Below are 43,202 nucleotides of genomic sequence, written 5' to 3'. Positions count from 1 at the left end.
ACTCAATACTGTAGAAGCAGTTTAGCAACGGAGACACAAGAAAACAACTTTTGGCTAGAAGTAGATACTTGCTATACAAAGCCCCCTCAAATTGGACAGAAAGCCAATACTGTAGAAGCAAAATATTGTTCGATCAATATCCTGATATAAAAATCGCTTTTGATCTTACTCAAGGACTAAGGAACATATTCAATACAGCCAAAACTATAGAAGTAGCATATACAAAGCTAGCACATTGGTATAAAGATGTAGAAAATACAGGTTTTAAAGCGTTCAACACAATTGCAAATACGATAACACTCAATTATAGGTCAATCCTAAACTATTTTATAAATAGAAGCACTAATGCTTCAGCTGAATCATTCAATGCTAAAATAAAAGCGTTTAGAGCTCAATTTAGAGGAGTTAGAAACGTTGAGTTCTTCCTTTTTAGATTAACAACAATATTTGCATAAACACAACAATTGTTATTGATTCAAATTAAAACATCCTAAAATTATCGGTAGAAATTAAAAATAAAAAAAACCGCCCCAATTTAATTTTGAGACGGCTTCTTTTACTAGTAGCGGGAACAGGACTCGAACCTGTGACCTTCGGGTTATGAGCCCGACGAGCTACCTACTGCTCTATCCCGCGATTTGGATTGCAAATATACAACTAATTCACAATAAAACAAGCATCTTTAAATTAATAATTAAACTTTTATTATTTTTATAAGTCTAATGTTTAAAAACTACAAACTAATATTATGAACTCCAAACACATACAACATTTATTTTGGCGCGCAGGATTTGGAATAAATCCGAAAGAATTTGCGAAAGTTCAACATATTTCAAAAAAAGAACTGGTAAACAACCTATTTAAAGCATCTAAAACAAGCACACCTCTACAAATAGACACGTCGTTTTATTCAAATACTATGGCAAATTACAAAGATTTAAATGCCAGTCAGAAAAAACAACTTCAAAAAGAAAACAGAAAGCAAATAGAAGCGCTAAATATTGCCTGGGTTGAACGAATTGGAAACCCAAAAGAGTTACTTAGAGAACGTATGACCCTTTTTTGGGCAAATGTTTTTGTTTGTAAAGCTCAAAACGCCTATCACATTCAAAATTTCAACAATATTTTACGTAACAATGCGCTCGGAAATTTCAGAGATTTTGTAATTGAAATTTCTAAATCGGCTTCAATGCTTAATTATTTAAATGCAAAACAAAATAAAAAACAAAGTCCGAACGAAAATTTTGCACGTGAACTCATGGAACTTTTTACTTTGGGCATTGGCAATTATTCTGAAAACAACATCAAAGAATCTGCAAGAGCTTTTACGGGTTGGAATTACAAACCAAATGGCGATTTTTTTGTAAATAAAAATCAGCACGACAATGGCGAAAAAACATTTTTTGGCAAAACTGGCAATTTTGATGGTGTAGATATCATCAACATTATTTTAGATCGAAAACAATGTGCCACCTTTATTTGCGAAAAAATTTATAGCAATTTTGTAAACACCAATCTCAACAAAACACATATCAACGCTATGGTTGAAGTGTTTTTTCCCCATTACAATATTGAAACTTTGATGCAATTTGTGTTTATGAGCGACTGGTTTTACAATGAAGAAAATATAGGTTCAAAAATCAAATCGCCTATCGAATTACTAGCCGGAATTAACAATACCATTCCTATTCAATTTCAAATTAACAAACAACTGTTGTATTTACAAAAAGTATTGGGTCAACAATTATTAAATCCAGTAAATGTGGCTGGCTGGAAAGGCGGACAAAGTTGGATAGATACCAACACACTCATGTTTCGCTTAAAATTACCATCAATTTTATTAAATAATGCCGTAATTTCTTTGGAAGGAATTAGCGAGTTTGAAGATACTTATGAAGAATATTTAAAAAACCGACAATCAAAAAAAGGTTATTTAAAAATAAATCAAAACTGGGCTGTTTTTGAAGAAAATTACAAAGGTTTAACTGCTGAAGAAATGCAAAAAAACATCATTTCTTCAACAATAAGCCCCAACGCTAAAATGCTTTTAGATGAAATTGAATTTTCAACACATAAAGACTATTGCATACAATTAATGTCGTTACCTGAATATCAACTTTGTTAATTTTTACATAATGAAAAGAAGAAATTTTATTAAAAATACGGCTTTGGCAAGTAGCTTGTTTTATGTGCCTAGTTTTGTAAATGCGTTTAATAGTTTAGATTTTAATTTAACAGGTTTCAAGCGCTTGGTAATTGTACAACTTTCGGGTGGTAACGATGGTTTAAATACTGTAATACCATACAACAACGATATTTACTACAAAAACAGACCGTCAATCAACATTAAAAACGATATTTTAAAACTAAATAACGAGCTGGCATTACACCCAAATTTAGCGCCAATAAAAAATTTATACGATCAAGGTTATCTAACCATTGTTAACAATGTGGGGTATCCAAATCCAAATCGCTCTCATTTTAGAGCCACTGATATTTGGCAAACAGCAAGTGGTTCTAACGAGTATTTAAGCGCGGGTTGGCTAGGTCGTTATCTCGATATTTATGGTAAAAATCCTTACAACGCCATTGAAGTCGACGATAGTTTATCGCTGGTAATGAAAGGAAATAAATTAAACGGAATGGCAGTACAAAATGCCAATCAACTTTACCAAAATGCACAAGATCCTTATTTTAAAAAGGTCTTAGAAAATCATACCAATCAACATTTAAGTGAAGATAACTTAGGCTATTTATACAAAACAATGATTGCTGCAGAAAATTCGGCAAAGTATATTTACAATACCACAAAAACCTACAATTCAACACAAACATATCCTGAAAACCCTTTGGCAAAACAACTAAAAACTGCTGCAGAGTTTATAAATTCGGGGTTAGATTGTAAAGTTTTATACACCTCACTGGGTGGTTTTGATACGCACTTTAACCAAAAAGCACGACAAGAAAAATTGCTGAGTGTTTATGCCGAATCTATAGCTGCTTTTGTTAAAGATTTACAAGTAAACAACACTTTTAAAGATACATTGATTTTAACTTTTTCTGAATTTGGCAGACGTGTAAAACAAAATGCAGCCAATGGTACAGACCACGGAACTGCTAACAATGTTTTTATCATTGGCGAAAATTTAAAACAAAAAGGAATTTACAATGAAGCGCCTAATTTAAACGACTTAGATGAAAATGGCGACCTAAAATACAGCGTAGATTTTAGGTCTATTTATGCCACTATTTTACAAAATTGGATGCACGTTGATGACAAAAGTATTTTAAACGAAACGTTTAAACCATTAAGTTTTCTGTAAAAACGGTTGACAACACAATCAATTCAACTAACTTTGCACTTTTATAGCACAAATTTATGGCACACAAAGCAGGTTTTGTAAATATTATTGGAAATCCAAACGTTGGTAAATCTACCTTAATGAATGCGTTTGTTGGTGAACGTTTATCAATTATTACTTCAAAAGCACAAACTACGCGTCATCGTATTTTAGGTATTGTAAATGGTGATGATTTTCAAATTGTTTTTTCTGATACACCCGGAATTATAAAACCCGCTTACGAATTACAAGCTTCTATGATGGATTTTGTAAAATCGGCTTTTGAAGATGCTGATGTGCTAATTTATATGGTTGAAATTGGTGAAAAGGAATTAAAAGACGAACAGTTTTTTAATAAAATTCAGCATGCTAAAGTACCCGTTTTGTTATTAATCAATAAAATAGACACCTCTTCACAAGAAGAAGTTGAAGAAAAATTATTGTATTGGAAAGAAAAAGTACCAAACGCACAAGTTACCGTAATTTCTGCTTTGGAAAATTTCAACGTTCAAGGAGTTTTTGATAAAATTTTAGAATTGTTGCCCGAATCTCCTCCATATTATCCAAAAGACCAATTAACCGATAAGCCTGAGCGTTTTTTTATCAACGAAGCCATTAGAGAAAAAATACTATTACACTACAAAAAAGAAATTCCTTATTCTGTTGAAATTGAAACTGAAGAATTTTTTGAAAGTGATACGATGATTAGAATTCGTTCTGTAATTATGGTCGAACGCGAAACCCAAAAAGGAATTATTATCGGTCATAAAGGCGCACCTTTAAAACGCGTTGGAACAGAAGCCAGAAAAGATTTAGAGAAGTTTTTCGACAAAAAAATCCACTTAGAATTGTACGTTAAAGTAAACAAAAACTGGAGAAGCGATAAAAGACAATTACGCCGTTTTGGTTATAATAACGAGTAGTTTTTAGCAACATTTTCTTTACATCAAAATACAAATCCTAATAGTTACTTTTCATTTCATTAACTTTTAGTTAAAGATGCTGTTTCATATTTGCAGCAATCAAATTAACTAATTATGAAACTTTTAAGTAAACTTTTTTTAGCACTATTATTAACAATCACTTTTAGTTGTGATAAAAATGATGATGACGAATCAAAAAATCCACCTGTTAGCACAAAAGTAAATTTCCAATACAAAGCAACCATCAAAGCTGGCGGAAAAGGTGCTTCAGAAATAACTGCATTTGACCCAATTTCAAATAAAATATTTGTTGTAAATGTTGAATCTCAACAAATATCCGTTTTCAACATAACAAATATAAATGCACCTGTTGAAGAAACTCCAATATCATTAGCCGCCTACGGTTCTCCAAACAGTGTAGACATTAACAATGGCCGTTTAGCCATAGCGGTTGAAGATCATAACAAACAAAATCCAGGTAAAATACTTCTTTACAATACTGAAAACAACCTGTTGATCAATCAATTTACGGTTGGATCTTTACCTGATATGGTAAAGTTTACAAAAAACGGAAAACAACTTATTTCTGCAAATGAAGGAGAGCCAAACGACAGTTATACCGTTGATCCTTTAGGAACTGTGAGTATTATTGACCTTGAAACTTTTGAAGTAACAACCTTAAATTTTCAAAATTTCAACTACCTTGAAACTGCTTTAAAAAACCAAGGTTTTAGAGTTTTTGGCCCAAATGCCACTTTAGCACAAGATGTTGAACCTGAATATATTGCCGTTTCTGAAGATTCTAAAATTGCCTGGGTAGCGCTTCAAGAAAACAACGGAATTGCAAAAATTGATTTGGTTGGTAAATCTATCGCTGCTATTTTTCCTTTAGGTTTTAAAGATTACAATACTGCTGGAAATGAAATAGATGCCAGCGACAAAGATGATGTAAAAGAATTAAAAAAATGGCCAGTTAAAGGTATGTATCAGCCTGATGGAATTGTAGCAGTTACCATAAACGGAATGGAATATTTAATTTCTGCAAACGAAGGAGATTCAAGAGATTATAGTGGATTTAGTGAAGAAACTAGGGTTGCTGAATTAACATTAGACCCTACTGCTTTTCCTGAAAGTTTTGACTACCAAAACAATGTAAATTTAGGACGATTAAAAACAACCAACACTTTAGGAGATACCGATGAAGATGGCGATATTGATGTCATTTATAGCTACGGTGCAAGATCATTTACTGTTTGGTCTCCAAATGCAAATTTAATTTACGATAGTGGCAATAGCATTGCAACTGAAACACTTGCTACCACACCTAATAGATTTAATGATGACGACAACAGAAGCGACGATAAAGGCGCTGAACCTGAAGGACTTGACGTGTTAAATATTAACAACGAACGTTATATTCTTTTTGTTGGATTGGAACGCAACGACCAAGTAATGGTATACGATATTACTGTTCCGTCTGCACCTGTATTTTTATCAATTTTATCACACGAAGGCGACGAAGCTCCTGAAGGTATTTTAGCCATTACTGCTGAAAATAGCCCTACCGGAAAAGCACTTTTAGTGGTAAGCAATGAAGATAGCGGAACCATTAGTTTTTACGAAAACAACTAAAATAAAATAAGAATACCTAAAAATAATTATGGGTATTTTAAGCGCAGTACAGACATATATGAATTGATTTTCAATGTATTTCTACTGCGCTTTTTTATTTAAATGGTTTTAAAACACATTTTAAAATGTGCTTAATTTAACTTTAAATTAAAAATCCATTTAGCATTATACGTTAAAGTAAACAAAACTAGAAAAACTACAAAATACAATTACGTGTTTTGGTTATTGACTTTAGACTTTAGACTTTCAACTTTAGACTTTAGACTTTAGACTTTAAACTTTAGACTCTAAACCTATGCAAACTTTTGCAAAACCTCATCAAAAGCATCAAATACATCTTGTGCAGAATCTGATGTTACCATCTTCATTCTATAAGGTTTAAAATCAGGAATGCCTTTAAAATAATTTGTATAATGCCTGCGGGTTTCCATTACCCCAACAATTTCACTTTCTTTCCAGTCAATTTCCATTTGCAAATGACGTTTTGCCATTTCAACACGGTCTACAATGGTAATTTCAGGCAAATGTTCACCTGTTTCAATAAAATGTTTTACCTGTTTAAAAAACCAAGGATTTCCAATACTTGCACGTCCAATCATAGCACCATCCAAACCATATTTATCGCGCATTTCAACAGCTTTTTCTGGCGTATTTACATCACCATTACCAAAAACAGGAATATGCATACGCGAGTTGTTTTTCACCTCGGCAATCGGCGCCCAATTCGCCTCACCTTTATACATCTGTTTACGCGTTCTACCGTGAATAGAAATTGCCTTACAGCCAACATCTTGCAAACGTTCTGCAACTTCAACTATTTTTATAGAACTCTCGTCCCAACCCAAACGGGTTTTTACGGTAATTGGCAATTTGGTATGTTTAGCCATCGCTTCGGTCAAACTCACCATCAAATCAATATCTTTTAAAATTCCAGCACCAGCACCTTTGCTCACCACTTTTTTTACCGGACAGCCAAAATTAATATCTATAATATCAGGGTTCGATTGCTCAACAATTTCAACAGTTCGCAACATCGATTCTAAATTAGCACCAAAAATTTGAATCCCAACTGGGCGTTCTTTTTCGTAAATGTCCAATTTTTTTCTACTTTTTGCAGCATCTCTTATCAAACCTTCCGAAGAAATAAACTCAGTATACACCACATCTGCCCCCTGTTCTTTGCACAAAGCTCTAAACGGCGGGTCACTTACATCTTCCATTGGCGCTAGCAATAGCGGAAAATCACACAATTCTATATCTCCTATTTTTACCAAACCTAAAAAATTTTGACTGCAAAATTACAATTTATTTTTGATTCTTATTTGTATTTGGGCGTTCCCTTGCAGGTCGTGCTTTTCGCTGTATCTTTTTTTACAATTCCACTGCGTTGCATTGTAAAAAAAGGATGCCGCTGCAATCACTAACGCAACTTTAATGAAAAAGGAATAATTAAAAATTAATAATTTCTTAGTTTTTAATTACACATCTGAAACTTTATCTCTTTGATCCTTCAAAAAAAAACCTTTTAAAAATTTAATTAAAATTTAACACATAAAACACTCATTTACGATAGTAATACTATTATATTTGAAAGTATTAAATTGAAAAAAATATGATTAACTTAAATATACATATCGAAGTAAATCCAGAATTGTATTCAAAAAACCCCATTTCATCAGAACTGGGTCAACATATTTTATCTAAAAGTATTGAGTTAATTGATCAAATAGGCTTTGAGGCATTTACATTTAAAAAATTGGGTAAACAAATAAATTCACCTGAAAGTTCAATTTACAGATATTTTAAAAACAAACACGTACTATTGGTTTACTTAACAAGCTGGTATTGGTCTTATATAGAGTATCAATTGGTTTTTGCAATTACTAATGTCGAATCACCAAAAGAAAGATTGTTAAAATCTATAAAAGTGTTAACACAACCTGTTTTAGAAAACAACCAAATTCCATACATCAACGAACGAATTTTAAGTAAAATCATTATTTCCGAATCTGTTAAACTATACCACACAAAAAGTGTTGATGAAGAAAATCGCAGCGGATTTTTTGGTGCTTACAAATCGGTTGTAAAACGTGTAAGTGCCATTATTTTAGAATTAAAACCAAACTTTGAATATCCCAATATGTTGGTTTCAACAATTATAGAAGGTGCACTTCATCAAAAATATTTTTCAGAACATTTACCATCATTAACAAACGCAAACAACCAAAACAATGCCATTGAAAAGTTTTACACTCAAATGGCGCTAAACTTTATTAAATAAACAAACTAATTATGAAAAAACTATTTGATTTCAAACACTTTAAAGGCGATTTATTTGGTGGTATTACTGCCGGAATTGTAGCTTTACCCCTAGCGCTAGCCTTTGGTGTTAGCTCTGGATTGGGCCCAAGTGCCGGACTTTATGGCGCTATTTTTATTGGTTTTTTTGCGGCACTATTTGGAGGCACAAACACACAAATATCTGGCCCAACAGCACCTATGACCGCAGTTAGCATGGTAATTATTGCAGGTTTAATTGCTGCTTTTGATGGCGATGTTAACAAAGCATTACCTGCCATTTTAACCATATTTGTTTTGGCTGGTTTAATGCAAATTGGATTTGGATTTTTAGGCATTGGAAAATATATAAAATACATTCCTTACCCAGTAGTGTCGGGTTTTATGACCGCCATTGGTGTTATTATATTAATCACACAAATTGCTCCATCGGTAGGTTATTACCCAAAAGAAGACACTGAATTTGTAGCGCAATTCAAACCTCAGGCAGAAGAAATTATTTTAGATAATATTTTAAAAGAAGAAGCCAAAGAAGGTTTTTTGGTTTTAGAAAACTTTAAAGAAACCATCAACAGAGCCGAATTGATAACACCCGAGGAAATTGTAAAAGAATCTAAAACTTTGGCAAGCAATGCAGCCTCTGGCGTATTAGGATCTTTAACAGTAATGCCCCGAATATTAAGCAACATCAATTGGTTAGAATTGATTCTTGCGGCTGGAACTATTTTTATTATTTATGGATTTAAACGCATTACAACCAAAGTTCCAAGCACATTGGTAGCCTTAATTGTAATGTCTGGTATTGCTGTTGGATTTGGATTAAACTACAGACCTATTGAAGAAATACCAAGTGGCTTACCAATTCCTCATTTCGAAATTTTTACAAGCTTTAGTTTAAGCAGTATTGCACCATACATATTCACCGCATTAACATTGGCTTTATTAGGTGCCATTGACTCTTTATTAACATCGGTTGTGGCCGATAATATGACCAAAACAAAACACCATTCAAACAAAGAATTAATTGGTCAAGGTATTGGAAATACAATAGCCGCAATTTTTGGTGGAATTCCGGGTGCAGGTGCTACCATTAGAACAGTTGTTAATATCAATGCTGGTGGTAAAACCCGTTTATCAGGTATGATAGCAGGTACTATGTTATTGGTAATTTTACTTGCATTAAGTCCGGTAGCTTCACAAATTCCGGCAGCGGTTTTAGCAGGTATTTTAGTTACCGTTGGTATTGGAGTAATGGATTTCAAAGGATTAAAAGCAATACCTTATATGCCAAAACCCGAAGTAGCTATTATGATTATTGTTCTTGTGCTATCATCGGTTTGGAATTTAGTTTATGCAGTTGGTATAGGCTTGGTTATCGCATCATTAATGTTTGTTAAAAAAATTGGAGATTTAACTGCTGAACATTCTGACATCAAACCTTTAACTCAAGAGAAATCTTGGGCAGATGAAGCCAACTTTCCTGAAAATTTAAAAGAAGAAGTTTTTATCAAACACATCAAAGGACCATTGTTTTTTGGTTCAACAAGTGATTTTCAAAATTTAATGAAACAAATTCCTGAAAAAGCTTCAACAGTAATTATTAGAATGGACAGAATGCCTTATATAGATCAATCTGGATTGTATGTTTTAGAAGATGAAATCATCAATTTGGTAAGGCAAAACAAAACAGTTCTTTTTGTTGATGTATTAAATCAACCCAGAGCACTTATGGAACAAATAGATCTTATTCCAGATTTAATTCCTAATGAACAAATTTTTGACACTTTTATTGAGTGTACAAACTGGATTAAAACAAACAAAAGTAAAAACTAAAAAAATCAAAACATATGAGAACGCAAACGAAAGAAATACAGGAGAACTTAACACCAAAATGCGCACATGATATTTTGGTTGCTGGAAATAAACGATTTTCAGAAAATTTAAAAGCACAACGCAACTTAAAAGATCAGGTTTTTCAAACCAGTGAAGGTCAATATCCTTTTGCTGTAATTCTAAGTTGTATTGATTCAAGAGTGCCTGCTGAACTGGTTTTTGACCAAGGAATTGGCGATATTTTTAGCGTAAGAGTAGCTGGAAATATTGTAAATGAAGATATTTTAGGCTCTATGGAATATGCCTGTAAAGTAGCTGGTGCAAAAATAGTTGTAGTTTTAGGACATACAAAGTGTGGCGCAGTAACTTCTGCTTGTAAAAATGTTAAACTAGGAAATATAACACCATTACTTAGTAAAATTCAACCTGCTGTTGACTCAATTAAAATTGCTGAAACAGAATTAGATGATGATCAGATTGAAGAAGTAGGCATTAAAAATGTTCAACTTTCAATAGAAAGAATCAGAGCCGAGAGTTCTATTTTAGCTGAAATGGAAAAAAATGAAGAAATTGAAATTGTAGGTGCCAATTACGACATAAGCACTGGTATTGTTCATTTTATGTAAATCGAAAAACAATATAAATACAACTACAGACCGCTTATAAAAGTGGTCTGTTTGTTTGTAAATAGTTCGCTAACAAACTTAACATTTCTATTTATAAAAGAAGTACAAGTTTATAGGCAAAAAAATAACTTCTTAAAAATCCCAGTTTTTAGAAATTTTTAAAAAACCACCTAAGTTGTTAGGTAATTTATTACCCAAATCAAAAGAGGTACCTACTTCAACATTTATTGGTAATTTTAAAAGGGGAGAAATATCAAATTCTGCAAAACCTGAAAACTGACGGGGAGTAATTTCAAAAGTCTCATCAAACCAGGCATAATAACGCATATAACTCAACAACAAAGTATAAGGTACTTTTTGTAAAAACCCTTTTGCACCAATGTTAAAAGCAAAAAAACGGTTATAACTTAAATCTGGGCCAGTTGGCATACCATTTTCATCAACTTCAGTTACAATATAAGGTGTACCAATTGTTTTTCCAAAATAAGACCACCCAGATGCGTAAACCCCATTTTTAAAATACTGATCTCTACCACTTGCTGGTATTGGATTTCCATTTTCATCAAACGTGTGTGGTGCAGATCCACTTACATTTTTAGTATAAGTTATTTCAGTTACTAAATAGTTTACAATTGATGTTGTTTTTTTAAAGTCAAAAGAGAGACCGTATAAAGCATCCGGCCAATTCATCATCTCCCTACCTGATCTATCTTCAAAAGGATGTGACCAATAAAAGCTCCAATTCAAATTTGCTCCAGTATGGTTTAACTCAATCAGATAATTTCCCATATGATTTCCCAATGCATTTACTTGATCTCCTTCAGAGGCTCCATCACTCCCTGAAGCACCTAATACCATACGGATGTAATCTTTAAAACCAACAGGCTGTTTTCCAAACGTTGGTGAAGTTCCGCCCCATTGCGCCCAATCATCTAAACCAACACTAAAATTAAAATTATCTGAAGTTTTAAAATTGAAATGTAAACTTTTGTGATGCGCATTTGCACCATCTACAATACGCTTATCATTCATTAAATATTCTGCATAATTTGCCCTAACCCTAAACCAGTTTTCCCAAAAACCAACTTTTACAAAGCCATTTGTTTGTAAATTAATACCTGGCATTTCTCGGGCATTTACAGATTTTATAAAATTCCCATTTGATGATGATAGACCTTGCCATTTGATTTCATCATACTTATTTCCAACGGTTAATATCAATCCTCTAAAACGAATACTACCATACAATTCATTAACAAAAACCAAGTTTTCTTTGGCTAAATAACCTGTAAATGAGCCTTTATATGCAAAATCCCAATGGTTTTGAGGATTTCTAAAATCGTGACCAATAAAACCATTTAACGAACCATAATTACTGTTTGGAATAGCTCCATATTGATTTGCAGTTGCCCAAAACGGCAAAACACTTTCTGTAGAAACTCCTGTATTTAATTCGACCCCAACATTTAAACCCAAATCTTGTGAATAAGTGTTTATAGAGAAGAAAAAACATATTAATACAATTATTCTCAAAGACATATTTAACTATTTACATTAAAAAAGTATCGAGAATTATTATAAATACTTCTCGATACTTTTGTTTTAAACTCTTATTTAAATTTATTACGAACGATAACCTTTAAGGTGAAATAATTTTCAATAGCTTCGTTGATAAAAATTACTTGCTATAACGTACTTTTAAATAATTAAGCCAAATAATGTTGATACATTAATTTAATTCCTTCATTCAATTCAACAGTATGTTTCCATCCCAAAGCGTGTAATTTTGATGGATCTGTTAATTTACGCATTGTCCCATCTGGCTTATCACTATCAAATTTGATAATTCCTTTAAAATCAATCTCTTTTTGAATGATTTCTGACAATTGTTTTATCGAAATTTCTTTACCCGTTCCAATATTGATATGCGTATTGATAATTTCATTTTCACAAGTTGCCTTTACATCTTCAAAATCTCTATTTTCTAATAAGAAAACACAAGCTGCTGCCATATCTTCACTCCATAAAAATTCTCGCATTGGTTTACCTGTACCCCATAACTCTAAAGAAGTTTGAAGTTTCGAGTTTGAAGTTTCGATTTGTTTAATCCCGTATTTATTTAAAATCGCTAAAATTTCTTCGTTTGAAGCAGCACCATCTACACCTTCAATAGGTCTTTTATTTAAATCGATTTTAATAGCATCAAAATTTCCATCTTCTAAACATTTTGCCAAATGAATTTTACGAACCATAGCTGGCAACACATGAGATGTTTCTAAGTTAAAATTATCGTTTGGTCCATATAAATTGGTAGGCATTACCGAAATATAATTGGTACCATACTGTAAATTATAGGCCTCACACATTTTTAATCCTGCAATTTTAGCAATGGCATAAGGCTCATTTGAATACTCTAAAGTATCTGTTAACAAACAATCTTCAGGAATTGGCTGTGGTGCCAACTTTGGGTAAATGCAGGTAGAACCTAAAAACAACAGTTTTTTTACGCCATTTACATAAGATTGGTGAATTACGTTGTTTTGAATTTGCAAATTCTCGTAAATAAACTGACCTCTATATGTATTGTTTGCTACAATTCCTCCAACTTTTGCAGCAGCTAAAATTACATATTCAGGTTTTTCTTCTTTAAAAAAAGTTTCAACAGCCAATTGATTTTTCAAATCTAATTCAGAAGAAGATCTGAAAACCAAATTTGTATAACCTTTATTCTTTAAATTTTTCACAATGGCTGACCCAACCAATCCATTATGCCCAGCTACGTATATTTTACTTTCTTTTTTCATGATTTTTTATTCAGCTTGCTTCAAAATTTCATGTCCAGCTTTTAACAAGTCAACATCTTTTTTCATTAATTGAACATCACCTTTCATCATATCTTGCACCAAAGCTTTTAAATCATACTCTGGTACCCAACCTAACTGTTCTTTTGCTTTAGTAGGGTCGCCAATTAATAAATCTACTTCAGTTGGACGGAAATAAGATGGATCAACAGATAAAACTTCTTTACCAATTTCAACTTGGTAATCAACATTATTACAAACCTTTACATAAGCTTTTTCATCTACACCTTCACCTTTAAACTCAAGTTCAATTCCAACTTCTTCAAAAGCCATGCGAACAAAATCACGTACTGTTGTGGTAACCCCTGTTGCTATTACCCAATCCTCAGGCTTTTCAGCTTGTAAAATCATCCACATCATACGAACATAATCCTTTGCATGTCCCCAGTCACGTTTAGCTTCTAAGTTCCCAAGAAATACTTTATCTTGTAAACCCAATGCTATTTTTGCTACAGCACGGGTAATTTTTCGTGTTACAAAAGTTTCCCCTCTTCTTGGAGATTCATGATTGAACAAAATACCATTACAAGCAAACATATTATAAGCTTCACGATAATTTTTAGTAATCCAAAATCCATATATTTTGGCTACTCCATAAGGAGAACGCGGATAAAATGGAGATGATTCATCATAAAAACCTCTCTCATTTTTATTTTCTGGCATACCACCGTATAATTCTGAAGTTGAGGCTTGATAAATTCTTGTTTTCTCAGTTAAACCCAACAAACGAACTGCTTCTAAAATACGTAAAGTTCCTAAACCGTCAACATTTCCAACATATTCTGGAGTATCAAAAGAAACAGCCACATGAGACATTGCCCCAAGATTATAAATTTCATCTGGTTGCGCTTCTTGTATAATTCGCGTCAAATTCATTGAATCGGTTAAATCACCGTAGTGCAACTTCAATCGCTGATCTGGGTCATGAGGATCTTGGTATAAATGATCAATACGAGCTGTATTAAATAAAGAAGATCTTCTTTTAATACCATGTACTATGTATCCTTTTTCTAATAACAATTCCGCTAAATAAGATCCGTCTTGTCCTGTTATTCCTGTAATTAATGCTACTTTTCCTTTCATAATTCTAATTATTAACTTGTTGATATTTTATTTACTTCCTCTAATTTTTAAATTTAATAATTCTAGGTCTTAAATATTGTGGTATTTTACGTCCAATTTTAAATGCTAAAGTAATAAAACCTGCTAATTTATAACGTTTTATTATTTGTAAATCTTCATTTGACTTTCTTTTTTGAAATTTTGAAGAGGTGCTTTTACCTCCAAGTCTCATTTTTACTACCCAATCATTTAAAAAATATTTATTTATCTCGGGCTCTTTAAACCAACGTAAAGAAATTTCATAATCACTTGCTATTGAATAATTTTCATCATACAAACCATAATTGTTAAAAACTTCTTTTTTAACATATATAGTTGTATGCAAGGGAATCCATCCAAAATTCAAATATTTTTTTTTATATGGTTTTGCATCGTAAATACGTTTAACTTTATGAATGTTATTTTTATCTACGAATACGCCGTTGGCATACACCAAATCGGCAGACGATTTTATAAAAGCATCCACCACTTTTTGAATAGAATTTACATCAAAATAAACGTCATCAGAATGTAAAATACCAATAATATCTCCTGATGCTTTTTCAATACCTCTATTTAAAGCATCGTATAATCCGTTATCTTTTTTAGAGATGTAATACCCTAATTTATCTACATAAGGTTCAATTTTAGCTTGTGTGCCATCAGTTGAGCCACCGTCAATAATGATATGCTCTAAGTTTGGGTATGTTTGTTCCAAGACAGATTGAATGCAAGTTTCAATAAATGCCTGGTTGTTATATACAATTGTTATTATGGATACTTTCATTAATATATCAATAGACTTTCAGTCTTAATTTTTAATAATTCTTTCTCTGATTTTAATAGCTGGATTACCCTGATAGATTGTAAATGCTTCTAAATCTTTTGTTGCAATTGACCCAACAGCTAAAATCGCATGAGACCTGCAAGTTATTCCAGGACAAACAACAGATTTAGCTCCAATCCAAACACCATCTTCAATAATAATTGGTGCATTTCTGTAGTCAAATGAGGAAATCGTATAATCATGGTTCCCAGTTAATAACATAGCGCCTTGAGAAATGCATACATTATTACCGATACTAACATTATCTAAATTATCTATCCAAGTATTCTCACCAATCCAAACATGGTCTCCAACTACCAGTTTCCAAGGAAATTTAATTGTTACAGCTGGTTTAATAACAAGTCCTGAACCAATTTTAGCACCAAACATTTTAAGCAGCATAACTTTTGGTTTCATAAACGGAAACCAAGATGATTGAATAAAAATTGCATTTAATATAATCCATGTAAATTGTTTTAATTTACTTGCTCCTTTGTTAAAATTTGAGCTATCAAATGATTTTAAATTAGTTTTCATAATTTTTTATTTAGAAACTGAATTTAAAATTTCAATTATCTTACTACTAAATATATCTTCTTTGAAATTATTTTTTGCATACTTCATATTTTCTTCACTAAATCTTCTAACTTCCTCTTTTAATTTTTCGTTAATATTTGTAATAACTTTAGAAATCATTTCAGGTGACTGGGGATCTAACAAATAACCATTTTTACTTGTAATAATATCTGGAATGCCAGCATGGTTCGTTGTTACGATAATATTTCCTGTAGCGAGAGCTTCAAGAATTGAAATTGGCTGTCCTTCCATTTTATAAAAAGTTGGCAAAATAAAAATATTAGAGCCAATTAAAGCCTCAATCTTTTCTTGTCCTTGAACTACCCCAACATAATTAACTTTATTTCCGAGTTTTTCCAATTTACTTATAACTGACATTTTGATACTTGATTCTATTGCCCCTGCAACTATAGCCTTATAATTTACACCTTTTTTATCAAGTATTATTAAAGCATCTAACAAATCTAATATTCCTTTTTCAGCCATTAAATTACTCAAATATATAATTCTAGGAATATCAGTTCTTTTTATCAATTCCTCAGTATTTTTATAAATATCATTTCCTGCAAAATTTTCAACTACAAAAATATCATCTAATGGCAGAAGGTCTTTAAAATTATCCTTTAGAGATTTGGACAATACAATGCCAGCCGATGCTTTTGATATTAAAAAATGAAATAGTTGTTTTTTTACACCTTTTAATGATTGGTAATGTACACCTAGATGATTTCCATGTACATGAATTACATAGGGCTTTTTTAACAAAATACATAAAATAATAAAGGGTGCATATTTTAATAAACCAAAAAATGTTTGACCAGGAGTAAAATAAACAACTTTAGCTCTTGGAATTTTATACAAACTAAAATATGATTTAAAAAAATATAATGCTTTTTTTATTGAAAAAGAACTTCCTTGCTTAGATGAAATTAAATTTGTATTTGTATTAATAACTTCAAATTTAATGTTATTGTGCTTTAAATTTTTACACAGTGTTTTATTAGCAAATGAACATCCATCAATTGGATCTGGTAATGGGCCGATAATTAAAATCATATTTACTTAATTTTAAATTTAATGCTTGATATATACAGTAGTAGCATATAACCCAAAATAGCTGTAAAAATCAAACCAAAAGTATAAGCGTAGCTATTCATTAAATCCCCTCTTAAAACAAACAGAAACATTCCTAATAAAAGAACATAAATTACATTAAAATAAGAGTTTTTATTTTTTAAAGACCAATATGCTTTATCTAATACTGCACTAGTATAAGCAATAAAAATTATAAAAATAAACACACCAAAATAGCCAAAATTAATATATCCTTCAGCTAGATAAGTACAAGCTAAATTATCAAAAGTTAAACCAATTTCATTTGCATGAAATTGACCACTACTTAATGGCTTTAAAGGCCAAATAGATCTAGGGACAAAGAATAAAAACACACCCAATAATTGATATCCATAAGTAATTATATCATGATAAATTACTCTTGCTAATGTAATATAAGCGTCAAAATGCAATTGTGTAAACATCTCAAAATTTAATCCAAATTTAAACTCCGAATTTTCACCTATGTTTCGAAATGTATCCAAAAAAGGAAAAACTATCAATAAGCCAAAAATCATAGTACTTACAAAAAAATGTCTTTTTTTAAAAATTGGCACAAAAAGTAATAATAGAGGTAAATAAAAACCTGCTGCAGCATTTCGTCCTAACCCCAATGGAAAAGCTGTAATTAAAAATAATAAAAAAAGAATTGAATTCACAATCCATGCTTTTCGATTGTACATAAAAGAAATAATAAATAAGACTAAAGATAGTGGCCTGAAAAATTTATCAATTAGTAATGAAAGTGATTTTTCTACTTCAACCTTGTCATTAAATATTCCTCCTCTAAACAACATGCTTAATATATTAAAATTGTTCACCATAAAAATCATATAAAAACAAATTAATGAAATAAATATCATTAGCACTTTAAATAATAATGAAAATCTATTACCTTTCATATTAAATACACTCAACTTAACATTTAAATTTTCTAAATATTTTATTGAAAATTTAGAATTTACCAAAAAATATAAACTATTATAAACTATAGTAGAAATTAAAAAGACAACAGATGTTATCATTTTATACTTATAAGGAATTTCAGGTTCACCAATAAACCTAGAGTTTGCAGTATATTGTAAAACTGGTGCTATACCAATAAAAAACAAATTAAATATATGATATATTTTATAAAGAGAATAAGATCTATTGCCATACGAAAAAAGTGAAAAAGAGCTTATTGCGATAATTATGATATGAATTAATACATACCCATTAATTTCGAAAACATCCGAAATAACTACATACATTGACAAAATAAAAGTAAGTAGCCCTAAAAATAAACCGGTAAAATATCTCATATTTTATTCTTTTTTAAATTAGTTATTGCGTCGTAATTAAAAGCTAGAACTTGAATAAAATATCCAACACTTAAACTTATTACGCAACCTGCAAACCCGAATATTTTTGTTAAAATAATCCCAGAAAAAATATTAAAAATAGATGTAAAAACTGTTATAGAACTAATTAAAATTGTTTTATTTCTAATAATTAAATAATTAGAACCAATTGATTTAAAAGAATATAACAAAACTCCTAGTAAATAAATTGATAAATAACTTAATAAATAATTATTATTTTCAGCATAAGCATAGTATTTATATATACTACCTACTATAAAAATTGAAATTACTATTATTAAAGCGTTTTGAGCTATATAATGAAAATAATTGATAACAGCCTTTTTGTAATTTAAATAATACTGTTCATAAAATGTTGGAATATAACCGCTATTTAAAGCATTAATAGTCATCATACCTATACTACCTAATTGAGTAAAAATATTAAGAATACCTAATTGAGCAAAAGTTAGAAATGGAGAAACAAAAACATTAAACCCATAGCTATACCCTAAATTACCAACTGTATTAATTGACAATGGTAATGTGAATTTTATTAATTCAACCACGTCACTTTTAAAAGTTACAGTCTTAAAATTAGTTTGTTTAACGAATGTAATAAAGAATACATATAGCAAATTGACCAAACCTTGCACTAAAAGTATGTAAGGCAAAAGATTAAGAAAAATCTTTTCGGTATAAATTAAAACAACTACAAACACCAAAATAAGCTGAACTAATTTATTAAATATAAATAATCTACCATATTTTTTTACTTCTGAATTTGCTATATGGTATGCCAATACAATCCTTTGAAAGGATATCATCATAGCAGAAATAATAATATAAATTAATGGTTTTAATTCAATATTTAAAAATTTCAATTTTACTACAAACCATGCCAAAATTAAAAATACTAAAATTAAAAATAGAGCCATTATTAACCAAGCGATAAAACTTGTGAATAAAACATTTGAACTTGATTTTTTTTCAATTGAAAACTTAATTATAGAAGAATCTAAACCAAAAGTAAAAAAAGCAATTATGACATTGTGCAAAGCGAATACAAGTGCAAAATAGCCGTATCCTTCTACACTTAAAAGAAAAGGTAAAACAAAACTTATTAAAAATGTAAATAAATTTCCAGAAACATTAAAAAATAAAAATCCAAGACCTTGCTTTCGCCCTTGAATTAAGGAAACTATTTTACGAATTAACACACTCTTTAACTTCATCAATTATTTTTGTAATTGTATTCGTATCTTTATTTATCCCTTGTGACTTAAGATAATTTTTAACAACTAAATCATTATTGTTATCCTCTACAAGAGCAATTTTAAAATCATGAGTTGAATAAATATAATTAATCAAATTTGAAGGGTAGTTTTCATGTAATTCTAATGATTTTCCCCATTTTGGAGAAATCACTTTTTTATTAAAAACTAAAGAAAATAAAATTGTAGTAGAATAATGACTAATTACAGCTTCACTATGAATAATACTATTTTTAAAATCAATATTTTTCAATGCCAGTATATTATTTTCATTAAAAAACTTTAAATGATTATTTAAATCTTCTCTCGGATGTAATTTAATAATTAACTTATATCCTAAAATATTAATTTCATTAAGAATCTCTTTTAGATGATTATACCATTCTTCCTTTGTCCAAATATTACCACAAACTAATCCATCATCAAGATATAATACATAATTATCATTTTCATTGAAGCCTATATCTCTTAAAAATAAATTTTTGACTTGAGTAGGGGTATTAATTATTTCAAAAATTTCGGGGTTTCCAACTACTTTAATTTTATCTTTTGGGAAACCAAATCGTTCGTTATATAACCTTTTATCTTCATTTGTATATAACAAAATCAAATCCGCGTCTAACTCTTTATCATAATTCGGCATAGTTAAATAACCAGAAGGATTTGCAACAATTCCTTTTATCATTTTAAAAGAACTAATAAATTTACCACCTGTTTTTAATGAAGAAAAATAATTTATTAATACCAAAAAATTCTTTTTTCTAAATACACGTGAAATATTTGTCCTAATATCCTTATTTAAATTTGATTTAACTTCAGCAACAGATTCAACAGAAACTAATTTACCATGTGCTAAAAAAATCAACTTTATTCCAATTTTTTTACAAATATTAACAATTGCTCTATCAAAAATAAACGAAAGATTAAGTATCAATATTACATCTGGTTTTTCAACTTCAATAACTTTTTTTATTAAAATTGTTTTATAAAATGAAATATCTCTAACAAGTAATCCATCTATAAACTCTTCTTTAACATCCCCTTCACCAGTAAAAGAACCAGTATGTACCAATATTGTAGTGAATTGATTTTTTATAAATTCATCATTTAATCTTGTAAAATTTTTATAGCCTTTTTTCCAATTATCAATAAATAGAATTTTTTTCATTAAGTCTTTTTTTTTAAATTAACTCCCAACTTAAAGGTGTTCCTTCAGTTATATTTTGTTTAAAGACCTTTCCTAAGACTTCATTAAAATACTTTGGATGCATTCCAAAACCTGGTCTAATTGATCGTACGTTATTTTCTGTTATAACATCTCCTGCCTTTACATCTTCAACCACATATAGCGATCTAGAAAAATCCTTCCCCTTTACTTGTTTTTCAGTTAAAGAATAGTCTACGATACCTATAGCTTTTTCAGCTTCACGTACAGCTTTAACCATTTCGGTAAATTCTTTTTCATTCATAGAAAAAGAAGCGTCTGGACCACCGATGGAACGATCTAAAATAAAATGTTTCTCAATAATCTTGGCACCAAAACAAGTTGCAACAATAGGAACTGTAGCGCCCATAGTGTGGTCAGATAATCCACTTATTACTCCATATCTTTCAGATAGATCTTTTACCATGCACATATTTGCCTCATTTATTGGTGCTGGATAACTTGATGTACATTTTAATAAAGCAATATCAGTGTTACCCATTCTTTTGCAAGCATCTAAAGCCAATTCAATATCTGCTTGCTCTGCAATTCCTGTAGAAAGAATAATAGGTTTTCCTTTGGAAGCAACGTATTCAATCAACGGAATATCCGTTATTTCAAAAGAGGCAATTTTATACGCAGGAACATTTAAAGTTTCTAAAAAATCAACTGCTGTTTTATCAAAAGGCGATGAAAAGCAGAGAAGCCCTTCTTCTTTTGCAACTCGCATCAATTCTCCATGCCATTCCCAAGGTGTAAAGGCTTCTTGATATAATTTATAAAGATTTTTTCCTTCCCAAATAGTACCTTTAATAATAAAGTCTTCTTTATCAGAATCAATTGTCATGGTGTCGGCTGTATAAGTTTGCAACTTAATACAATCAGCTCCGGCTCTTTTAGCAGCCCTTATTGTGTCAATAGCAGTTTCTATACTTCCATTATGATTAGCAGATAATTCTGCAATTATAAAAACCTTACTTGTACTGTTTATTTCAAAATTGTCTATTCTCATATTCCCTTTCTTGTATATAGAAAACTCTTAAATCCATTAAACATTAATTCTTTTTCAAATTGAAATCCTGCTTTTTCAAATGCATATTTTGAATTTAAATTATCTATTTTAATAAATGCATTTATAATGTAACTCTTGTTAGTATCAAAAAAATAGTTTGAAGCTTTTTCTAACATTTCACTTGAATAACCTTTCCCTCTATAATTTGAAGCTATTGAAACCCCAATTATAGCTTTATTCTTACTCTCTTTTTGAATGCGAATTTGCCCTACAGGCTCATTCTCTTCATTTTGAAAAACCAACATCAAACAAGTGTCATCTTGAATTTTAGATTTAAACCAAATTTCATGTTGTTGAAAATCTATTGTATTTGAGTTAAACGATTGTATTCTTACAGTCACATCATTTGCCCAATTAAAATACAATAAAGTATCATTTTCATTAGCTTTTCTAAAACTTAACATTTATCATTAATTTTTGAATGAATTACAACATCTAAATATTTATTATCAAAAAAACAATGCTCTTTTAAAACAGCTTCTTTATTAAAACCTGCAATCTCAATGGCTTTATATAAGTGAGGGCGTAAATCAAAAGCATAGGTGAATATTTTATGAAAATGTAGCTCAGAAAAAGCAACTTTCTCAATTAACTGTAAATATTGAATCCAATGTTTTTGAAAATATTTTTTTTCTAATGTTGTATCCATTATAAATGAAATCTCTGCATTTTTATCAATCCAATTGATATGTACCAAACCTCCATAACCAATACATTTATTATTTTCTAAATATGAAAACAAAATTTGTTCTGGCTGGTCTTTTTCAAAAAGCTTATTTACCACATTTTCAAAATAATTATCTTGATTTTGAATTGTTAGAGGTTTATTTTGCCGCAAGTGATAAATTTGTTCATTTCTCCATTGCATAATAGCTCCTCTATCTTCAAATCGTATAGGAACAATTGAAAAATCACCAATATTGAATGTTTGCTTATTTATAACTTTGTAATAGTTCATATTTTAATTCGGCTAATTTCCAATCAATATCATTATCTATATCCTGTCCCTCCATTTCAGAAATAACAATACTTCCTGAGTAATCTGTTATTATTTTATTCTGTTGCAAGCATTTTTCTATGTTCATCCAATAAAACTGACCCGCATCATGATAACTTTGCTCTAAATCCTGAGATCTTGTTAGGCTAAACTCTGGATAAAAAAAGTTTATTTTATTACCACTTCCCATTTTTAAGGCTCTTTGAATTGGAAATCCAAAAGTCATCACAGGGAATACACTGTCAAAATTGTTAGTTAATAATAATTTATATGCGTCAATGAGTTTTCCAACCGTTACAAATGGAGCGCAAGCATATATGCAACATGTATAATCAAATATTAAATTATGTAATTGATAATTGTTCAAAACCTCCTCTATAACTTCGAAAGTAGTTGCATAATCATTTGCAGTTTGACTACTTCTCATGAAAGGAACTCTAGCACCATATTTTTTAGCAACCTCAGCAATTTCAATATCATCCGTTGAAACCATCACCTCATCAAAAAGGTTACTATTAATTGCTGCTTCTATTGAATATGCAATAATTGGTTTTCCTAAAAAAGTTTTTATATTTTTTCTCGGAATCCTTTTACTACCTCCTCTTGCTGGGATTATACATAGCTTTTTACTCATTGTAAAAAGCTTTAACACTTTCAATAACAAAATTTTGCTCCTCATTGGTCAATGTAGGAAATATAGGCAAGCTTATACAATGCTTATAATAATTTTCAGCATTTGGCATATCTCCTTCCTTCCATCCTAATTCTTTATAATAAGGCATTAAATGGCAAGGAATATAATGAATCTGGGCAAATATGTTATTTTTTCTCAAATGATTATATAGACCCAATCTGTCTTGAACTTCAATAATGTATAAATGATATGCATGGCCATTCACCACTCCTGATTGTCCTTTTATAAAACTTTTGTCTTTAAATGATTTAAAATAGGTTTCTGCAATTTGTTTTCTTTTTATTAGCCCCTCATCTGCACGATTTAGCTGCGAAAGACCTAATGCTGCTTGAAAATCTGTTAAGCGATAATTGAACCCTAATGATTGCATTTCCATATACCATCCTGGGTATTGTTCTATACCTCCTGCAAATTCAATTGAGTTTGTATATAAATCATCATTTTTAACAATTCCATGAGTACGTAATTGCAACAATTTTTTATAAAGAATTTCATTATTAGTTGTAATCATTCCTCCTTCACCAGATGCAATATGTTTTACCGGATGAAATGAAAAAATGGCTAAATCTGCAAACTGTCCATTTCCACAAAATTGATCTAAGTTAGAAGCATCTTGAAATGCTCCTCCAGGTGCATGACATGAATCTTCAATAATCCATAAATCATATTCATCTGCCAATTGTCTAAAAGCTTCCAAATCAACAGCTCTTCCAGCAAAATCAACAGGAATTACCCCTTTATAAGTCCCTTTTGGAGAACTTTCTAATAAAACTCTAACCTTATCAATATCTAATAAATAAGTTTTTGAATCTATATCTGAAAAAACAACTTCACCACCACAATAACGAATACAATTAGCTGAAGCTGCGAAAGTTATAGGTGTCGTTATTACTTTATCACCTTCTTTGACGTCTAAAGCTATTGTACATAAATGAAGTGCTCCAGTCCCATTTGATACTGCTACTGCATATTTACAGCCAACATATTCAGCAAAAGCAGCTTCAAATTCAGCTATTTTAGGCCCTTGAGTTAAATAATCTGATTGAAGTGTTTCAATTACTGCTTGAATATCTTCTTCTGTAATATTTTGCCTTCCGTAAGGTATTGCCTTCATTGTTATGCTATAAAATTAGGATCTACGTGTTCCTTAATTAAACTACGTAATGTTTCAACTGTTTCCCATTCTGTATTGGTACCTGAATTATATGCAAATCCATTAGGAACTAACTCTGCCTTGAAACTAGCCATAAAGTCATCAACATTCCAAACTGGTGTTTGAGGAATTATTACATAATATTTCCCAAGATTATAGGTAAAGAAAGAATCTGAAGAAGTAATCATTTCTTCATGAATCTTTTCTCCTGGTCTAATCCCTATTACTTTATGTTCACATTCAGGACCTATAGCCTCAGCAACATCCATAATTTTATATGAAGGGATTTTTGGGATAAATATCTCACCTCCCCAAGCTGTCTCCATAGCATGTAAAACCATATCAACACCACCTTGAAGAGAAATATTAAACCTTGTCATAGTATCAACTGTTATTGGCAAAACCCCCTCTCTTTTCTTATTTAAGAAAAAAGGAATTACCGAACCATTTGACCCCATTACGTTACCGTACCTTACCACTGAAAATTTAATATTGTGTTTTCCTTTAATATTATTGGCTGCAACAAAAAGTTTATCAGATGTCAACTTTGTAGCTCCATACAAGTTAATTGGCGCACAAGCTTTGTCTGTAGATAGGGCCACTACATTTTGAACACCAGTTTTAAGGGCGGCATGAATTACATTCTCAGCTCCTCCTATATTAGTCTTTACACACTCATCTGGATTATATTCAGCAATATGAACATGTTTCATAGCTGCTGCATGAATAACATAGTCAATTCCTTCAAAAGCTCTTATTAATCTTTCTTTATCCCTCACATCTCCAATAAAAAATCGAATTTGAGGGTATTCTGAAACAGGATATTCCTGAGCCATTTGAAACTGTTTTTGTTCATCTCTTGAAAAAATCACCAATCGTTTTACATTTGGCCATTTTTTTAAAATGTTTTCAGTTAATGCTTTTCCCAAAGAGCCTGTTCCTCCTGTAATTAATATTGATTTGTTGTTAAGCATAATTTATAATTTTTCTAATTATTTTTTAATTTCATGATAATTTGATTCCTGAAAATTTTTCCAATTCCCAAAAATAAACCAACAAAAGTCCACACAACTAAAATCATACCTCTTTTAGGTTTCGATTTTTCAATAGGAACAGCCACTGGCTTTAAAACAGTAAATACAGGTGTATCTTCAGTTACTTGAATGTACTGCGCCTCTAATTGCTTCGCCAATTCTAAATAGACACCGTATATTAAATTGTATTCATCTTGCAACATTTCTGTTGAAGTTTTTGCAATAGCTTTTGTAATATTTTGATTACGGTCTCTATTGTTGGCTAGTTCTTTTTGGATGTTTTTGAATTTATCTTCTACTTCAACATAGCGAGATTTGATGAAAGATAATTGTTCTTTTGATTTTTGGATTTTAAAATCAATCACATACTCTTGTAATAATTGCTGCACTCTCAATGTTAATTCAGCTGCTGCTAAAGCTTCAGGCATAGCTGAAGAAATTGTAACATATCCATCATCTTCATTTACTTGTAATCGTATTTGATCAGTTAATATTTTAATGAGTTTGTCTTCTTTCTTAGAAATAGTAACCACATTGCTATCTTTTTCTGCTCCATTCAACACAATATCTTTTGGTTTTCCTTTGATAGCTCCAATAATCAACCCAGGCAAACCAATAGTGTATTTTTTTAAATAACCAAATAATCCAGGACTATATATCTCTGTATAATACTTAGCAAAAGTTACTTTTTCTTTTTCGCCATCAATGGTTAAAGGAGTTTGTAGTAATTCTTTTTGAAATGGGATACTATTCAATATTTGAGGATATAAACTTGGTGAAATACCAGAATCACTGCTCATTCCACCTAAATTGATACCGGCCATAGCTGCCAACCCTCCCAAACTTCCTCCAATTTTACCTTCTCCCGTTTGTGAAACAAAAGTAGTTGAGGCTGTATATTCTTTTTCTGAGAATATAGCTACAAATAACCCAATTGCCATAAATATTAAGGTTGTTTTTAGTACCGTTTTACGACCGTTCCATAGGGTTTTTGCTAAAGCGATTAAATCAATCTCATCGTCTTCAACCTCTGGTTTTGAAATTTTATTTTGTTGCGTCATTTTTTGTCATTTAGTGATCAGGGATGAGGAAACAGGGATGAATTTAGTAAGCGGGGATCAGGTAATATCACTTACCTCAGATCACTTATCTCAGATCACTCATCACTTCTCCTTCATCACTACCATACGTTGTTTTAATGTTTTAATTAATGTTATTAACATTTTTCTTATTTCAATTATATTTTCTTCTAATGAATGCTCTACATAATTTAATTTATGTGCGATTATAATTTGTGTTTCTAATTCTGATAATGAACCCAAAGAAATATATAAAAACCGAACATAATCTTTTGTTGAGTTTCTAGCTGCACCTTCAGCTATATTAGAAGGTATAGAAACTGATGATCTTCTCATTTGTGAAATTAATCCAAATTTCTCATCGCTTGGAAAATTCGAAGTCAACTTATAAATTTCAAAAACGAAATCCATAGCCTTTTGCCAAACAATTAAATCTTTATGCGTTTTCATCACTATTTTTTAATTCTTATAAAAAACTCATCACCCTTCACTCATCACCCTTCACTATTTCCTGATGCCTGCTCACTCATCACTCATCACTCATCACTCACCACTGATTCCTGCTCCCTAACTTAAAAACTACTAATTAACAATCCTAAGGTTGATAAAGCTGTAGTTATTGCCAAAACTTCAGTAATTGAGACTTTTGATCTTTCTCCTTTATTAGGCACTACCACCATTGCTCCTGGCGCTAATTTTGGGTGTGTTTTAAAAAATAAAAAACTGGTTGTTGCTTTGATATCTCCATTGGCGTAAATTACATAAGATCTGCTTTTTTTAGCACGCAAGCCATAACCTCCTGAGAAATTTACATAGTCTTTTAAAGAATTCTTTTTGTCATAACGAATTAATGATGGTGACAATACTTCTCCTCTAACAGTAACTGTTTGTTTTTCTGACGGAATTGTTAACTTATCTCCTTCTTCTAATATTAAATCGTACTTAGAGCCCTTACCACCTTGTGTCATAATTTTTGTAAGGTTCAAACCAATCTTAATTTCCTTTTCCAAAACTTCAGCTTGATTTAATGAATCTTTTGTTGTTAGCTGATCTAATAAGGTTACTTGCGATTGCTCTATAGCTTCGCCTACTTTTCTAGACAAGTAAGCGCCCTCTATAAAAGCATAAGGCGATAAACCTCCTGCCTTATCAATTAAATCAGAAACGCGTTCGCTTTTGTTTGTTATAGCATAATCTCCTGGATAGGTAACTTCACCTGTAACACTCACATTCTCTTGAATTGTATGACCTTTTAAATACCTAACTGATACAATATCAAAAGGTTCTAAATAAAAATCGTTGTTATCTTCAATCAATAAATTGTTTGTTGTTGAACGCTGTATTGATTTACTAATAGTTGCATAATCATCATCATTTACACGTCTAAAAATATCTATAACTGATGCATCGGCTCCTTCTTTAAAACCACCAGACATTGCAATTAAATCTTCTAAATGCATATGCTCCATAAACACAACTGTTTGTGGCTTGTTTACGGCACCATTAATAGATACTGTATATTTTTCTTTTAAACTTTCTGTGCTAAAAATTTGAATGCTATCTTCTCTTTTTAATAAAACATTTTCATTACTTGATAGTACTTCTTTTACTGAAAACGAAACCAATTCCTGATTGATATCATCAATAGTTCTATAAATAATTCCACGGTCTAAAAAAGCATTTTCTTTAACACCTGCTGCTTTTTTTAATAAGTCTAACAAGGTAATTCCATCTTTTAACTCGTAAGTACCCGGTCTATAAACAGCACCACCAATTTGCACTCTATTTTGAAATCTATCAACAATTGCTCCTACTGTTAAAACATCTCCATCTTTCAATAAAAAATCAGGTTGTTGTTTAAAATCAATTTCACTTACGGTTCTTTCCGAACCATTTACACGTTCAACCAAAATTAAATTCTGATAAGCATCAGAGGTAAATCCACTAAAAAACGAAGTTAATTTTGAAATGGTTTCGCCATCTTTCATTTCATACAAACCAGGGCGTTTTACATTGCCTTTAACTTCAACAATGTTTGCATATGGTTTTACAATAATGATATCCTGATCACGCAATAAAACATTCCCTTCTTCAGAGCCATTGATTAAATAATTATAAATGTCAAAATCTTTTAAATGTTTGCCATTTCTAATAATTTGTATGCTTCTAAAAGTACCATTTTCAGTAGGTCCACCAGCAGCATATAAAGCATTTAATACCGATGATAATCCGCTTAATGAATAAGTTCCTGGCGCTTTAACTTCACCTATAATGTTTACCTGAACCGTACGAACGTTGATTAGTGAAACATCGGCATATACTTTATTGTAACTATCATTTGAAGCACCTATACCACTGTAAATTTTTTGCAAATATGAAATGATTTTTTCTTTTGCTTTATCAATAGAAAGACCACTTATATAAATAGGCCCAATACTTTCAATTCTAATAGCGCCTTCGCGATTAACTTGTTTGATGTAATTGTTTTCTGCAGCTCCCCAAATATCAATCAACAATTCATCACCTGGGCCAACCACGTATGAAGTAGGTGTTGCCATGTTTAAATTTGGTGTGAATGAAATATTTGGATTGCTAAAAAAATCGTATCCAAACAGTGGACTTTTTGTAATTGTATCTGTTTTTTTTCCAACCAGCCCAAATTTATCTATGTTTGAAATGTCACCGGCATCTGAAGTTTGAACATTGTTTGAAGAATCTTCAAAACGCAAAGTACTTATACGTTGCTTTAATTTTGAAATTTGACTTGCAGGCACTCCTTTTGCCTTTGCCATTACTTCTAATTGATTTAATGTATAACCTTCTGATTTGGCTTTATTCCAGTATGTTGCAATTTGCTCATCAGACAATTCATCAATATTGATGTTTGCCATTTGTGCCTGACTAATATTTTGTGCTATTGTTAATTGCGTAGTAAAAATAAAGATGAGCATTAGCAATGCCCTCATCAAATATTTCATAGTTATGTTTGTGTTAGTTTTAAGTATGCAAATATAGTTTTTTTCTGCGTACTAATATTATGTTAAAATGCCCCTCTATAAACGTAGACTTTGATAAAAAATTGTGTAAATATCAAACACCTATTGAGCCTTGGCATTTAAACTACACTTTTCTAATTCAACAAATCTGAACCTTCTTTTTCTAACCTGCTATAAATATCTTTTACTTCCTGTGATTGTTCTTTTTGCAATATTAAATTGGCAGTAGGTGTTGCAACAAATATGGTGTTTTTTAGACCTAAAAATGCTGTAAATGTACTTGTGCCAATTACCATATTTCCAAATTCATCAACTTGGTAACCTTTTGAAATTAAATATTCATAAACAGATTCAAAAGAACCTAAATCGGACCAAAGAAATTGTGTTGGAACTACTTTTATTTTATCACTCTTTTCCATTACAGCATAGTCAATACTAATACTTGGAATTTCCATTGATAAATCAAAATCTAATTTTCCTTGCTCATTGTTTTCCCACGCTTTTTTAGATTTTTCATAAACCAATGGCGTGTACTTTTTCAATTCTTCAATAAAAACACTTGCCTTAAAACAAAACATACCACTATTCCATAAAAAATTACCTTTTGAAATAAAGTCTTTTGCCGTCTCTGTGTTTGGTTTTTCACGAAATGAAATCACATCGTCATTTTGATATTCAATATAACCATAACCTGTTTCTGGCTTAGTTGGTACAATTCCAAAAGTTACTATTGCCCCTTTTTTAGCTTTTTCAACAGCACTTAAAATGGCTTTTTTATACTGATCATCACCTTCAATTACTTGATCTGATGGCGTTACAATTAAAATATCGTCAGGATTTGATGCTAGCGCTGCAAAAGCAATTGCCGCTGCTGTATTTCTTGGAGTAGATTCTACTATGTCAATATAATCTTTCCCAGCTTTTTCCATAACTTTACGACTCAAATGACAATTGTCTTTATTACCAACAACCATTATCTGATCTGTAAGATCTTGATTACGCTCAACCGCCATTTGAAATAACGATTTATTTTCAAAAATCTCCAAATATTGCTTTGGTTGACTTTTACGTGAAAGTGGCCACAAGCGACTTCCTATTCCTCCAGTTAATATTACATTTATAATTTTACTCATATTTTCTTTTTATTGACTTTGACCCTGACCTTGACGAAGACTTAGTCATAGTTTTGGTCTTTATTTTATCTTCAATTTTGCTTCCTTCACTTTGACTTTGACGAAGACTTGGTTTTAGTCATAGTCTTAGTTTTAGTCATAGTTTTGGTCTTTATTTTATCTTCAATTTTGCTTCCTTCACTTTGACTTTGACGAAGACTTCATTTAAGTTTTGGTTTTGGTTTTAGTCTTAGTTTTAGTTTTAGTTTCAATCTTGCTTCTTTTTACTTTGACTTTGACGAAGACTTGGTTTTAGTCATAGTTTTGGTCTTTATTTCATCTTCAATTCTGCTTCTTTCACTTTGACTTTGACGAAGACTTGATTTTAATCATAGTCTTAGTTTTGGTCTTAGTTTTCAATTCTTTTTTTTACTAAACTTTTTCTCAATCCACTAATTCTTTTCTGTAAACTAATCAATTCTTGAATTATTGTATTTAACTCATTTTGGTTTATGTATTTTCTTTTTTCGGCTATTATTAATTGGGTTTCTAACTCATATGCAGAGCCTAAACTAAAATCTAAAAACCTTGCAAAATCTTTACCTGTATTTCTACCCGCTCCTTCTGCAATATTTGAAGGTATTGAAACAGCTGATCTAGTGATTTGAGACGACAACGAAAATTGCTCTTTTACAGGAAACCTATCTACAAGAATATATGTTTTATCAACAATATCCATCGCATCAATCCAAATATCATAATCTCTAAAATTTCTCATAGCATTTGTAATTACTTTGACGAAGTCATAGTCTTAGTCTTAGTTTTGGTCTTAGTCATAGTCTTAGTTTTAATCAATATATACCTCTAACAATTCTGCACTTCCTTTTATTTCAACTTCATTTACAATAGCAGGAATTAAAATTGTTTCACCCTTAACAAATTCGGTTATATTTGTTCCAATAGTTATACTTCCACTGCCTTCAACACACATATAAACTACAAACGAATCACATTTAGAAAGTTCTTTTTTGAAGTTTCCTTTTATATTTAACTTATTGGTTGTAAAATATTCACAAGTCACCAAATTTTCAGCTTGATTTGATTTATTTTGATACGAAATTTTTTCAATTTGTGTTTTTGAAAAATCAAAAGCATCTAAGGCCAAATCGGTATGTAATTCTCTGGAGATACCATTATCATCTGTTCTGTTCCAATCAAAAATACGATAAGTTAAATCAGATGTTTGTTGAATTTCGGCAATTAAAACACCTTTTCCAATGGCGTGAACTGTACCTGTTTCAATAAAAAAAACATCTCCTTTTGCAACCTCCACATCATTCACCATTTCTAAAATTTCACCGTTATTAAATTTAGAAAGATATTGATCTTTGGTGTATTGTTTATCAAAACCAACATATAGTTTAGATTGCTTATCGGCATCAACCACATACCACATTTCGGTTTTCCCAAAAGAATTGTGTCGTTTTTGAGCCAATTCATCGTTGGGATGTAACTGAATAGACAAGTCGTCATTTGCATCAATAAACTTAAATAATAACGGAAAAGTGTTTCCGAATTTTTTATAAACAGCTGAACCAACCAAATCTTCTTTAAAATCTTCAATAAGATTTTTTAGCAATGTGCCTTTTAAAGCCCCATTACTAACAACCGAAATATCTCCGTTAACACCTGAAAGCTCCCAACTTTCACCAACATTATTTGAAAAACAATTTTTGTGAAGTACGTTTTTTAACTTTTCGCCTCCCCAAATTTTTTCTTTTAAAACTGGAGAAAATTTAATAGGATAAGGATTTTTCATTTTAGCTATTTTCATCTTAAGCAATTGAACGCAAGTTAGTGTTTTTTTATTTTTTTACGATTACAATCCTTTAAATTTACGAATACGTTTAATCTTATCAAAAATAACAACGAAGACTTTTAGCTATTTTAAAATAACTTTCAGTCTTCGTTAAAATTTTATTATTGCTTGGCTCACTACTTTTCAAATGGGTGGCTTGCCAATGGTTTTTTTATAAATGGATGGTAATTTCCTTGAGCGCCAACAGGTGTTGCATGACGCACATTGTGCACAATTTCAATTGCCTGACGCGGGGCTTCTAATCCGTAACCGTTTCCTTTTAAAATTTCTTCATAAGAAACTGTGTGTAAATCTGTAAATCCTCCACTAAATTCTAACTCTTCACCTTCAATAGTAATTGAACGATATGTAGATTGACCTTTTGCTTTTATTTCATCAGGAAGTACATCAAAATTGATTGACAAAAACCAACGAACACGAGCTTTTTCAAATTCCAAATAACCTGCAGAACGATCGTGCGTATTGATATGCACCACATTTTGTTTTAAATCGCCAAAAATCCACGACAACATATCAAAAAAATGGACACCAATGTTGGTTGCAATTCCACCTGATTTTGAAACATCTCCTTTCCAAGAAGTATAATACCAATGCCCGCGAGAAGTTAAATACGTTAAATCTACATCGTACATTTTATCTTTTGGTCCGTTTTCAATTTTTTGTTTAAGCGCAATAATACTTGGATGCACTCTTAACTGCAAAATATTGTAAATTTTATGCCCCGTCTCGGCTTCAATTTTAGACAAAGCATCTATATTCCAAGGATTTAGCACCAAAGGTTTTTCACAAATGGCATCAGCACCTTGACGCAAAGCAAAACGAATATGCGCATCATGCAAATAATTTGGCGTACAAATACTTACATAATCTAATTGCTTATTTTGTTCAAATTTTAATTTTGAAATATGGCGATCAAATCGCTCAAATTCTGTAAAAAAGTCAGCATTTGGAAAATAGCTATCTATAATTCCAACACTGTCAAATTTATCAAGAGCCGCAACCAAATTATTTTTGGTTTCTTTAATGGCTTTCATATGACGCGGAGCAATGTAACCACTTGCTCCAATTAATGCGAAGTTTTTCATTCTAATTTTTTCCTATTTGATAATATTCAAAACCTTTTTCTTTTAAGTTGAAGGCGTTGTATTGATTTCTACCATCAAAAATAATGGCGTTATTTAATAATTTACTTATTTCATCAAAATCTGGAGAGCGAAATTCTTTCCATTCTGTTAATAAAATCATTGCATCTGCATTTTCTAAAGCTTTGTATTTTGAATTTACATAGGTAATATTTTCAATTCCTTTTAAATAAAACTCTTCAGCCTCTTCAATAGCTTTTGGATCGTATGCCTGAATTTTAGCACCGCGTTTTACCAACTCTTTAATAACATAAATTGCTGGAGCTTCGCGCATATCATCGGTTCCTGGTTTAAAAGCCAATCCCCAAATACCAAATGTTTTTCCTTTTAAATCTTCTCCAAATTTATTGATAACTTTTGTTGAAATAACAAATTTTTGTGCATCGTTTACTTCTTCAACCGATGTAATTAATTTTGCATCATAATTGTATTCTTCAGCAATTTTCTTTAAAGCTTTTACATCTTTAGGAAAACATGAACCGCCATAACCACAACCAGGATAAATAAAACTATAACCAATACGAGCATCAGAACCAATACCTATACGAACCATATTGGCATCTGCACCTACTTTTTCGCAAATATTGGCAATCTCATTCATAAACGAAATTTTAGTTGCCAACATGGCATTTGCAGCATATTTTGTCATTTCAGCAGAACGAATATCCATCGTAATAATACAATCGTGTACCATACAAAATGGTGCATATAATTGTTTCATTTTATCAAACGCATAATTACTTTCAGCTCCAATAACAACACGATCAGGCTTCATAAAATCATTAATCGCAGCACCTTCTTTTAAAAATTCAGGATTAGAAACAACATCAAATTCAATAGATGCACCTCTTTGATCCAATGCTTTTTTAATGGTTGCTTTTACTTTATCTGCAGTACCCACTGGCACGGTAGATTTATCTACAACCACCAATCTGTTTTGCATTGTTTCTCCAATTCCTTTGGCAACAGAAAGCACGTATTGTAAATCTGCGGAACCATCATCGCCCATAGGAGTTCCAACGGCAATAAATACAATTGCAGCATCGTTAATAACCTCGCTTAAATTGGTTGAAAAAAACAAATTTTGATCTGCAACATTTTTCAATACCATTTGCTCTAAACCTGGTTCGTAAATTGGAATGATGCCTTGTTTTAATTTCTCAATTTTATTCACATCAATATCAACACAAGTAACTTGATTACCCATTTCTGCAAAACAAGTTCCTGAAACCAAACCAACATATCCTGTTCCTATTACAACTACTTTCATATTCTTTTTCTTTTATTTATATCTTAATTTTATTTTGAATGCCTATACTTATTTATTTAAAGTTTGCCGTGAACTTTACATTTTAAAACACCTTTCACATCGTAAATAACACCATTATTATTTAAATATTTACTTAAATCAATGGTTAAAAATTGACTATGAGCAACGGTTAAAATAATACCATCAAACTTTTGATTTGGTAAATTTTGAAGCGTTTCTATTCCGTATTCTTTTTTTACTTCGGAAGGATTTGCCCAAGGATCATAAACCGTCACCTGATTTCCAAATTCATTTAAATGCTGAATAACATCTACAACTCTGGTGTTTCTAACATCGGGACAGTTTTCTTTAAAAGTAATTCCCAATACCAAAACCTTTGCATCTTTTACCTGAATATCATTTTTTACAAACAACTTTATAACTTCTGCAGCAACATGTTGCCCCATACTATCATTCATTCTTCTTCCTGCCAAAATAATTTCGGGATGGTAACCAACTTCTTGCGCCTTTTGCGCCAAATAATAAGGATCTACACCAATACAATGACCACCTACCAAACCTGGCTTAAAAGGTAAAAAATTCCATTTTGTACCAGCAGCTTCCAAAACTGCCTGCGTATCAATATTTAATAAATTAAATATTTTAGACAATTCGTTTACAAAAGCAATGTTGATATCACGTTGCGAATTTTCAATTACTTTAGCTGCTTCAGCCACTTTTATATTAGATGCCAAAAACGTACCTGCAGTAATTACCGAAGCGTATAAATTATTTACTTTTTGACCAATTTCTGGTGTTGATCCAGAAGTTACTTTTAATATTTTTTCAACAGTATGCTCTTTATCACCTGGATTGATTCTTTCAGGTGAATAACCAACATAAAAATCTTTATTGAATTTTAGTCCTGATTTTTTTTCTAAAACTGGCACACAAACTTCTTCGGTTGCACCAGGATAAACAGTAGATTCGTAAATAACAATGTCGTTTTGTTTTAAAACTTTAGCTACAGTTTCACTGGCTTTAATTAAAGGTGTTAAATCGGGCTTGTTATTTTTATCAACTGGCGTTGGAACAGTAACTATATAATAATTACAATTAGAAATATCCTGAATATTAGCTGTACAAAACAATCCGTTTTGATCACTTGGAGTACTAACCAATACATCTTGAAGTACATGGTTTTCAATTTCCAACGTACTATCAATACCTTTATTTAATTCGGCAATTCTATTTTTATGAATATCAAATCCAACAACTGAAAATTTGGTTGCAAACAAACGAGCCAATGGCAAGCCTACATATCCCAATCCAATTATTGCAATTTTAATTTTTTCTTTCATTTATTTTTTTACTTTGATGAAGACTTTGACTTTGACTTTGACTTTGACTTTGACTAAAACTTTGACTATGATTAAAACTTTGACCTTGACTATGACTTTGACTAAGACTTTTTTTTAGTTTTATTCAACATTTTGGTCTTGGATCTTCCGACTTTAGCTAATTATCGCTTTGACTGCGCTGTGCAACCAGCAAGTTTTTAAACTTTAGACATTATTTTTTATACTTGTCTAAATACCACTGAACGGTTTTTAAGATTCCTGTTTCAAAATTTTCATCGGCTTTCCAACCTAATTTTTGTTCAATTTTAGTGGCATCAATGGCATATCTAAAATCGTGACCTGCTCTGTCTTCAACATAAGTAATTAAATCTTTATAACTTTTGTTTTCAAGAGGCGCTAATTTATCTAAAAGTTCACAAATTTTATTTGCAATGTAATTGTTATTGCGCTCATTTTTTCCACCTATATTGTAAACTTCACCAGCAATACCTTTATGAAAAGCAATATCAATTCCTTTACAATGATCTAACACATACAACCAATCTCTAATGTTTTTTCCATCACCATAAATTGGGATATTTTCACCAGAAAGTGCTTTTCTAATTACAGTTGGAATCAATTTTTCGTCGTGTTGTTTTGGCCCGTAGTTATTTGAACAATTGGTAATTACCGTATTCATTCCGTAAGTATGGTGGTAACTTCTAACAATTAAATCGCTACTAGCTTTTGAAGCACTGTATGGCGAATTTGGCGCATACGGAGTTTCTTCAGTAAACAAACCTGTTTCTCCCAATGTTCCATAAACCTCATCAGTTGAAACATGTAAAAAACGGCTATTTTCAAAACCAGCTTTAAAAACAAATGGTTTTTCCATCCAGTATTTATAAGCAACATCAATTAAAGTAAATGTTCCTTTTACATTGGTTTCAATAAAAACATCTGGGTTGCTAATAGAATTATCAACGTGAGATTCAGCAGCTAAATGAATAACATCCTGAATATAATAATGTTGAAAAATTCGTTGGATTAAACTTCTATCACAAATATTTCCATGAACAAATGTGAAATTTTTAGCATTTTTTACAGACTTTAAATTCTCTAAATCGCCTGCATAGGTTAACGCGTCTATAACAACAATTTTATAATTGGGATAAGTCGTTATCAAATGCTCTGCCATATTAGCTCCTATAAATCCTGCAGCTCCTGTTACTAAAATTGATTTCATATTATCTTTTTTTCATTAAATCATTAATTCAAACTATAAATTAAAAGTGTGTAAAATATTTAATTGTTATTAAAATTTCAAATTACCAACTTTTAATTTATGCTTATACATATTTATTACATTTTCCAAACCTAGATACAATGATTCGGCAATCAAAGCGTGTCCAATAGAAACTTCCAACAAATTTGGAATGTTTTCAGCAAAAAACTGAATATTATCCAAACTTAAATCGTGACCAGCATTGATACCCAAACCCAATTGAGTAGCTAAGATAGCACTTTCTGTATAAGGTTTAACAGCTAATTTATTTCCTAAAGCATATTGTGTTGCAAATTCTTCAGTATACAATTCAATTCTATCTGCACCTGTATTGGCTGCTGCCTCAATCATTTTTAAATTTGGATCAACAAAAACAGAGGTTCTAATTCCTTTTGATTTAAATTCTGAAATGACTTCTTTTAAAAAATCTTTATGCTTAATGGTATCCCAACCTGCATTAGATGTGACCGCATTTATGCCGTCTGGCACTAAAGTAACCTGAGTTGGACAAATTTCCAAGACCATTTCAGTAAATTTATCAATCGGATTTCCTTCAATATTAAACTCGGTAATAACTGTTTTTTTTAAATCGTAAGCATCCTGATAACGAATATGGCGTTCATCAGGCCTTGGGTGAATGGTAATTCCTTCGGCTCCAAATCGCTCAATATCAGCAGATACATTTACAACATTAGGAAAATCACCACCTCTAGAATTGCGTAAAGTTGCTATTTTATTAACATTTACACTTAATTTTGTCATTGTCAATGTTTTTTTATTTTTATTGAACGACAAATTTACGAACAAAGAATATGTTTTTGGTTTTATTTTTGATTAATTTGTAGAACAATTACAAACCTAATGGAAACTACCCCATACATATTAAAAGAATACAGTCCTTTTTTGCTTGAAACTACTATTGAAGAAATAAAATTATTTTTTCATGAAACCTCTTTTAGCCATTTTCCGGTAGTTGAAAATAAAAAATTGATTGGAATAATTTCAAAAACAACCATTGAAGAGATTGAACAAGACGATAAAGAAATTGGTTATTTACAATACGCTTTAAGTTATTTTAATGTTGAAGAAAACGTTAATATATTAACATTATTAACCATTTTTAGCGCTAACAATACCAATATAGTTCCGGTAACTGATCTTGAACAAAATTATATTGGATATTTTGAATTAACAGATATTTTACATTTAATTACTGAAACACCTTTTTTAAAAACCGAAGGTATTGCATTGAGTATAGAAAAAGAAATTGACAAATTTTCGTTTAGCGAAGTTTGTCAAATTGTTGAATCTAATAAAGGAAAAATTTACGGGCTTTTTATTTCAGAAAGCACGCCTGCAATAGTAAAAATAACCTTAAAATTTAGCGCTCAAAATGTAAACGAAATTTTACAGTCATTTAGACGCTACAACTATTTAATTACTTCAAAACACAAAGAAGATTTTTATTTAGAAGATTTACAAGAACGTTCAAATTACTTGCAAAAATATTTAAACATCTAAGTATGAAAGTTGCTATTTACGGTCAATATTACAAAACTGAAGATACTTTATATGTAAAAGAATTGTTACAGGTTTTAAAACAAAACAACATTGAATTTGTTGTTGAAAAAAACTACAGCAAAGGTTTAATTAAACATATAGATATAGACAATTTAAACACATTTTTAACCTACAAAGAACTTAACAATTCTTTTGATTTTATGTTTACTGTAGGTGGAGACGGCACCATTTTACGTGCAGTTACTTTTATACGAAACTCAAAAATACCAATTATAGGTATTAATACAGGTCGATTGGGGTTTTTAGCAACCATACAAAAAGATCAAATTGCGCTTGCTGTTGAAAAACTATTAAACAAAGAATATTTGGTAAAAAAACACAGTTTACTAAGCGTAACAACCTCACCAGAAATTGAAAGTTTATCTTCGTTAAATTTTGCTTTAAATGAAGTTACTGTAAGTAGAAAAAATACGCCATCTATGATAACCATAGAGACTTATTTAAATGATGAATTTTTAACATCGTATTGGGCAGACGGGTTGATAATTGCAACCCCAACTGGCTCTACAGGCTACTCATTAAGTTGTGGCGGCCCTATTATTACACCACAAGCAAAAAGTTTTGTACTTACACCCATTGCCCCGCATAATTTAAATGCACGCCCATTGGTAATACCCGATGATACAGAAATTAAATTTAAAGTAAGTGGTAGAGAAGATGATTATTTTTTAACTTTAGACTCGCGTATAACAACCATCCAAAAAGGCACATTAATTTCGGTAAAAAAATCGACTTTTAATTTAAAAATGGTTGAAATCAATCAGCAAACATTTATTAAAACACTTCGAGAAAAACTACTTTGGGGACAAGATACCCGAAATTAATTTTGAGTAATTTTTATTTCAAAAACAAGCAGCTTGTTTAACAATATTTTCAATAATATTCAGTTTATTGAAAAAGACATTGTTAAACTACAAAAAGCGAATAGATTTTTTTATATTTGCACGCAATTTTTATATGAAAAAATTAATATATTTTATTTCATTCATCTGTATTACAACCGTTTCCAAAGCTCAAATTCATGAGATTGGTGTATTTGCTGGCGGTAGTAACTACATTGGTGATATAGGCTCTGAGCTCTATATAAATCCAACTAATTTAATGGGTGGAATTATTTATAAATACAATTTAAACCCTAGAATGGCTTTGAGAGGTACTTTTACTTACGCAAAAATATCTGCAGATGATGCAAAAGCTTCTAATATTGGCAGACAGCAACGAGGTCTTCGTTTTAGCAATACCTTAACAGAATTAGCGGCAGGTATAGAATATAGCTATTTTCCGTACAATCTCAACACCCATCACTTAACACAAACACCATACATATTACTTGAAATTGCAGCTTTAAATTTTAACAATGTAATTGGAGAAAATGGTCCATTACAATACCAATACGGTTCAAAAACTACAGTTGCAATTCCGTTTGGATTAGGATACAAATTTAAAGTTGCCCGAGGTTTTGCAATGGCATTTGAGATTAGAACAACTTACACTTTTACCGACGAATTAGATTATAACAATAGCAAAATACCTGCATTAACTTTTGGAAACCCAAATAATAACGACTGGTATACATTTACAGGAGTTTCATTTGTTTATACTTTTGGAAGACCTCCTTGCTACGCAACACCTTACTAATGAAAGATTTAACTAATCAAATAAATAAAAATACTTTACCCAACCATATTGCAATAATTATGGATGGCAACGGGCGTTGGGCAAAACAACAAAATCAACCTCGTGTATTTGGACATAAAAATGGTGTGGGTGCAGTTAGAAAATCTATTGAAGCCTGCGCTAAAATAGGTGTGAATTACTTAACACTTTATGCTTTTTCAACCGAAAATTGGAATAGACCTAAATTAGAAGTTAAAACACTCATGTCTTTATTGGTTTCATCTCTAAAAAAAGAGTTGAAAACACTTCAAAAAAACAACATCAAATTAAATACCATTGGAAACCTTGAGAATTTACCAAAAAAAGCTCAAATTGAACTTGCCGATGTAATTGAAAAAACCAAAAACAACACTGCTCTAACTTTAACCTTAGCACTAAACTATGGTTCTAGAGAAGAAATTGTTAATGTTATCAAAAATTTATCAAAAAAAGTTGTTAATAAAGAGTTGACCATTGAAGATATTGATGAAAAAATTATTAATAATCATTTATATACGTTTTCTTTGCCTGATGTTGATTTGATGATTCGCACTAGTGGCGAAAAAAGAATCAGCAATTTTTTATTATGGCAAATCGCATATGCAGAATTGTATTTTACAGATACCCTTTGGCCAGACTTTAATGAAGAAAATCTGTTTCAGGCAATTATAGATTACCAAAAAAGAGAAAGACGATTTGGAAAAACGAGTGAACAAATTGAAAAAATCAATGACTAAATTCAAAATAGCCCTCTTACTTTTATCAATTACTATTACAACCTTTACGCAAGCGCAAGAAGTAACAAATAGCAATATAAAAGAGACACAAAGAGCAACCAATACAACTGTTGCTTTAGATACAATAACACCAATAAAGGCAGTACCTGTTAATTTTACTCCTGATAGTAAATATGAAATTGGAGGCATATCGGTTGTTGGATTAAAAAAATTCGAAGAACAAACCGTAAAAGTTTTTACCGGATTAAAAGTTGGTCAACAAATTAAATTACCTGGTGACAAACTAACCAGTGCAATTAAAAAATTATACGAAACAAATCAGTTTAGCAATATTGACGTTTACGTGAGTCATATCGACGGAAATATTGCCTATTTAGAATTTGCAGTATTAGAACTACCACAATTAAACAACATTACTTTTAAAGGTATAAAAGCAAGTAAAGCTAAAGAATTACAAAAAGATGCCGAACTTAAAGTAGGTGTTATGGTTACTGACAACCTTATTGTTACTACCAAAAACTACATTACAAAAAAATACCAGGACAAAGGATTTTTAGGTACCAAAGTTACCATAGATACAAAACCTGATACCACCAATTTAAACGCGGTAAATATGCTTATTTTGGTAGATCAAGGTTCTAAAATAAAAATAAAAGACATCAATCTTTTAGGAAACAACGCATTTACAGATCAAAAAGTAAAAGCTTCATTAAAAAAGACCAAACAAAAACAATTTGGTAGACTTTGGAAAACATCAAAATATATCAATGCCGATTTTGAAGAAGATCTAAAAAAACTGATTTCAAGTTATAGTGAAAATGGTTATAGAGATGCTCGTATTTTAGAACATTCTATTGCTTGGAACGAAGATAAAACCATCAATCTTAATTTAAAACTTGAAGAAGGCAACAAATACTATCTTGGTGATATTGAATTTTTAGGAAATAGCAAATATACAGACCAACAACTTCAAGGAATGTTAGGGCTTCAAAAAGGAGATACCTACAACGGTAAACTTTTAAAAGAAAGAGTTACTGGTGATGGAACTCCAGACTCACAAGATATTGCTACTTTATACCAAGACAATGGATATTTATTTTCAAGGGTTATGCCTGTTGAAACTAAAATTAGTAACGATTCTATTAATATTGAAATTAGAATTTATGAAGATGAGCCTACTAAAATAAACAATGTTTCAATTACTGGAAACGATAAAACAAACGACCACGTAGTTTACAGAGAAAT

Annotated in this window: 39 protein-coding genes, 1 tRNA gene and 1 pseudogene (1 of these 41 only partly in view); 13 read left to right on the top strand and 28 right to left on the bottom strand. The window is 30.8% G+C overall.

All coding sequences use genetic code 11. From position 1 onward, the window contains the following. Nucleotides 1–47: 47 nt before the first annotated feature. A pseudogene (locus tag EC396_RS15085) lies at nucleotides 48–455 on the top strand (transposase); the annotation flags it as partial. Between the two features lie 108 nt (nucleotides 456–563). On the opposite strand, the gene EC396_RS15080 reads toward EC396_RS15085, so the two are convergent. Next, nucleotides 564–636: transfer RNA gene (locus EC396_RS15080), tRNA-Met, on the bottom strand. A gap of 112 nt (nucleotides 637–748) precedes the next feature. Between EC396_RS15080 and EC396_RS15075 the strand changes: the two genes are divergently transcribed. The 4 genes from EC396_RS15075 (at nucleotide 749) to EC396_RS15060 (ending at nucleotide 5,896) form a co-directional block, all read left to right on the top strand. Next, nucleotides 749–2,125, top strand: a complete 1,377-nt coding sequence (locus tag EC396_RS15075; RefSeq protein WP_129367584.1) for a DUF1800 family protein — start codon at nucleotides 749–751, stop codon at nucleotides 2,123–2,125. 10 nt (nucleotides 2,126–2,135) lie between these two features. Next, a complete protein-coding gene (locus EC396_RS15070) occupies nucleotides 2,136–3,323 on the top strand; it encodes a DUF1501 domain-containing protein (RefSeq protein WP_129367582.1) in 1,188 nt (395 codons plus the stop codon). A gap of 56 nt (nucleotides 3,324–3,379) precedes the next feature. Then, a complete protein-coding gene (gene era, locus EC396_RS15065) occupies nucleotides 3,380–4,264 on the top strand; it encodes a GTPase Era (protein WP_129367580.1) in 885 nt (294 codons plus the stop codon). Between the two features lie 114 nt (nucleotides 4,265–4,378). After that, entirely contained in the window at nucleotides 4,379–5,896 is a 1,518-nt protein-coding gene (locus tag EC396_RS15060; RefSeq protein WP_129367578.1) for a choice-of-anchor I family protein, read from the top strand. Between the two features lie 293 nt (nucleotides 5,897–6,189). Here EC396_RS15060 and dusB read toward each other — a convergent pair whose 3' ends face one another. Next, nucleotides 6,190–7,170 carry a tRNA dihydrouridine synthase DusB gene (gene dusB / locus EC396_RS15055; RefSeq protein WP_129367576.1) on the bottom strand — a complete coding sequence of 327 codons (981 nt, stop codon included), beginning with the start codon at nucleotides 7,168–7,170 and terminating at the stop codon, nucleotides 6,190–6,192. Between the two features lie 338 nt (nucleotides 7,171–7,508). Here dusB and EC396_RS15050 point away from each other — a divergent pair, with 338 nt between their 5' ends. From EC396_RS15050 to EC396_RS15040, 3 genes are read left to right on the top strand one after another with little or no spacing between them, the layout of a single operon-like run. Continuing rightward, the gene (locus EC396_RS15050) at nucleotides 7,509–8,177 is read left to right on the top strand and encodes a TetR/AcrR family transcriptional regulator (RefSeq protein ID WP_129367574.1); all 669 of its coding nucleotides are present in this window, start codon (nucleotides 7,509–7,511) and stop codon (nucleotides 8,175–8,177) included. A gap of 11 nt (nucleotides 8,178–8,188) precedes the next feature. Beyond that, the gene (locus EC396_RS15045; protein WP_129367572.1) at nucleotides 8,189–10,027 is read left to right on the top strand and encodes a SulP family inorganic anion transporter; all 1,839 of its coding nucleotides are present in this window, start codon (nucleotides 8,189–8,191) and stop codon (nucleotides 10,025–10,027) included. 14 nt (nucleotides 10,028–10,041) lie between these two features. Then, nucleotides 10,042–10,653 carry a carbonic anhydrase family protein gene (locus tag EC396_RS15040; protein ID WP_129367571.1) on the top strand — a complete coding sequence of 204 codons (612 nt, stop codon included), beginning with the start codon at nucleotides 10,042–10,044 and terminating at the stop codon, nucleotides 10,651–10,653. Nucleotides 10,654–10,785: 132 nt separating this feature from the next. Here the strand turns inward: EC396_RS15040 and EC396_RS15035 are convergent, their stop codons facing one another. The 26 genes from EC396_RS15035 to EC396_RS14910 all read right to left on the bottom strand — a co-directional run bounded on the left by EC396_RS15035 (nucleotide 10,786) and on the right by EC396_RS14910 (nucleotide 38,745). Then, entirely contained in the window at nucleotides 10,786–12,192 is a 1,407-nt protein-coding gene (locus tag EC396_RS15035) for a capsule assembly Wzi family protein (protein ID WP_129367569.1), read from the bottom strand. 167 nt (nucleotides 12,193–12,359) lie between these two features. Further along, entirely contained in the window at nucleotides 12,360–13,457 is a 1,098-nt protein-coding gene (locus EC396_RS15030) for a GDP-L-fucose synthase (RefSeq protein WP_129367567.1), read from the bottom strand. Between the two features lie 6 nt (nucleotides 13,458–13,463). Further along, entirely contained in the window at nucleotides 13,464–14,597 is a 1,134-nt protein-coding gene (gene gmd / locus EC396_RS15025) for a GDP-mannose 4,6-dehydratase (RefSeq protein WP_129367565.1), read from the bottom strand. Between the two features lie 40 nt (nucleotides 14,598–14,637). Further along, the gene (locus EC396_RS15020; RefSeq protein ID WP_129367563.1) at nucleotides 14,638–15,402 is read right to left on the bottom strand and encodes a glycosyltransferase family 2 protein; all 765 of its coding nucleotides are present in this window, start codon (nucleotides 15,400–15,402) and stop codon (nucleotides 14,638–14,640) included. 24 nt (nucleotides 15,403–15,426) lie between these two features. After that, on the bottom strand, nucleotides 15,427–15,978 hold the full coding sequence (locus tag EC396_RS15015; protein ID WP_205757974.1) for a WcaF family extracellular polysaccharide biosynthesis acetyltransferase: 552 nt from the start codon (nucleotides 15,976–15,978) through the stop codon (nucleotides 15,427–15,429). 6 nt (nucleotides 15,979–15,984) lie between these two features. Beyond that, nucleotides 15,985–17,073 (bottom strand): glycosyltransferase family 4 protein, encoded by a 1,089-nt coding sequence (locus EC396_RS15010; RefSeq protein WP_129367559.1) that lies wholly within the window; start codon nucleotides 17,071–17,073, stop codon nucleotides 15,985–15,987. Nucleotides 17,074–17,075: 2 nt separating this feature from the next. Next, on the bottom strand, nucleotides 17,076–18,434 hold the full coding sequence (locus EC396_RS15005; RefSeq protein ID WP_129367557.1) for an O-antigen polymerase: 1,359 nt from the start codon (nucleotides 18,432–18,434) through the stop codon (nucleotides 17,076–17,078). Next, nucleotides 18,431–19,708: an oligosaccharide flippase family protein gene (locus EC396_RS15000; protein WP_129367555.1), complete on the bottom strand. Its 1,278-nt coding sequence runs from the start codon at nucleotides 19,706–19,708 to the stop codon at nucleotides 18,431–18,433. The genes EC396_RS15005 and EC396_RS15000 overlap by 4 nt, the downstream gene beginning before the upstream one ends. After that, nucleotides 19,680–20,915, bottom strand: coding sequence for a polysialyltransferase family glycosyltransferase (locus tag EC396_RS14995; RefSeq protein WP_129367553.1), 1,236 nt, complete (start codon nucleotides 20,913–20,915; stop codon nucleotides 19,680–19,682). Before EC396_RS14995 ends, EC396_RS15000 begins: the two co-directional genes overlap by 29 nt. A 13-nt stretch (nucleotides 20,916–20,928) precedes the next feature. Next, nucleotides 20,929–21,963 (bottom strand): pseudaminic acid synthase, encoded by a 1,035-nt coding sequence (gene pseI, locus EC396_RS14990; protein ID WP_129367551.1) that lies wholly within the window; start codon nucleotides 21,961–21,963, stop codon nucleotides 20,929–20,931. Next, nucleotides 21,960–22,427 (bottom strand): GNAT family N-acetyltransferase, encoded by a 468-nt coding sequence (locus tag EC396_RS14985; RefSeq protein WP_129367549.1) that lies wholly within the window; start codon nucleotides 22,425–22,427, stop codon nucleotides 21,960–21,962. Before EC396_RS14985 ends, pseI begins: the two co-directional genes overlap by 4 nt. Then, nucleotides 22,421–22,981 carry a GNAT family N-acetyltransferase gene (locus EC396_RS14980; protein ID WP_129367547.1) on the bottom strand — a complete coding sequence of 187 codons (561 nt, stop codon included), beginning with the start codon at nucleotides 22,979–22,981 and terminating at the stop codon, nucleotides 22,421–22,423. Before EC396_RS14980 ends, EC396_RS14985 begins: the two co-directional genes overlap by 7 nt. Beyond that, complete coding sequence (gene pseF / locus EC396_RS14975; RefSeq protein WP_129367545.1) at nucleotides 22,956–23,654, bottom strand: pseudaminic acid cytidylyltransferase; 699 nt, start codon at nucleotides 23,652–23,654, stop codon at nucleotides 22,956–22,958. Before pseF ends, EC396_RS14980 begins: the two co-directional genes overlap by 26 nt. Then, nucleotides 23,647–24,828: a UDP-4-amino-4,6-dideoxy-N-acetyl-beta-L-altrosamine transaminase gene (pseC, locus tag EC396_RS14970; RefSeq protein ID WP_129367543.1), complete on the bottom strand. Its 1,182-nt coding sequence runs from the start codon at nucleotides 24,826–24,828 to the stop codon at nucleotides 23,647–23,649. The genes pseF and pseC overlap by 8 nt, the downstream gene beginning before the upstream one ends. Nucleotides 24,829–24,830: 2 nt before the next feature. Continuing rightward, a complete protein-coding gene (pseB, locus tag EC396_RS14965) occupies nucleotides 24,831–25,841 on the bottom strand; it encodes a UDP-N-acetylglucosamine 4,6-dehydratase (inverting) (RefSeq protein WP_129367541.1) in 1,011 nt (336 codons plus the stop codon). A 14-nt stretch (nucleotides 25,842–25,855) separates the two neighbouring features. Continuing rightward, nucleotides 25,856–26,962, bottom strand: a complete 1,107-nt coding sequence (locus EC396_RS14960; protein WP_129367539.1) for a Wzz/FepE/Etk N-terminal domain-containing protein — start codon at nucleotides 26,960–26,962, stop codon at nucleotides 25,856–25,858. 102 nt (nucleotides 26,963–27,064) lie between these two features. Then, nucleotides 27,065–27,430, bottom strand: coding sequence for a four helix bundle protein (locus EC396_RS14955; protein ID WP_129367537.1), 366 nt, complete (start codon nucleotides 27,428–27,430; stop codon nucleotides 27,065–27,067). Between the two features lie 122 nt (nucleotides 27,431–27,552). Continuing rightward, entirely contained in the window at nucleotides 27,553–29,958 is a 2,406-nt protein-coding gene (locus tag EC396_RS14950) for an SLBB domain-containing protein (protein WP_129367535.1), read from the bottom strand. Nucleotides 29,959–30,110: 152 nt separating this feature from the next. Beyond that, nucleotides 30,111–31,109, bottom strand: coding sequence for a mannose-1-phosphate guanylyltransferase (locus EC396_RS14945; RefSeq protein ID WP_129367533.1), 999 nt, complete (start codon nucleotides 31,107–31,109; stop codon nucleotides 30,111–30,113). A gap of 388 nt (nucleotides 31,110–31,497) precedes the next feature. Beyond that, on the bottom strand, nucleotides 31,498–31,866 hold the full coding sequence (locus tag EC396_RS14940; protein ID WP_129367531.1) for a four helix bundle protein: 369 nt from the start codon (nucleotides 31,864–31,866) through the stop codon (nucleotides 31,498–31,500). Between the two features lie 69 nt (nucleotides 31,867–31,935). Continuing rightward, nucleotides 31,936–32,907 carry a type I phosphomannose isomerase catalytic subunit gene (locus EC396_RS14935; RefSeq protein WP_129367594.1) on the bottom strand — a complete coding sequence of 324 codons (972 nt, stop codon included), beginning with the start codon at nucleotides 32,905–32,907 and terminating at the stop codon, nucleotides 31,936–31,938. A 176-nt stretch (nucleotides 32,908–33,083) separates the two neighbouring features. Next, nucleotides 33,084–34,052 carry a Gfo/Idh/MocA family protein gene (locus tag EC396_RS14930; protein WP_129367529.1) on the bottom strand — a complete coding sequence of 323 codons (969 nt, stop codon included), beginning with the start codon at nucleotides 34,050–34,052 and terminating at the stop codon, nucleotides 33,084–33,086. A gap of 1 nt (nucleotide 34,053) precedes the next feature. Next, complete coding sequence (locus tag EC396_RS14925) at nucleotides 34,054–35,379, bottom strand: UDP-glucose/GDP-mannose dehydrogenase family protein (protein WP_129367527.1); 1,326 nt, start codon at nucleotides 35,377–35,379, stop codon at nucleotides 34,054–34,056. 56 nt (nucleotides 35,380–35,435) lie between these two features. Further along, on the bottom strand, nucleotides 35,436–36,719 hold the full coding sequence (locus EC396_RS14920) for a nucleotide sugar dehydrogenase (protein ID WP_129367525.1): 1,284 nt from the start codon (nucleotides 36,717–36,719) through the stop codon (nucleotides 35,436–35,438). A gap of 211 nt (nucleotides 36,720–36,930) precedes the next feature. After that, nucleotides 36,931–37,944: a dTDP-glucose 4,6-dehydratase gene (rfbB, locus tag EC396_RS14915; protein WP_129367523.1), complete on the bottom strand. Its 1,014-nt coding sequence runs from the start codon at nucleotides 37,942–37,944 to the stop codon at nucleotides 36,931–36,933. Between the two features lie 69 nt (nucleotides 37,945–38,013). Then, nucleotides 38,014–38,745: a pyridoxine 5'-phosphate synthase gene (locus EC396_RS14910; protein ID WP_129367521.1), complete on the bottom strand. Its 732-nt coding sequence runs from the start codon at nucleotides 38,743–38,745 to the stop codon at nucleotides 38,014–38,016. 99 nt (nucleotides 38,746–38,844) lie between these two features. Here EC396_RS14910 and EC396_RS14905 point away from each other — a divergent pair, with 99 nt between their 5' ends. The 5 genes from EC396_RS14905 to bamA all read left to right on the top strand — a co-directional run. Further along, complete coding sequence (locus EC396_RS14905) at nucleotides 38,845–39,504, top strand: CBS domain-containing protein (protein ID WP_129367519.1); 660 nt, start codon at nucleotides 38,845–38,847, stop codon at nucleotides 39,502–39,504. Between the two features lie 2 nt (nucleotides 39,505–39,506). Next, the gene (locus tag EC396_RS14900; protein ID WP_129367518.1) at nucleotides 39,507–40,388 is read left to right on the top strand and encodes an NAD kinase; all 882 of its coding nucleotides are present in this window, start codon (nucleotides 39,507–39,509) and stop codon (nucleotides 40,386–40,388) included. Between the two features lie 133 nt (nucleotides 40,389–40,521). Continuing rightward, a complete protein-coding gene (locus EC396_RS14895; RefSeq protein ID WP_129367516.1) occupies nucleotides 40,522–41,202 on the top strand; it encodes a DUF6089 family protein in 681 nt (226 codons plus the stop codon). After that, the gene (locus EC396_RS14890; protein WP_129367514.1) at nucleotides 41,202–41,957 is read left to right on the top strand and encodes an isoprenyl transferase; all 756 of its coding nucleotides are present in this window, start codon (nucleotides 41,202–41,204) and stop codon (nucleotides 41,955–41,957) included. Before EC396_RS14895 ends, EC396_RS14890 begins: the two co-directional genes overlap by 1 nt. Beyond that, nucleotides 41,950–43,202, top strand: partial view of an outer membrane protein assembly factor BamA gene (gene bamA / locus EC396_RS14885; RefSeq protein ID WP_129367512.1) — the start only. The gene runs 1,306 nt beyond the window's last position; only the first 1,253 of its 2,559 coding nucleotides appear in the window; it begins with the start codon at nucleotides 41,950–41,952; the stop codon falls past the right edge of the window. The genes EC396_RS14890 and bamA overlap by 8 nt, the downstream gene beginning before the upstream one ends.

The organism is Lutibacter sp. HS1-25, assembly GCF_004121075.1.
GTDB lineage: Bacteria > Bacteroidota > Bacteroidia > Flavobacteriales > Flavobacteriaceae > Lutibacter.
The sequence above is the reverse complement of the archived record's forward strand: the minus strand, read 5'-3'. Positions and strand labels throughout refer to the sequence as shown.

Excerpts from the sequence above, each read along its gene's own strand:
- EC396_RS15075 (WP_129367584.1), top strand. The coding sequence starts at position 749 with ATGAACTCCAAACACATACAACATTTATTTTGGCGCGCAGGATTTGGA.
- EC396_RS15070 (WP_129367582.1), top strand. The coding sequence starts at position 2,136 with ATGAAAAGAAGAAATTTTATTAAAAATACGGCTTTGGCAAGTAGCTTG.
- era (WP_129367580.1), top strand. The coding sequence starts at position 3,380 with ATGGCACACAAAGCAGGTTTTGTAAATATTATTGGAAATCCAAACGTT.
- EC396_RS15060 (WP_129367578.1), top strand. The coding sequence starts at position 4,379 with ATGAAACTTTTAAGTAAACTTTTTTTAGCACTATTATTAACAATCACT.
- EC396_RS15050 (WP_129367574.1), top strand. The coding sequence starts at position 7,509 with ATGATTAACTTAAATATACATATCGAAGTAAATCCAGAATTGTATTCA.
- EC396_RS15045 (WP_129367572.1), top strand. The coding sequence starts at position 8,189 with ATGAAAAAACTATTTGATTTCAAACACTTTAAAGGCGATTTATTTGGT.
- EC396_RS15040 (WP_129367571.1), top strand. The coding sequence starts at position 10,042 with ATGAGAACGCAAACGAAAGAAATACAGGAGAACTTAACACCAAAATGC.
- EC396_RS15035 (WP_129367569.1), bottom strand. The coding sequence starts at position 12,192 with ATGTCTTTGAGAATAATTGTATTAATATGTTTTTTCTTCTCTATAAAC.
- EC396_RS15030 (WP_129367567.1), bottom strand. The coding sequence starts at position 13,457 with ATGAAAAAAGAAAGTAAAATATACGTAGCTGGGCATAATGGATTGGTT.
- gmd (WP_129367565.1), bottom strand. The coding sequence starts at position 14,597 with ATGAAAGGAAAAGTAGCATTAATTACAGGAATAACAGGACAAGACGGA.
- EC396_RS15020 (WP_129367563.1), bottom strand. The coding sequence starts at position 15,402 with ATGAAAGTATCCATAATAACAATTGTATATAACAACCAGGCATTTATT.
- EC396_RS15015 (WP_205757974.1), bottom strand. The coding sequence starts at position 15,978 with ATGAAAACTAATTTAAAATCATTTGATAGCTCAAATTTTAACAAAGGA.
- EC396_RS15010 (WP_129367559.1), bottom strand. The coding sequence starts at position 17,073 with ATGATTTTAATTATCGGCCCATTACCAGATCCAATTGATGGATGTTCA.
- EC396_RS15005 (WP_129367557.1), bottom strand. The coding sequence starts at position 18,434 with ATGAGATATTTTACCGGTTTATTTTTAGGGCTACTTACTTTTATTTTG.
- EC396_RS15000 (WP_129367555.1), bottom strand. The coding sequence starts at position 19,708 with ATGAAGTTAAAGAGTGTGTTAATTCGTAAAATAGTTTCCTTAATTCAA.
- EC396_RS14995 (WP_129367553.1), bottom strand. The coding sequence starts at position 20,915 with ATGAAAAAAATTCTATTTATTGATAATTGGAAAAAAGGCTATAAAAAT.
- pseI (WP_129367551.1), bottom strand. The coding sequence starts at position 21,963 with ATGAGAATAGACAATTTTGAAATAAACAGTACAAGTAAGGTTTTTATA.
- EC396_RS14985 (WP_129367549.1), bottom strand. The coding sequence starts at position 22,427 with ATGTTAAGTTTTAGAAAAGCTAATGAAAATGATACTTTATTGTATTTT.
- EC396_RS14980 (WP_129367547.1), bottom strand. The coding sequence starts at position 22,981 with ATGAACTATTACAAAGTTATAAATAAGCAAACATTCAATATTGGTGAT.
- pseF (WP_129367545.1), bottom strand. The coding sequence starts at position 23,654 with ATGAGTAAAAAGCTATGTATAATCCCAGCAAGAGGAGGTAGTAAAAGG.
- pseC (WP_129367543.1), bottom strand. The coding sequence starts at position 24,828 with ATGAAGGCAATACCTTACGGAAGGCAAAATATTACAGAAGAAGATATT.
- pseB (WP_129367541.1), bottom strand. The coding sequence starts at position 25,841 with ATGCTTAACAACAAATCAATATTAATTACAGGAGGAACAGGCTCTTTG.
- EC396_RS14960 (WP_129367539.1), bottom strand. The coding sequence starts at position 26,962 with ATGACGCAACAAAATAAAATTTCAAAACCAGAGGTTGAAGACGATGAG.
- EC396_RS14955 (WP_129367537.1), bottom strand. The coding sequence starts at position 27,430 with ATGAAAACGCATAAAGATTTAATTGTTTGGCAAAAGGCTATGGATTTC.
- EC396_RS14950 (WP_129367535.1), bottom strand. The coding sequence starts at position 29,958 with ATGAAATATTTGATGAGGGCATTGCTAATGCTCATCTTTATTTTTACT.
- EC396_RS14945 (WP_129367533.1), bottom strand. The coding sequence starts at position 31,109 with ATGAGTAAAATTATAAATGTAATATTAACTGGAGGAATAGGAAGTCGC.
- EC396_RS14940 (WP_129367531.1), bottom strand. The coding sequence starts at position 31,866 with ATGAGAAATTTTAGAGATTATGATATTTGGATTGATGCGATGGATATT.
- EC396_RS14935 (WP_129367594.1), bottom strand. The coding sequence starts at position 32,907 with ATGAAAAATCCTTATCCTATTAAATTTTCTCCAGTTTTAAAAGAAAAA.
- EC396_RS14930 (WP_129367529.1), bottom strand. The coding sequence starts at position 34,052 with ATGAAAAACTTCGCATTAATTGGAGCAAGTGGTTACATTGCTCCGCGT.
- EC396_RS14925 (WP_129367527.1), bottom strand. The coding sequence starts at position 35,379 with ATGAAAGTAGTTGTAATAGGAACAGGATATGTTGGTTTGGTTTCAGGA.
- EC396_RS14920 (WP_129367525.1), bottom strand. The coding sequence starts at position 36,719 with ATGAAAGAAAAAATTAAAATTGCAATAATTGGATTGGGATATGTAGGC.
- rfbB (WP_129367523.1), bottom strand. The coding sequence starts at position 37,944 with ATGAAATCAATTTTAGTAACAGGAGCTGCAGGATTTATAGGAGCTAAT.
- EC396_RS14910 (WP_129367521.1), bottom strand. The coding sequence starts at position 38,745 with ATGACAAAATTAAGTGTAAATGTTAATAAAATAGCAACTTTACGCAAT.
- EC396_RS14905 (WP_129367519.1), top strand. The coding sequence starts at position 38,845 with ATGGAAACTACCCCATACATATTAAAAGAATACAGTCCTTTTTTGCTT.
- EC396_RS14900 (WP_129367518.1), top strand. The coding sequence starts at position 39,507 with ATGAAAGTTGCTATTTACGGTCAATATTACAAAACTGAAGATACTTTA.
- EC396_RS14895 (WP_129367516.1), top strand. The coding sequence starts at position 40,522 with ATGAAAAAATTAATATATTTTATTTCATTCATCTGTATTACAACCGTT.
- EC396_RS14890 (WP_129367514.1), top strand. The coding sequence starts at position 41,202 with ATGAAAGATTTAACTAATCAAATAAATAAAAATACTTTACCCAACCAT.